Source organism: Streptomyces zhaozhouensis (assembly GCF_900230195.1).
GTDB classification, from domain to species: domain Bacteria; phylum Actinomycetota; class Actinomycetes; order Streptomycetales; family Streptomycetaceae; genus Streptomyces; species Streptomyces zhaozhouensis.
In genome coordinates, this window is record NZ_OCNE01000005.1 from 1 (window position 1) to 57,350 (window position 57,350).

Annotated in this window: 45 protein-coding genes and 2 pseudogenes (1 of these 47 running past the window's edge); 20 read left to right on the plus strand and 27 right to left on the minus strand. The window is 74.7% G+C overall.

Annotated elements, in window-relative coordinates; translation table 11 throughout:
* On the minus strand, positions 1-7,118 hold a 7,118-nt coding region (locus CRP51_RS09780), incomplete at its 3' end, for a type I polyketide synthase (RefSeq protein ID WP_141514573.1).
* A gap of 269 nt (positions 7,119-7,387) precedes the next feature.
* On the opposite strand from CRP51_RS09780, the gene CRP51_RS09785 reads away from it, so the two are divergent.
* The 3 genes from CRP51_RS09785 to CRP51_RS09795 all read left to right on the plus strand — a co-directional run bounded on the left by CRP51_RS09785 (position 7,388) and on the right by CRP51_RS09795 (position 9,706).
* Positions 7,388-7,744, plus strand: coding sequence for a YybH family protein (locus tag CRP51_RS09785; RefSeq protein ID WP_245880483.1), 357 nt, complete (start codon positions 7,388-7,390; stop codon positions 7,742-7,744).
* 86 nt (positions 7,745-7,830) lie between these two features.
* Positions 7,831-8,256 carry a YybH family protein gene (locus CRP51_RS09790; RefSeq protein WP_097230680.1) on the plus strand — a complete coding sequence of 142 codons (426 nt, stop codon included), beginning with the start codon at positions 7,831-7,833 and terminating at the stop codon, positions 8,254-8,256.
* Positions 8,257-8,530: 274 nt separating this feature from the next.
* A complete protein-coding gene (locus CRP51_RS09795) occupies positions 8,531-9,706 on the plus strand; it encodes an acyl-CoA dehydrogenase family protein (RefSeq protein ID WP_097230681.1) in 1,176 nt (391 codons plus the stop codon).
* Positions 9,707-9,833: 127 nt separating this feature from the next.
* Here CRP51_RS09795 and CRP51_RS09800 read toward each other — a convergent pair whose 3' ends face one another.
* Together CRP51_RS09800 and CRP51_RS09805 are read right to left on the minus strand one after the other, a co-directional pair.
* Positions 9,834-10,730 carry an NAD(P)-dependent oxidoreductase gene (locus CRP51_RS09800; RefSeq protein WP_097230682.1) on the minus strand — a complete coding sequence of 299 codons (897 nt, stop codon included), beginning with the start codon at positions 10,728-10,730 and terminating at the stop codon, positions 9,834-9,836.
* 122 nt (positions 10,731-10,852) lie between these two features.
* Positions 10,853-11,416, minus strand: a complete 564-nt coding sequence (locus tag CRP51_RS09805; RefSeq protein WP_097230683.1) for a flavin reductase family protein — start codon at positions 11,414-11,416, stop codon at positions 10,853-10,855.
* A gap of 195 nt (positions 11,417-11,611) precedes the next feature.
* Between CRP51_RS09805 and CRP51_RS09810 the strand changes: the two genes are divergently transcribed.
* Both CRP51_RS09810 and CRP51_RS09815 read left to right on the plus strand, forming a co-directional pair.
* The gene (locus tag CRP51_RS09810; RefSeq protein ID WP_097230684.1) at positions 11,612-13,222 is read left to right on the plus strand and encodes an aspartate aminotransferase family protein; all 1,611 of its coding nucleotides are present in this window, start codon (positions 11,612-11,614) and stop codon (positions 13,220-13,222) included.
* Positions 13,223-13,360: 138 nt separating this feature from the next.
* On the plus strand, positions 13,361-14,725 hold the full coding sequence (locus CRP51_RS09815) for an AfsR/SARP family transcriptional regulator (RefSeq protein WP_097230685.1): 1,365 nt from the start codon (positions 13,361-13,363) through the stop codon (positions 14,723-14,725).
* A gap of 182 nt (positions 14,726-14,907) precedes the next feature.
* Here the strand turns inward: CRP51_RS09815 and CRP51_RS09820 are convergent, their stop codons facing one another.
* Entirely contained in the window at positions 14,908-17,037 is a 2,130-nt protein-coding gene (locus CRP51_RS09820) for an ATP-binding protein (RefSeq protein WP_170970504.1), read from the minus strand.
* A gap of 524 nt (positions 17,038-17,561) precedes the next feature.
* On the opposite strand from CRP51_RS09820, the gene CRP51_RS09825 reads away from it, so the two are divergent.
* The gene (locus CRP51_RS09825; RefSeq protein ID WP_097230687.1) at positions 17,562-17,753 is read left to right on the plus strand and encodes a hypothetical protein; all 192 of its coding nucleotides are present in this window, start codon (positions 17,562-17,564) and stop codon (positions 17,751-17,753) included.
* Between the two features lie 131 nt (positions 17,754-17,884).
* Here the strand turns inward: CRP51_RS09825 and CRP51_RS09830 are convergent, their stop codons facing one another.
* The 5 genes from CRP51_RS09830 to CRP51_RS09850 form a co-directional block, all read right to left on the minus strand.
* On the minus strand, positions 17,885-18,079 hold the full coding sequence (locus CRP51_RS09830) for a ferredoxin (protein ID WP_097230688.1): 195 nt from the start codon (positions 18,077-18,079) through the stop codon (positions 17,885-17,887).
* A gap of 86 nt (positions 18,080-18,165) precedes the next feature.
* The gene (locus CRP51_RS09835) at positions 18,166-19,404 is read right to left on the minus strand and encodes a cytochrome P450 (RefSeq protein ID WP_097230689.1); all 1,239 of its coding nucleotides are present in this window, start codon (positions 19,402-19,404) and stop codon (positions 18,166-18,168) included.
* Between the two features lie 62 nt (positions 19,405-19,466).
* A complete protein-coding gene (locus CRP51_RS09840) occupies positions 19,467-20,633 on the minus strand; it encodes an NAD(P)/FAD-dependent oxidoreductase (protein WP_097230690.1) in 1,167 nt (388 codons plus the stop codon).
* On the minus strand, positions 20,630-21,328 hold the full coding sequence (locus CRP51_RS09845) for a TetR/AcrR family transcriptional regulator (RefSeq protein ID WP_097230691.1): 699 nt from the start codon (positions 21,326-21,328) through the stop codon (positions 20,630-20,632). Before CRP51_RS09845 ends, CRP51_RS09840 begins: the two co-directional genes overlap by 4 nt.
* 210 nt (positions 21,329-21,538) lie before the next feature.
* Positions 21,539-21,889 (minus strand): VOC family protein, encoded by a 351-nt coding sequence (locus CRP51_RS09850; protein ID WP_097230692.1) that lies wholly within the window; start codon positions 21,887-21,889, stop codon positions 21,539-21,541.
* A 268-nt stretch (positions 21,890-22,157) separates the two neighbouring features.
* On the opposite strand from CRP51_RS09850, the pseudogene CRP51_RS09855 reads away from it, so the two are divergent.
* Positions 22,158-22,343, plus strand: a pseudogene (locus CRP51_RS09855) (SulP family inorganic anion transporter); the annotation flags it as partial.
* A gap of 68 nt (positions 22,344-22,411) precedes the next feature.
* On the opposite strand, the gene CRP51_RS09860 reads toward CRP51_RS09855, so the two are convergent.
* Entirely contained in the window at positions 22,412-23,263 is an 852-nt protein-coding gene (locus CRP51_RS09860; protein WP_097230693.1) for a hypothetical protein, read from the minus strand.
* Positions 23,260-24,555 (minus strand): VWA domain-containing protein, encoded by a 1,296-nt coding sequence (locus tag CRP51_RS09865; RefSeq protein ID WP_097230694.1) that lies wholly within the window; start codon positions 24,553-24,555, stop codon positions 23,260-23,262. The genes CRP51_RS09860 and CRP51_RS09865 overlap by 4 nt, the downstream gene beginning before the upstream one ends.
* A gap of 291 nt (positions 24,556-24,846) precedes the next feature.
* On the opposite strand from CRP51_RS09865, the gene CRP51_RS09870 reads away from it, so the two are divergent.
* Positions 24,847-26,445 (plus strand): RICIN domain-containing protein, encoded by a 1,599-nt coding sequence (locus CRP51_RS09870; protein ID WP_097230695.1) that lies wholly within the window; start codon positions 24,847-24,849, stop codon positions 26,443-26,445.
* Between the two features lie 89 nt (positions 26,446-26,534).
* The gene (locus tag CRP51_RS09875; RefSeq protein ID WP_097230696.1) at positions 26,535-27,560 is read left to right on the plus strand and encodes a hypothetical protein; all 1,026 of its coding nucleotides are present in this window, start codon (positions 26,535-26,537) and stop codon (positions 27,558-27,560) included.
* A 50-nt stretch (positions 27,561-27,610) separates the two neighbouring features.
* Here CRP51_RS09875 and CRP51_RS09880 read toward each other — a convergent pair whose 3' ends face one another.
* On the minus strand, positions 27,611-28,606 hold the full coding sequence (locus CRP51_RS09880) for an aldo/keto reductase (RefSeq protein WP_097230697.1): 996 nt from the start codon (positions 28,604-28,606) through the stop codon (positions 27,611-27,613).
* 147 nt (positions 28,607-28,753) lie between these two features.
* Between CRP51_RS09880 and CRP51_RS09885 the strand changes: the two genes are divergently transcribed.
* Positions 28,754-29,608, plus strand: a complete 855-nt coding sequence (locus CRP51_RS09885; protein WP_097230698.1) for a helix-turn-helix domain-containing protein — start codon at positions 28,754-28,756, stop codon at positions 29,606-29,608.
* 18 nt (positions 29,609-29,626) lie between these two features.
* Here CRP51_RS09885 and CRP51_RS09890 read toward each other — a convergent pair whose 3' ends face one another.
* The 6 genes from CRP51_RS09890 to CRP51_RS09915 form a co-directional block, all read right to left on the minus strand.
* Positions 29,627-31,117 carry a sensor histidine kinase gene (locus CRP51_RS09890; protein ID WP_097230699.1) on the minus strand — a complete coding sequence of 497 codons (1,491 nt, stop codon included), beginning with the start codon at positions 31,115-31,117 and terminating at the stop codon, positions 29,627-29,629.
* Positions 31,114-31,803, minus strand: coding sequence for a response regulator (locus tag CRP51_RS09895; protein ID WP_097230700.1), 690 nt, complete (start codon positions 31,801-31,803; stop codon positions 31,114-31,116). Before CRP51_RS09895 ends, CRP51_RS09890 begins: the two co-directional genes overlap by 4 nt.
* Positions 31,804-31,862: 59 nt before the next feature.
* Positions 31,863-32,429, minus strand: coding sequence for a hypothetical protein (locus tag CRP51_RS09900; protein ID WP_097230701.1), 567 nt, complete (start codon positions 32,427-32,429; stop codon positions 31,863-31,865).
* 57 nt (positions 32,430-32,486) lie between these two features.
* A complete protein-coding gene (locus tag CRP51_RS09905) occupies positions 32,487-33,761 on the minus strand; it encodes an acyltransferase family protein (protein WP_097230702.1) in 1,275 nt (424 codons plus the stop codon).
* 94 nt (positions 33,762-33,855) lie between these two features.
* Positions 33,856-34,686: an SGNH/GDSL hydrolase family protein gene (locus CRP51_RS09910; RefSeq protein WP_097230703.1), complete on the minus strand. Its 831-nt coding sequence runs from the start codon at positions 34,684-34,686 to the stop codon at positions 33,856-33,858.
* Positions 34,687-34,828: 142 nt separating this feature from the next.
* The gene (locus CRP51_RS09915) at positions 34,829-36,007 is read right to left on the minus strand and encodes a Cmx/CmrA family chloramphenicol efflux MFS transporter (protein ID WP_097230704.1); all 1,179 of its coding nucleotides are present in this window, start codon (positions 36,005-36,007) and stop codon (positions 34,829-34,831) included.
* Positions 36,008-36,221: 214 nt separating this feature from the next.
* On the opposite strand from CRP51_RS09915, the gene CRP51_RS09920 reads away from it, so the two are divergent.
* On the plus strand, positions 36,222-36,821 hold the full coding sequence (locus CRP51_RS09920) for a TetR/AcrR family transcriptional regulator (RefSeq protein ID WP_245880484.1): 600 nt from the start codon (positions 36,222-36,224) through the stop codon (positions 36,819-36,821).
* 20 nt (positions 36,822-36,841) lie between these two features.
* Here CRP51_RS09920 and CRP51_RS09925 read toward each other — a convergent pair whose 3' ends face one another.
* Positions 36,842-37,876, minus strand: a complete 1,035-nt coding sequence (locus CRP51_RS09925; RefSeq protein ID WP_097230706.1) for an SMP-30/gluconolactonase/LRE family protein — start codon at positions 37,874-37,876, stop codon at positions 36,842-36,844.
* Between the two features lie 200 nt (positions 37,877-38,076).
* Between CRP51_RS09925 and CRP51_RS09930 the strand changes: the two genes are divergently transcribed.
* The gene (locus CRP51_RS09930) at positions 38,077-39,885 is read left to right on the plus strand and encodes a flavin-containing monooxygenase (protein WP_097230707.1); all 1,809 of its coding nucleotides are present in this window, start codon (positions 38,077-38,079) and stop codon (positions 39,883-39,885) included.
* Positions 39,886-39,960: 75 nt separating this feature from the next.
* Here CRP51_RS09930 and aztD read toward each other — a convergent pair whose 3' ends face one another.
* The 4 genes from aztD to aztB form a co-directional block, all read right to left on the minus strand.
* Positions 39,961-41,172 (minus strand): zinc metallochaperone AztD, encoded by a 1,212-nt coding sequence (gene aztD, locus CRP51_RS09935; protein WP_097230708.1) that lies wholly within the window; start codon positions 41,170-41,172, stop codon positions 39,961-39,963.
* A 74-nt stretch (positions 41,173-41,246) separates the two neighbouring features.
* The gene (gene aztC / locus CRP51_RS09940) at positions 41,247-42,170 is read right to left on the minus strand and encodes a zinc ABC transporter substrate-binding protein AztC (protein ID WP_097230709.1); all 924 of its coding nucleotides are present in this window, start codon (positions 42,168-42,170) and stop codon (positions 41,247-41,249) included.
* The gene (locus CRP51_RS09945) at positions 42,167-43,399 is read right to left on the minus strand and encodes a WD40 repeat domain-containing protein (protein ID WP_097230710.1); all 1,233 of its coding nucleotides are present in this window, start codon (positions 43,397-43,399) and stop codon (positions 42,167-42,169) included. Before CRP51_RS09945 ends, aztC begins: the two co-directional genes overlap by 4 nt.
* Positions 43,396-44,280, minus strand: a complete 885-nt coding sequence (gene aztB, locus CRP51_RS09950; RefSeq protein WP_097230711.1) for a zinc ABC transporter permease AztB — start codon at positions 44,278-44,280, stop codon at positions 43,396-43,398. The genes CRP51_RS09945 and aztB overlap by 4 nt, the downstream gene beginning before the upstream one ends.
* Before the next feature lie 50 nt (positions 44,281-44,330).
* On the opposite strand from aztB, the gene aztA reads away from it, so the two are divergent.
* The 5 genes and pseudogenes from aztA to CRP51_RS09975 all read left to right on the plus strand — a co-directional run bounded on the left by aztA (position 44,331) and on the right by CRP51_RS09975 (position 50,497).
* Positions 44,331-45,080 (plus strand): zinc ABC transporter ATP-binding protein AztA, encoded by a 750-nt coding sequence (gene aztA / locus CRP51_RS09955; protein WP_097230712.1) that lies wholly within the window; start codon positions 44,331-44,333, stop codon positions 45,078-45,080.
* A 255-nt stretch (positions 45,081-45,335) separates the two neighbouring features.
* Complete coding sequence (locus CRP51_RS09960) at positions 45,336-47,606, plus strand: catalase (RefSeq protein ID WP_097230713.1); 2,271 nt, start codon at positions 45,336-45,338, stop codon at positions 47,604-47,606.
* A 329-nt stretch (positions 47,607-47,935) separates the two neighbouring features.
* Positions 47,936-48,285, plus strand: a pseudogene (locus tag CRP51_RS09965) (helix-turn-helix domain-containing protein); the annotation flags it as partial.
* Between the two features lie 188 nt (positions 48,286-48,473).
* Positions 48,474-49,082, plus strand: coding sequence for a hypothetical protein (locus CRP51_RS09970; RefSeq protein ID WP_141514574.1), 609 nt, complete (start codon positions 48,474-48,476; stop codon positions 49,080-49,082).
* Positions 49,079-50,497, plus strand: a complete 1,419-nt coding sequence (locus tag CRP51_RS09975; protein WP_097230715.1) for a hypothetical protein — start codon at positions 49,079-49,081, stop codon at positions 50,495-50,497. The genes CRP51_RS09970 and CRP51_RS09975 overlap by 4 nt, the downstream gene beginning before the upstream one ends.
* Before the next feature lie 79 nt (positions 50,498-50,576).
* Here CRP51_RS09975 and CRP51_RS09980 read toward each other — a convergent pair whose 3' ends face one another.
* Positions 50,577-51,242: a class I SAM-dependent methyltransferase gene (locus CRP51_RS09980; protein WP_097230716.1), complete on the minus strand. Its 666-nt coding sequence runs from the start codon at positions 51,240-51,242 to the stop codon at positions 50,577-50,579.
* 50 nt (positions 51,243-51,292) lie between these two features.
* On the minus strand, positions 51,293-52,021 hold the full coding sequence (locus CRP51_RS09985; protein ID WP_097230894.1) for an MBL fold metallo-hydrolase: 729 nt from the start codon (positions 52,019-52,021) through the stop codon (positions 51,293-51,295).
* Positions 52,022-52,215: 194 nt separating this feature from the next.
* Between CRP51_RS09985 and CRP51_RS09990 the strand changes: the two genes are divergently transcribed.
* Complete coding sequence (locus CRP51_RS09990) at positions 52,216-52,986, plus strand: phosphotransferase (protein ID WP_097230717.1); 771 nt, start codon at positions 52,216-52,218, stop codon at positions 52,984-52,986.
* Between the two features lie 148 nt (positions 52,987-53,134).
* On the opposite strand, the gene CRP51_RS09995 is transcribed toward CRP51_RS09990, so the two are convergent.
* On the minus strand, positions 53,135-53,590 hold the full coding sequence (locus tag CRP51_RS09995; RefSeq protein WP_097230718.1) for a tellurite resistance TerB family protein: 456 nt from the start codon (positions 53,588-53,590) through the stop codon (positions 53,135-53,137).
* 140 nt (positions 53,591-53,730) lie between these two features.
* Positions 53,731-54,831, minus strand: a complete 1,101-nt coding sequence (locus CRP51_RS10000) for a sporulation protein (protein WP_097230719.1) — start codon at positions 54,829-54,831, stop codon at positions 53,731-53,733.
* 428 nt (positions 54,832-55,259) lie between these two features.
* On the opposite strand from CRP51_RS10000, the gene CRP51_RS10005 reads away from it, so the two are divergent.
* Positions 55,260-56,606, plus strand: coding sequence for an MFS transporter (locus tag CRP51_RS10005; protein ID WP_097230720.1), 1,347 nt, complete (start codon positions 55,260-55,262; stop codon positions 56,604-56,606).
* Positions 56,606-57,350, plus strand: partial view of a type I polyketide synthase gene (locus CRP51_RS10010; protein ID WP_097230721.1) — the beginning only. The gene runs 2,600 nt beyond the window's last position; only the first 745 of its 3,345 coding nucleotides appear in the window; the start codon lies at positions 56,606-56,608; its stop codon lies off the right edge, out of view. The genes CRP51_RS10005 and CRP51_RS10010 overlap by 1 nt, the downstream gene beginning before the upstream one ends.

Sequence of the window (57,350 nt, forward strand, 5' to 3'; positions counted from 1 at the left end):
TCCACAACCGGCTCGACAGACGCCGCAGTGACGAGACGCGGAACGAGAAGCACACCGCCCCGAAGCGCGAGCTGCGGCTCACCCACGGCCACCGCGGCGGTGAGGTGCCGGTCGCCGGCGGCGAGTTCGGTGTCGGTGTCGAGCAGCACGACGCGGTCCGGGTGCTCGGTCCCCGCCGAGCGCGCCAGGCCCCAGACGGGGGCCGCCGCCAGGTCCGTGACGTCCTCGTCCGGGGCGGCGGCGACCGCGCCCCCGGTGACGACCAGCAGCTTCGCGCCGTCCAGACGCGGTTCGGCGAGGAAGCGCCGGAGCAGCGCGAGGAAGGCGGCGGTCGTCCGGTGCGCGGCGGCGGGCGGCGCGTCCGGCGCGTCGGCCGGGCCGGTCAGCGACGCGACGCGCACCACCAGGACGTCGGCATCCGGCAGTTCGGCAGGCGACTCGGGCCAGCCGACCTCGGCGAGGCGGGGCTCGCTTCCCCCGGGGGCCGGGGACTCGACCGGCGTCCACGCGAGGTCGTAGAGCCCCTCGGGCCGGCGGGCGGTGGCGGCGGCGAGCCGTTCGGGAACGATGGACCGCAGCGTGAGCCCGTCCAGGGAGAGCACGGGCTGGCCTGCCGGGTCGACGGCGGCCAGCGCGTAGCTGTCGGGACCGGTCGGGGTGACGCGGACGCGCAGCGCCGTGGCGCCGGTGGCGCGCAGCGTCACGCCGGCCCAGGCGAACGGCAGCCGGATGCCGTCGGCCTCCGCTTCGGCGGCGGCGTGCAGCACCAGCGGGTGCAGCAGCGCGTCGAAGAGCGCGGGGTGCAGCCCGAACCGCTCGGCCTCGGCGTGCTGCCGCTCCGGCAGCGCCACTTCGGCCCACAGCTCGTCGCCCGTCCGCCACAGCGCGGTCAGCCCCTGGAACGCCGGGCCGTAGCCGTAGCCCAGTTCGGCGAGCCGGTCGTAGGCGTCGTCGACGGGCTCCGGCTCCGCGCCGGCCGGCGGCCACTGCGCGGGGGCGGCGGGCGCCTGGCCGGTGGCGGCGCCGCCGAGCACGCCGGAGGCGTGGCGGGTCCACGGCTCCGGCTCCTCGGCGCCGGTGTCGGGCCTGGCGTGGACGGCGAAGCCGCGTCCGCCGGCCGGCTCGGGGGCGCCGACGGACACCTGGACGCGCACGGCGCCGCGTTCCGGCAGCACCAGCGGTGCCTCCAGCGTGAGTTCCTCGATCCGCTCGGTGCCGATGTGGTGGCCGGCGGCGAGGGCGAGTTCGAGGAAGGCGGTGGCCGGCACGAGGACGGTGCCGCCGACGGCGTGGTCGGCGAGCCAGGGGTGGGTGTCGAAGGACAGCCGTCCGGTCAGCAGCAGGTCGTCCCGGTCGGCCACGTCCAGCGTGGTGCCCAGCAGCGGGTGGTCCGCCGGGTCGAGGCCGAGTCCGCGGGCGTCGGAGCGGCCGGCCGGCGCCAGCCAGTAGGGCGCGCGCTGGAAGGCGTAGGTCGGCAGGTCGACGCGGCGCCCGCCCGGGTGGAGCGTGGCGCCGTCCAGCGGGGCGCCGTTCGCCCAGGCGAGGGTGAGCCCGGCGAGCAGCGTCTCCGGCTCGGGGCGCCCGGCGCGCAGCAGCGGCACGGCGGCCACGGCGTCGCCGAGCGCCGAGCCGGCGAGCGGGGTGAGCACGGCGTCGGGCCCGGTCTCCACAAGGACGGTGGCGCCCTGGCGGGAGAGTTCGCGGACCGCGTCGAGGAACCTGACGGGGCGGCGGATCTGCTCCGCCCAGTAGCCGGGGTCGGTCAGTTCCCCGGGGGTGGCGAGCGCGCCGGTGACGGTCGAGACGAGCGGGACGCGCGGGGCCCGCGGGGCGAGTCCCTCGACGACCTCGCGGAACTCGTCGAGCACGTCGTCCATGTGCGGCGAGTGGAACGCGTGGCTGACGCGCAGCCGACGGGTCTTCCGCCCCCGGGCGCGCCAGCGCCCGGCGAGCGCGTCGACCGCGTCCGCGTCGCCCGAGACGACGACGGCGGCGGGGCCGTTGACGGCTGCCAGCGCGAGACGGTCGCCGAACTCCGCGAGATCCGCGTCGAGTTCGGACTCCTCGGCCTCGACGGCGGCCATCGCGCCGCCCTCCCGGGCGGACTGCATCAGCCGGCCGCGCGCGGTGACCAGGCGGGCGGCGTCGGCCAGGTCGAACACGTCGGCGGCGTGGGCGGCGGCGACCTCGCCGATCGAGTGCCCGGCGAGCAGGTCGGGGGCCATGCCGTGGTGCTCGGCGAGACGGAAGAGCGCGGTCTCGACGGCGAAGAGCGCGGGCTGGGTGTAGGCGGTCCGGTCCAGCAGCGCCGCCTCGGCGGTGCCCTCCTCGGCGAACATCACCTCGCGCAGCGACGTGTCCAGGTGCGGGTCGAACGCGGCGCACACCTCGTCGAGGGCGGCGGCGAACACCGGGGACGCGGCGTACAGTTCGCGTCCCATCCCGGCGCGCTGGGCGCCCTGCCCGGTGAAGAGGAAGGTGGTGCGGCCGGCCCCGGCCGCGCCGGCGGAGCGGACGGCGGGCGAGGGCGCGCCGGTGGCGAGCGCGTCGAGCGCGGCGCGCAGTTCCTCGGGGGTGGCGCCGGTGAGGACGGCGCGCTCGGGCAGCGCGGTCCTGGTGGCGGCCAGCGACCAGCCGACGTCGGCGGGCCGCGTCCCGGGGTGCGCGGCCAGATGGGCGCGCAGCCGTTCCGCCTGGGCGGCCAGCGCCTCGGCGCTGTGCGCGCTGAGCAGCCAGGGGCCGAGGGTCTCGGGGGCGGTCTCGGGCTCCGGCGTCGCGGGCTCCGTCTCCCGGGGCGCCTCGATGACGACGTGGGCGTTGGTGCCGCTGATGCCGAACGAGGAGATCCCGGCCCGGCGCGGCCGGTCGGCGACGGCCGGCCACTCCCGCTCCTCCGTCAGCAACTCGACCGCGCCGCCTGACCAGTCCACCATCGGCGAGGGCTCGTCCACATGCAGGGTGCGCGGCAGCACGCCGTGACGCATCGCCTGCACCATCTTGATGACCCCGCCGACACCGGCGGCCGCCTGGGCGTGCCCGATGTTCGACTTCAACGACCCCAGATACAGCGGGACCTCGTCACGCTCCCGGCCGTAGGTGGCCAGCAGCGCCCCCGCCTCGATCGGATCACCCAGCCGGGTGCCCGTCCCATGCGCCTCCACCACGTCCACCTCGGCCGGACGCAACCCCGCGTCCGCCAACGCCGCCCGAATGACCCGCTCCTGGGACGGACCGTTCGGCGCCGTCAACCCGTTGCTGGCACCGTCCTGGTTCACCGCCGAACCCCGCACCACCGCCAGCACCCGGTGCCCGTTGCGCCGCGCGTCCGAAAGCCGCTCGACGACCAGCAGCCCGACCCCCTCCGACCAGGAGGTGCCGTCGGCCGCCGCCGCGAACGACTTGACCCGCCCGTCGGGCGCGAGCCCGCGCTGGCGGGAGAACTCGACGAACATCCCGGGCGAGGACATCACGGTCGCGCCGCCGGCGAGGGCGAGCGTCGTCTCGCCGGAGCGCAGCGAGCGGATGGCCAGGTGGAGGGCGACCAGCGAGGAGGAGCAGGCGGTGTCGACGGTCACGGCCGGGCCTGTCAGGCCCAGTTGGTAGGCGATGCGGCCGGAGAGCACGCTCGGCGTGGTGCCGGTGAGGACATGGCCCTCGACGGCCTCGGCGGCCTCGTGCATCCGGGGCCCGTACTCCAGGGCGGTGGCCCCGACGAAGACCCCGGTGCGGGTGCCCCGGAGCGCGGAGGTGTCCAGCCCGGCGCGTTCCACGGCCTCCCAGGCGGTCTCCAGCAGCAGCCGCTGCTGTGGGTCCATGGCCAGCGCCTCGCGGGGCGAGATGCCGAAGAACTCGTTGTCGAACAGGGCGGCGTCGTCGAGGAACCCGCCCCAGCGGCCCCCGCCCTCGCCGTCCGGCGGCGCGGGGTCCCAGCCCCGGTCGTCGGGGAGGCCGGCGATGACGTCGCCGCCCTCGGCGACGATCCGCCACAGCTCCTCGGGCGAGGAGACCCCGCCCGGGTAGCGGCAGGCCATGCCGACGATCGCGATCGGCTCGTCCGGGGCGGTGGCGGGCGTCTCCTCCGTCTCGTCCCGGCCGGCGCCGGCCAGCATCGTGTCCAGGCGGGCGATCAGGGCGGCGGGCGTGGGGTGGTCGAAGAGCAGCCCGCCGGGCAGGCGCAGGCCGGTGGCGGCGGCGAGCGAGTCGCGCAGCTCGACGGACATCAGCGAGTCGAGGCCGAGCTCCTTGAACGTGGCGTGCGTCTCGACCCGGCGGCCCTCGGGGTAGGCGAGGACGGCGGCGACCCGCTCCAGCACCACGGCCGTGGCGTCGGCGCCGACCATGCGCCGCCTGGGGGGCCGCGCGTCCCGGCCGGGGGCGGCGGGGCCGGCCCCGGTCAGGCTGGCGGCCCGCGCGGTGCCGTCGATCCAGTAGCGGTCCCGCTGGAACGCGTAGGTGGGCAGCGGCACGCGCGGGGCGGCGCCGGCGCCGGCGCCCGCGGCGTGCACGGCGGCCCAGTCCAGGCGGGTGCCCCGGACGAAGGCGGCGGCGAGGGCGGCGAGCAGGCGTTCCCGTTCTGGCTTGCCGGCGCGCAGCACGCCGAACGCCTTCACGGCGTCGGGGTCGCGCACCGAGTTGTTGGCCATGGTGGCGCAGACGGTGTCCGGGCCCAGTTCCACCATGGTGGTGGCGCCCTGGGCCTCCAGCGTGCGGACGGTCTCCAGGAAGCGGACGGGGCGCCGCACCTCCTCGACCCAGTAGTCGGGGTCGGTCCACTGGCCGGGGACGACGGGTTCGCCGGTGACGGTGGAGACGGCGGCGATCCTCGGCTCGTGGTACTCCAACTCGTGGGCGACCCGGCCGAACTCCTCCAGCATGGGGACGATCAACGGCGAGTGGGAGGCCATCGGGATGGGCAGCCGGCGCACCCGGCGGCCCCGGGCCGCGACCTGCCCGGCGACGGCGGTGACCCGTGCGTCGGCGCCGGAGAGCACCAGCGCGAGGGGGCCGTTGATGGCGGCGACGGCGGCCTCGTCCTCGTGGCCCTCCAGCAGCGGCAGCACCTCCTCCTCGCTGGCCTCGACGGCGACCATGACGCCGCCGGGCGGCAGCTCCCGCATCAGCCTGCCGCGGGCGGCGACCAGCTTGGCGGCGTCCGGCAGCGACAGCACGCCGGCGACGTGCGCGGCGGAGATCTCGCCGATCGAGTGGCCGGCGACCAGGTCGGCCGTCACGCCCCAGGAGGCGACCAGCCGGTAGAGCGCGACCTCGACGGCGAAGAGCGCGGGCTGGGCGTACGCGGTGTTGTCGATGCCGTCGCCGGTGGCGACGACCTCGGCCAGCGGGCGCTCCAGCAGCGGGGTGAAGGCGTCGCAGATCTCGTGGTAGGCGGCGGCGAACTCGGGGAACGCCGCGCTGAGTTCGCTCCCCATGCCGGCGCGCTGGGAGCCCTGGCCGGAGAAGAGCCAGGCGGTGCGCCCCGGCCTGGCCTCGCCGGTGACGACGGTGCCGGCGAAGCCGCCGTCGGCCAGCGCGCCGAGCCCGTCGAGCATTCCGCGCCGGTCCTCGCCGAGGACGACGGCGCGGTGTTCGAAGACGGTGCGGGTGGCGGCCAGCGCGCGGCCGACGGCGGCGGGGTGCGGGGCGCCCCCGCCGGCGCTCTCGCCGTCGAGGGCGTCGCGCAGCCGCTCCGCCTGGGCGTACAGGGCCTCCTCGCCGCGCCCGGAGACCACCCAGGGCAGCAGGGGCGCGGCGTCGTCGCAGGGCGCGGGGGCCTCGGCGGCGCGGGGCGCGTCGGGGCTCTCCGCGAGCACGACATGGGCGTTGGTGCCGCCCATGCCGAACGAGGAGACGCCCGCCACCAGGGGCCGCTCGGGCGCGGGCCACTCGGAGTGGGTGTCCTGGACGGCCAGGCCCCACTCGGCCAGCGGGATGTCGGGGTGGGGCGTCTCGAAGTTGAGGCTCGCCGGCAGGGCGCGGTGGCGCAGCGCCAGCACGGTCTTGACCAGCCCGGTGATGCCGGCGGCACCCTCCAGGTGGCCGATGTTGGTCTTCACAGAGCCGACCCGCAGCGGCTGGCCGTCGGCGCGGGAGGCACCGAGGGCCGCGCCGAGCGCGGCGGCCTCGATCGGGTCGCCGACGGGCGTGCCGGTGCCGTGCAGTTCGACGTACTGGACCAGCGCCGGATCGACGCCCGCCCGCTCGTACGCCGCGCGCAGCACCCGCTCCTGGGCGTCGCGGCCGGGAACGGTCAGGCCCGGGGTCGCCCCGTCGTTGTTGACCGCGCTGCCCCGGATGACGGCCAGCACCGTGTCGCCGTCGGCACGGGCCCGGCTGAGCGGCTTGAGCACGACGGCGGCGCCGCCCTCGCCCCGGACGAAGCCGTTGGCGCGGGCGTCGAAGGTGTAGGTGGTGCCGTCGGGCGACAGCCCGCCGAACCGCTCCTCGGTGACGGCGCCCTCGGCGAGGATGTTCAGGTTGACGCCGGCGACGAGGGCCGACTCCGCCTCCCCCGAGCGCAGCGACTCGCAGGCCAGGTGGACGGCGACCAGCGAGGACGACTGGGCGGAGTCCACGGTGAGGCTGGGGCCGTGCAGCCCGAGGTGGTAGGAGACGCGGTTCGCGATGACGCCCCGGTTGACGCCGGCCATGCTGTGCTGGGTGATGGCGCTGGCGCCGTGTTGGTAGAGCAGGGCGGCGTAGTCCTCACGGAGGGTGCCCACGAAGACGGCGGTGCGGCTGCCGCGCAGCGCGGCGGGCACGATGCCCGCGTCTTCCAGCGCCTCCCAGGCGAGTTCGAGGACGAGCCGCTGCTGCGGGTCCATGGTGACGGCCTCGCGGGGCGCGACGCCGAAGAAGCCGGCGTCGAAGGTGTCCACCGAGTCGAGAAAGCCGCCGCGCCGCATTCCCGGCGGCGTGCCCTCCGGCTCGGGCTCACCGGTCGCGGAACGCCAACGGCCCTCCGGCACGGGGGTGATGGCGTCGGCACCGCTGCTCAGCAGGTTCCAGAACGCCTCGGGCCCGTCGGCTCCCGGCAGGCGGCAGGCCAGTCCGACGACCGCGATCTCCTCGTCCTCGCCGCCGTGCCGTGCGGTGGTTGCCGACTCGTGCTGATTCGTCATCTCGCTCGACTGCCTTTCCGGCCGAATTGCCAGGACCTCTGAGCAACCGCTGAGCAGCGGACGCAACTCGCGGGCCGATCGTAGGCAGGGCGTTCTCTCCGTTTCGTCAACGGCCGACCTCGAACGAATAATTGCTTTTGTGGAGGCCGGAGGATTACCGGGCGATGAGTGTGCGGCAGAGCGGCCCCGACTAGCTTCCGTAGCGGAAACCCGAACGCCGACTACCGAGAAGGCAGGTCGACTCCGCCATGTCCGATCACGTGGAAACCATGAAGAAGCACCTCGCGCAGTATGCCGACGCGTTCAACTCGGGCGACTTCGAGACCATGGACGCCTTCTACACGGAGGAGGCCGTGGCCGTCTGGGAGCCGGGCAAGCCCCTCACCGGCCAGGCGCGGCGGGACTTCCAGCGGGAGTACCTCCTCCGCAAGCCGCGGATGACGGCGACGCTGCGGGAGAGCTTCGTCACCGACGACACCGCGCTGCTGATCGTCGACTGGGTCATCGAGATCCCCACCGACGGCGCGCCCGAGCGGGAGCAGGGCGTGGGCGTGGACGTGCTGCGCCTGGGCGACGACGGCGTCTGGCGCTACGCGGTCGACGAACCCTTCGGCCAGGAGTCCTGAGCCCTCGGCGAGACCTCGGTCAGCACGGCGTCGCACCGCACAGACCCAGTCCACAGTCACCCGCGCAGAGAGGCGGACCCGCTCCGATGATCTACAACCTCGAAACCGACTTCGACCGTTCGAAGCCGGACCTCACCGACGACCAGTACATCCAGAACGAGATCTTCATGCAGGCGTTCAACTCCGGTGAGGGCGCGCTGTTCGACAGCCTCTACCGCGAGGACTCGATCTCGAACTTCTCCGGCAAGCAGCTGACCGGGGAGGCCAGGCTGGCGTTCTTCAAGGAGTATCTCGCCACCAAGCCGGTGAGCCTGGCGACGCTGACCAAGTGGTACGTCGCCGGCGACGTGGCCCTGATCAAGGTCGAGTACATCATCGACAACCAGGGCCCGGACGGCCGCTCCCGGGTGGAGGGCTACTGCACGGACGTGCTGCGGCGCGGCGAGGACGGCCGCTGGCTGATGGCCATCGACCGCCCGGTGGCCACCACCGGCCGGCCGCCGTCGCAGTAACGGGCCGCCTCCGTCGGGCGGCCCCCGGCGCCCTCCTGGGTTCTCCCCCCAGGGGGGCGTTCGCGCTGCCCGCCCCGCCACGGCGGTGCCAAGGCCGCCGCTCACCGGCCGCCCACCGCCCGGTCATCGCGCGCCGGCGGGCACCCGTCGAACCGCCCCGCGACCGGGGCCGGAGCCGATTACCGGGACAAGACCGCGAGTTTCCCGGGCGAAGAATCGCCCCGCATAGCGTGACGGCACATCGCAGGTCCCGTATGACGAGGGGAAGCCCCACATGGCCACCGAAGCAGAACTCGCCTCCGTTCTCGACGGAGTGCGCGCCGCAGTGCCGGCACTGCGCCGGAACGGGCAGGAGAGCGAGCGGCAGCGCTGGATCGTCGAGGAGAACCTCCAACTCCTGGAGAAGGCCGGCACCTTCCGCGCCGCCGTCCCCGAGAGGTTCGGCGGTCTCGACCTGGACGTGGCGGGGCAGTCGCGGCTGATCTCCGAGATCGCGCGCGGCTGTCCCTCCACGGGCTGGCTCACCATGGTGTGGCTGACCAGCACGTGGTGCGTCAGCCTCTACCCGGACCGGGCGCAGGAGGAGGTCTTCGCCGGCGGCGACACCCGGGTGTCGATCGTCTTCGCCCCGACCGGGACGCTGACCCCGGAAGAGGGCGGCTACCGGCTCAGCGGGACCTGGCGCTACAACTCCGGTGTGGGGGGCGCCGACTGGGACCTGCTGGCCGCGATGGTGGAGACGCCCGACGGCTCGCACCAGGAGCTGGTCGCGCTGGTGCCGACCGGGGAACTCGCCATGGAGGACGACTGGCACGTCTCCTCAGGCGCCGCCACCGGCAGCCGCACGGTGAGCGCGGACGGCCTGTTCGTCCCCGCGTACCGCACGGTGTCGCTGGAGGAGGCGATGGTCGCCGCCACCGGTGACCGCGCCAACACCGGGGCGACCGGCCGCAACTACGGTCTGCTGGGCTACATCCTCTCCGGGGTGGCGGCGACGCTGATCGGCATCGCGCAGGGCTCCTACGAGCTGTTCCTGGAGCGGCTCCCGGGGCGCGGCATCACCTACACCGACTGGACCGACCAGCGCCAGCACCCGGTCACCCAGCAGCGGTTGGCCGTCGCCGCCAACAAGATCGAGGCGGCCCGCGCGCTCTCGGACCGCTGGCACGAGGTGCTCCAGCGCGCCGCCGACGCGGGCGGGCAGCCGACCGACGCGGAGAAGGCCGTGATCCGCGGGCAGACGGCCTACGCCGGGCAGCTGTCCAAGGAGGTCGTGGAGCTGCTGTACGCGGAGAGCGGCGGTTCCGTGATCCGCACCGACGTGGACCTCCAGCGCTTCCACCGGGACATCCAGGGTTTCTCCCTGCACGCCCTGGTGCAGCTCGGCGCCAACCTGGAGGTGCAGGGCCGGGTCCTGCTGGGGCTCGACCCCGGCACGTACTTCCTGTGACCGGCCGGGGGCGCCGCACGGAACCCGGACCCTCGCCGGCCGTTCCGCGTGGCGCCCCCGCGCCGAAGGGCCGGGGCCCGGGACGCGTCGGACGCGTCCCGGGCCCCGGCCCTCTCCGTGCGGCCGACTACGCGCGGCGGTCGGCGCCCCGGAACAGCTCGAACATGCTGGCGAAGCTGTGCGCGCCGTGGCCTCCCGCGACGGTACGGCCCATCAACGCGTGCAGGAAGCGCGGCAGTTCGGCGTTGACCCCCTGCGACTCGCTCTCGTGCAGCACGTGCCCGATCGCGCCGAGGTTCACCTCCATCGTCGCGTCGTTGGCCGGGTAGGCGCGGTCACCCGCGTCGATCTGGCCGGCGTAGTCGGTGGCGAAGAGCTTGACGGTGTCGACCCACGCGGTCGCCCACGGCAGGAACTCCGACGCCTTGACGCCGGCGGTGTCCAGCAGCGCCGCGCCCTGGACGAAGCTGCTGAGCAGCCCGTACATCACGCCCAGCAGCGCCACGTCGTAGAGCGCGGCCAGCCCGTGGTCGGCGCCCAGGTAGGTGGTGCCGCCGCCCAGCACGGCGAGCGCGTCGGCGTGGCGCCGGTAGACGTCCTCCGGCCCGGCGTGGAAGAACACCGCCTGGGGACCGCCGACGCCGGCGGGGACCGCCATGATCGCGCCGTCGAGATAGTCGAAGCCGTGCTTCTCGGCCCAGGCGGCGTTGGCCCTGGCCTGGTCCGACGAGCCGGACGACAGGTTGACCACCACCCGCCCCCTGAGCTGGTCGGCGACCGGGTCGAGAACGGCGTGCAGCACGTCGTTGTCCGTCACGCAGACGACGACCAGCTCGGCGGCGGCGACCGCCTCGGCCGGGCCGGGCGCGACGACCGCGCCCCGGGCGACGAGGTCGTCCGCCTTGCCGGCCGTACGGTTCCACACCGTCGTCGGGTGGCCCGCTTCGAGGAACGTGGCGGCCAGCGCCCTGCCCATCAGTCCCAGACCGATGGCCGTCACCGGTGAACGGTCCTTGTCCGCCATGAGTTACTCCGTTTCCCAGGGGGGTGAACACTGCCGGGTCAGCAAAGCAAGGGCGGAGAACCGGACGGTCACCGCCCGGTCACCGCCCGTCCGGCGGGCGGCGCCGCCCCGGACGCCGCCCGTCACCGACCCGGTCGGTCGGGCGCGGACCCCGGGGTGGCGAAGCGGCCGTCGACGAACAGCAGGCCCTCGCCCCCGGTGAACCGGCCGGCGCCCAGCACGGTGCCGACGAAGATCGTGTGGTCGCCGAAGGCGTGCGCGGCGCTCAGCTCGCACTCCAGCCAGGCCAGCGAGCCGCCCAGCAGCGGCGCGCCCGTCGCGGCGCCCGGCTCCCAGGGCACGCCGTCGAACTGGGCGGCGCCCAGGGTCCGCTTCTTGTCGGCGAAGTGCCGGGCCAACTGCTCCTGCTCGGCACCGAGGATGTTCACGGCGAAGCGTCCGGCCGAGGTCAGCGCCCCGTGCATCACGGCGCCGTGCCCGACGCCGCACAGCACAGACGGCGGGTCGAGGGAGACGGAGCTGAACGCGTTGGCCGTCATGGCGTGCGGGTTCTCCCCGCCGACGGTGATGACCGTGACCCCGGTGGCGAAGCGCGCCAGCACGGCGCGGAGCACCGAGGGGGTCAGCTCGTCGTGGGCGGGCGGGCAGGCGGAAGCGGCGTCGAGGTCAGCGGGCGCGGAATTCATTCCGTATTCTCCGATCCTTTTCGCGGGGCAGCTCAGGCCCTGCCACTGGCGAAACGAGGGCCCGCGCCCGCCAACGTACCGACGGGCGGACGGCGTTCACTCATTTCCCGGTAATCGCCCGGTCCCCCGGGGAGGCGGGCGGGGAAAAGATTCCGCGATGACCGGCCGCTGACCCGGATGACTCAATCTGATGCCATGGAAACGACGAACTCAGAAACCGGCGCACCGGAACTGGCCGAACCCCATCTGCGGCAGTTGCTGGGCGCCGCCGGCCTGGCCGTCGAGTATGTGCGGGCCGAGGGCAACACCCTCTATCTGCGCGGCGAGGAAGGCGAGGAGATTCCGGTCACGGATTTCGCCGGCGGCTACGGCTCCGTGCTGCTCGGCCACTCCCACCCCGACATCGTCCGGTGCGCCAGGGAACTGCTGGACGCGGGCACGCCCGTGCACGCCCAGTTCTCCCGGCACCCCTACGCCAACCGGCTGGCCGCCGAGCTGAACCGGATCGTGCACCGGGAGCTGGGCACCGAGGAGCCGTACTTCGCGATCTTCGCCAACACCGGCGCGGAGGCCGTCGAGGCCGCCGTCAAGCACGCCGAGATGGACCGGGTGATGCGACTGGCCGACCTCAGGGGGGAGTTGGCGAAGGCCGCCGCGTCGGCGCGGGCCGCCGTGGACGCGGGCACCGCCACCGTCCCCGAGCGGCTCCGCGCGCGGTTCGGGATCGTGGGTGCCATGGACGACGCCACCGCGCTCCGCGAACTGGTCGCGCACGTCACGCCGTTGAACGAGGCGAGGCTGGACCGGCGCCCGCTCTTCCTGGCGCTGGAGGGCGGTTTCCACGGAAAGCTGGGGCTGAGCGTGCAGCTCACCCACAACGAGAGCTACCGCGCGCCGTTCCGGGGCCTGGCGGCGCAGGCCAGGTTCGTGCCCCGGGAGAACCCGGAGGCGCTGAGGGAGATCCACGAGCGGGAGCGCGGCGCGGTCTTCGCGTTGACCGTCTCGGGCGGCCGGGTGGACGTCGTGGAACGGGAGTTCCCGGTGTTCTGCGCGTTCCTGGTGGAGCCGGTCCAGGGCGAGGGCGGCATCCATGTACTGAGCGGGGAGTTCGCCGGGGAGATCCAGCGCTTCTGCGCGGAGATCGACTGCCCGGTCGTCGTCGACGAGATCCAGAGCGGCATGGGGCGCACGGGCACGCTGCTGGCCTCCTCCCCGCTGGGGCTGCGCGGCGACTACTACGTGCTGGCCAAGACGCTCGGCGGCGGCATCGCCAAGACGTCGGCGATGCTGGTCCGACAGGCCAGGTACCGGCCGGAGTTCGAGATCGTGCACAGCTCGACGTTCGCCAAGGACAGCTTCTCCTGCACGGTCGCGCTGAAGGTGCTCGAACTGCTGGAGGCGGACGACGGCGCCGTCTACCGCGCGGCGCGGGAGCGCGGCGCGGCGCTGCGGGCCGTGCTGGACGGGGTGGCCGCCGACTTCCCCGAGCAGGTGCGGGAGGTGCGCGGCGCGGGGCTGATGCAGGGCCTGGAGTTCCACGACCAGTCGGCGGCGGCCTCCGACTCGGTGCGGGAGCTGGCCGCCACGGGGCTGTTCGGCTACTTCCTCGCCGGGCATCTGCTGCGGGAGCACCGGGTGCGCACGTTCCCGACCGCGAGCGCCCTCAACACGCTGCGCTTCGAGCCGTCGGTGCGGCTGTCGGACGTCGAACTGGACCGGCTGGACGTCGGGTTGCGGGACGTCTGCCGGGTGCTGGCCGCCGGCGACGGCGCGCGCCTGCTGGGCCGGGCGGCCGTCGCCGGCTGACGCACGGCGCCGGGACGGCGGGCCGGCGTGACGGCGGGCCGGTGTGAAGACGTGACGGCGTGAAGACGGTCGGCGTGGAGACGCTCGGCGTGGAGACGCTCGGCGTGGAGACGCTCGGCGTGGAGACGGGAGAAGAGCATGGAGTTCCGACTGCTGGGACCGATCGAGGTGAACGGAGCGTCCGGCCCGGTGCCGTTGGGCGGCACCCGGCAACGTGCGGCGTTGGCATACCTGCTCCTCCACGCCGGCCAGGTCGTCTCGACCCGACGGCTGCTGTCCGCCGTCTGGGCCACCGACCGTCCGCCGGACACGGCGCGGAAGATCCTCCAGAACACCATCTGGCGGCTGCGCCGCGCGCTGGCCGCCCCGGGCGAGGAGCAGCCCCCGGAGCTGCTGACCCGGGCGCCTGGCTATGTGGTGCGGGTGGCACCGGAACAGATCGACCTGGTGCGTTTCGAACGGCTCGCGGCACGGGGCAGGTCGGCGCTGCTCGCGGGCGACACCGGGCGGGCCAGGTGTGCCCTGCGTGAGGCACTGGCGCTGTGGCGCGGCCCGGCCCTCGCCGACCTCGTGGAGGAGGGCACGGACTGGCCGGAGCTGGCGGCGTTGGAGCAGAGGCGCCTGGACGCCATGGAGGACCGCTTCGAGGTGGAGCTGCGCAGCGGCCAACCCCGTTCCGTGCTGCGGGAGATGGAGGGCTACACCCGGGCCGAGCCGCTGCGGGAGCGGGCGGCCGGCCAGCTGATGCTGGCCCTGTACCGCTGCGGCCGGCGGGCGGACGCCCTCGACGTCTACACCCGCACCCGCTCGGCCCTGTCGGAGGGGCTGGGCCTGGAGCCGGGACACGAGCTGCGCCGGCTGCAACGGGACATCCTCGCGCAGGACGCCTCGCTGGACGCTCCGGCGGCGGCCCCGGTGCCACCGGCGGCGGTGGCTGAGATCCTGCCGGTGGCTGAGGTCGTGCCGGCCGCCCCGGCCGACGGCCACGCCGACGCCTTCGGCGGGCGTGGAGATGGGGACGGGGACGGGAATCGGTACGGGGAGGGGGACGGGCAACGGGGCGGGGAGCGGAGGAGCAGCGTGCTGCTGGTGCGGTTCACGCTCGGGCGGGGGACGGACCCGCTGCCGACGCGCGAGGTGGACCAGGCGCTGGACGCGGCGTGCGAGCTGGCGCGCGAGGAGATCGTGCGCGCCGGGGGGACCGCGGCGACGGCGATCGGTTCCGAGGTGCTGGGCTTCTTCCAGGACGCCCCCGGTAGAAGCGACTGCGCGGAGCGCGCCGACGCCTCGGCGCGCGCGATCCGCGACCGGCTCCGGGACGGCCCCGCCGGCCTCGCGGTGCGGGCGGCGGTGGCGACCGGCGCCGCGTTCGTGCGCCGCTGGCCGCCGACGGCGGCCGGGGGCCGCGCGCCGTGGATCGGCGGCGACCTGGTCGACCGCGCCGAGGCGCTGCTGGCCGACAGCGGGCCGCGCGACAACCCACCGGACCACGAAGCTCCGTAGTCGGCCAACCCCGCCACTCATGCACCGCGCAGTTCCCCGCGCCCCCGACGGGGCCACCGAACCACCCCAGGGTGCACGCACACCCAAGCCGCCCAACGACAGCGCAGGGGCGCGGGAAAGCGCGCGAGCGACCGGACACGAGTGGCAGACGACAACCCACCCGAGCCGCGACCCGCCGAGGATCACCCGTCGTGGCAGACCGCGCCCCGCCGGTCCCGCGCGCGGCGCACCAACGGCGTGGCCGGGGTGTCCAGCCGCCGGGTCCGCACGACCTCGGGGCCGCTGTCGACGCCGGGCAGCCGTTCCAGCGTGAGGGTCCCGCTGTGCCGCAGTCCGCTGCCCCAGAACGGCCGGCGCCGCAGCAGTTCCGCCGGCCGCGCGCCGACCACCAGGAACAGCGGGACGTCCCGGGAGACGGAGGCGAGGCGTTCGACCAGGTTCAGCACGGAGTCGTCCGCGACATGGGCGTCGTCCAGGCTCAGCACCAGCGGCCGTTCCCTGGCGAGCAGCACCAGCAGGTCGCACCAGGCGTCCAGCGCGTCCGCCTCCGCGTCCGGGCACTCCCGTTCGCGCAGCATCCGCCACAGCAGCCGCTCCGCCGTCTCGCCCCGGCCGGCGACGCGTCGTACCAGCTCGGTCAGGGCGCTGTCGGCGAGTCCCGAGTCGCCGAGGCCGCAGCAGGCGCGCACCACGTCGGGGACCGACCAGCGGGCGCTGCCGCCGGCGCGGACCCGGACGAGGCGGACCACGTCGTCCTGGACGCCGTCGAGGAAGTCGGCGAGCAGCTGGGTCTTGCCCGCGCCCCGTTCGCCGAGGACCGTCACCAGGTGCGGGGCGTCGTGGTGGCGGGCGCGGGTCAACAGGCTGCGGAGGATGCCCAGTTCGGCCTCGTAGCCGCGGGCCGGGTCCGGCAGCCCGGGAACGGCCGCCGGCGGGGTGGCGCGGGGTTCGGCGACGGCCCGCACGTGCGGGCGGTCCGTGGGGCGTTGCGGCACCAGCCCGGCGGTGCGTTCGACCGCCTCGCCGCTGAGGTGGATCTCGCCGGTCGGCACGCCGGCGAGCAGCAGCCGCGCCTGGTCGACGAGCCGGCCGACCACCAGCACGGGCGCCGCCGGGTCGTGCGGGTCGCGGCGCACCAGGGCCTCGCCGGCGGACACCACCGCGCGCCAGGACGACCCGGGCGAGCCGAGCCGGCCGCGCAGTGCCAGGGCGGCCCGCACCGCGTCGGCGGAGGCGCCCTCGGCGTCCGGCCGCAGCCCGAAGACGGCGACCGAGACCCGGCCGAGCGCCCCGGCGACCACGCCGCCGAACTCCTCGGCGTACTCGGCGACCGTCGTCGCGGCACGGTAGAGGGTGCGGGAGGAACGGGGGTCGTCGCCGGCGTCCTCGGCCACGTCCGCGCTGACCAGCAGCACGGCGACGGACCTGCGTTCGGTGCCGGGCGAGTGGCGCGGCACCCGCTCGGCGCCCGGCGGCGGCGCCTGGGCGGGCACCGAGGGCGCCTCCCGGGGGGCGGCGGGAGCGTCCCGAACCGGCGTCGGTTCCGGTTCGAAGGGCGGCGGGGCGGTGCGGGCCGGGGGGCGGAGCGAGGGGTCGTGGGTGAGGATGTTCTGCTGGAGCGCCTGGAGTTCGCGGGAGGGTTCGAGCCCGTGCTCCTCGACCAGCGCCCGGCGCACCCGGCTGAAGACGTCCAGCGCCTGCGCCTGCCGGCCGCAGCGGTACAGCGCCAGCATCAGCTGGCCGCAAAGCCGTTCGCGCAGCGGCTCCTCCTCGGCGAGCGCCACCAGTTCACCGAGGACCGCGTGGTCGTGGCCGCTGCGCAGCTCGGCCTCGAAGCGGTCCTCCATCACGTCCAGGCGCAGCCGGCTCAGCGCGGTCAGCTCGGGCCAGTCGGTACCGGCCTCCACGAGGTCGGCCAGCGCGGGGCCGTGCCACTCCGCGAGCCCGGCGCCCAGCAGCCGCGCGGCCTCCTCGGGCCGCCCGGAGGCGAGGGCCGCCCTGCCCTCGGAGACCCGGCGGTTGAACCGGTGCAGGTCGACCTGGTCGGCGGGGACGCGCAGCACGTAGCCGGGCGCCTTGGTGACGAGTGCGGGACCGGTTCCCCCGTGCTCGGCCGTCTCCTCGGTGAAGAGGGCGCGCAGCCCCCACACCGCGTTCTGCACGATCTTGCGGGCCGTCGTCGGCCGGTTCTCCTCGGGCCACAGCGCGCTCAGCAGTTCGCTGGTCGCCACCACTCTGTTGGCCCGCAGCAGCAGCAGTCCGAGGACCGCCCGCTGCTTGTGTCCTCCCAGTGTCAGCTTGCGTTCCCCCACGGACGCTTCCAACGGTCCAAGTACCCGGAATTCCACTGCCTCTTCCCGTCTGTCAGTTCGAGCGGTCGGCGATGGCGTTTCGTGCGTGCGTCGCCCCTGCGCGGTCGGGCGGAGGCGGATGGCGCCTCCGGTGGATGCGGACCGCGGACGCGGGGCGGAAGGCGGTCTTCGGCGGCGGACGGCTGTGGCGTTCGTCGGGATCTCCGGGGCGTCGGCGTCGTCGTGGCCCCGCGGGGACCGTCGGCGGGCGGGGGGCCGCCCCGCGCACCGGCGACACACCGCCGACCACGTTTCCTGACGTCAGGATGGGCCACCGCGATCTACGCCCGATCGACGCTCGGTGTACGGCCGAACACCGGGGCGCGGGCCCGCCGTTCGGGGGCGTCGCGACCTGTACGGGGCCGCACGTCCCCGGCGCGTCCGGCGGTCGGCCCCGGGGGGCGAGGAAGCATAGATTCCGCATAGATCGTCTGCTGACACGATCTTGGCGATCGAGACAGCACGCAGCGACGAGGAGAGGCACCATGCACGCCACCCGAGCCCACCGACGCGGACGTCGTCACCCGGCCGCGCCCGGCGGGCTGCCATGCGCGGCGGCCGCGCTGGTTCTGACCGCCGTGATCTGCGGCGCCGCCCTGCTCCCCCACGGGACGGGCGCCGCACACACGGCGTTGAGCGCCGTGTCGACCGGCAAGGACTGGAACAACACCGGCTGACCGACTCCGGCCCCTTCGGGGGAGCCCGCGCCCTGCGGGCTCCCCCGAAGGGGCCGGTTGTGCGGGCGGGAGGCGGGTCCGGTTCTCCCCGGGCCCGCCTCCGTCGTGCCGTCACCTTCGAGGCGGCCGGCTCACTCCTCGACGTGGATGGCCAGCACCGGGCAGACGGCGGAGGCGTGCCGCACGTCGTCGGCGTCCCCCTCGGCCGGTTCCACGGCGAGCAGGACGGCGACGCCGTCCTCGTCCCGCTGGTCGAAGACCTCGGGGGCGGCCATCACACACTGGCCGGAGGCCACGCACTTGTCCTGGTCGAGGGAAACCCTCATGAACTCTCCTCACATGTGCCGGGCGCGCCCCGCGGGCGGCCGGGGTGGTCGCGGCGGGGAGCCGGGGCCCCGCCGGGGTCGGACGGCTACCAGCTGACGGGGAGTTCGTAGACCCCGTAGACCGACCCGTCGTGCTTGAACGGGAGCTCCTCCAGCTCGGCGGCCAGCCGGAGGGTGGGGACGCGCCGGTACAGCGTCCCGTAGACGATCCGCAGCTCCAGCCGCGCCAGCGGCTGGCCGAGGCACTGGTGCGCCCCGTAGCCGAACGCCACGTGGTGGCGGGCGTCGCGGCGGATGTCCAGGGTGTCGGGGTCCCCGGGGAACGCCGAGGGGTCGCGGTTGCCGATGTCGTTGGCGAGGATCACGCCCTCCCCCGCCCTGAGGGTCTCGCCCGCGATCTCGATGTCCTCCAGCACGGCCCGCCGCCGCCCGCTGTGCGTGATGTGCAGATAGCGCAGCAGCTCCTCGACCGCGCCGGAGACCAGCTTCTCGTCGTCCGTGTCGCGCAGCGCGGCCAGTTGCTCCGGGTGACGCAGAAGCGCCAGGGTGCCCAGCGCGATCATGTTGGCGGTGGTCTCGTGGCCGGCGATCAGCAGCAGCACGCCCATCTGGGCGGCCTCGCGGCGGGTCAGCTCGCCGCCGCCCACCCGTTCCGCGAGCCCGGAGAGCAGGTCGTCCTGGGGCGCGCGGAGCTTCTCGCCGAGCAGGCCGTCCAGATAGTCGGTCAGCCGGCCGAGCGCGGCGGACCGTTGCTCCTGTGTCACCTCCCGGTTGATGATCGTCTTGCTGTTCTCCTGGAAGAAGGCGTGGTCGGCGTAGGGCACGCCGAGGAGTTCGCAGATCACCATCGACGGCACGGGCAGGGCGAACGCCTCGACGAGGTCGACCGGCCTGGGGCCGGCGAGCATGGCGTCGATGAGTTCGTCGACGATCCGCTGGATCCGCGGGGCCATCGCGTTGACCCGCTTGACGGCGAACGGGGCGGTGACCATGCGGCGGAGGCGGGCGTGCTCCGGGTCGTCCATCAGGATGAAGCCGATGCTGTTGCCCCGCGGCGGCACCGGGGCCCCGCTCGGGTATCCGGGACGCGTGATGTCGGCGCTGAGCCGCGCGTCGGCCATCAGGGCGCGCTGTTCGGCGTAGCGGGTCACCAGCCAGGGTGTGCTGCCGTCCCAGAGCCGGACGCGGGTGAGGGCGCCCTCCCGCTGCCGTTCGCGCAGGGGCGGCGGCGGGTCGAACGGGCAGCCGCTCGCCCGGGGCATGGGGAACTCGGGCGGTTCCTCGGAGAGCGCCGTCGGGGGGATGTTTCCGGCATGTGCGGTCATGACGTCCCTTCGTCGGGTGGGGAGGGAGGTACGCGGAAGCCGGGTGGTCGTGTGCCGGGGGCTCAGGCCCGCCGGCCGATGTCGCGTCTGCGGCGACGCGCCTGCTTGGGCATGTTCCAGCCCAGGACCCCGGTGACGACGCCCTCGCGCCGGTAGACGGCGACGAAGCGGCCGGCGGCGACGTCGCCCTCCGGGAAGGTGACCTCCGCGTCGGCGGAGGGCAGGCCGTGGACCTGCACCCGGGCGTCGAACTGGTCGGTCCAGAAGTAGGGCACGGGGGTGTAGGGCCGCTCGTCCCCCAGCAGCGCGCCGGCGACGGCGAGCGCCTGCTCGGCGGCGTTGGCGCGGTTCTCCAGCCGGACCAGGGCGTCCAGCGCCCGGTGGTGGAAGCGGGCCACGTCGCCGGCGGCGTAGACCCCCTCGGCCGCGCGGCAGTGGGCGTCACAGACCAGCCCGCCCTCGACGCGCAGGCCGCTGCCGTCGAGCCAGGCGGTGTTCGGCTCGGCGCCCACGGCGACGACCACGACGTCCGCGGGCAGCGTCTCGCCGGTGGCGAGCCGCACCCCGCTGACCCGCCCGCCGGCGGCGGCCAGCCCCGCCACCTCGGCGCCCGGCCGCGGCCGCACGCCGTTCGCGCGGTGCGACGCCATCAGCCGGGCGGCGACCTCGGGGCCGAACCGGTCGGTCATCGGGGCCGGTTGGGGCCCCACCAGCGTCACGTCCAGGCCGCGGCCGCGCGCGGTCGCGGCCACCTCGGCACCCAGCACGCCGTCGCCGACCACGACCAGCCGCGCCGCCGTCCGCAGCGCCGCGCGCAGGGCCAGCGCGTCGTCCACGGTCCGCAGGGTGTGCACGCCGGCGATCCCGCGCTGCCCCGGCAGCTCGCGGGCGCGCAGCCCGGTCGCGACGACGATCCGCTCCGCCCGCAGGGCGCGCGCCGCGGCGGTGTGCACGGTGCGGCTCCCGACGTCCAGCGCGACCGCCGCCTCGCCGAGCAGCAGAGTGACGTCCCCCTCCGTCAGGGCCGAAGGCCCGGGTAACCGGATGCGCGCGGCGTCCCACTCGCCGGCCAGCACCTGTTTGGACAACGGCGGCCGGTCGTACGGCGGATGGGGTTCGGCGCCGAGCACGGTCAGGGCGCCCCGGTAGCCGCGCCGGCGCAACGCCTCGGCGGTCGCCAGGCCGGCGGCGGAGGCGCCGACGACGAGGACGCTCGCGGGGGCGCTCAAGCGAGGCACCCGGAGGGCGCCCGGCCGGCCGGGCCCGTGTCCGCGCCGGGGTCGGTCACGGGGGCGAGCCAGAGTCCGACGAGCGCGTCGACGAGCGCGGTGGTGTGCGCGTGCCAGTCGACGCCGTCGGCGGCGGTCCCGTGCGTCGCGAGGATCCGCTCGCGCTCGGCGAGCGAGTGGGTCAGCAGCACCCGCGCCATCTCGCCGCGCAGCAGGTGGACCCGGGGCGGGAGCGAGGGCAGGCAGCGGTTGAGGCCGTCGAGTGCGCGCAGCAGCGAGGGCCGGCCGAACGCCTCGTCGAGCACGGTCTCGCGCAGCGCGGGGTCGGTCATCGTCTGGACGGCGAACCGCGCGTACCAGGTGGTCCCGCCGAGGGTGGCCAGATACTCGGTGCCGGGCCGCACCAGGCACAGGCACCAGTCCCGCACGTCCGTCGAGTCGCCGATCTCGGCGAGCATCCGGGTGCGGGCGGTGTCGATGCGGTCGGCGTGCCGGCGCACTATCGCCCGCACCAGGCCGTCCTTGCCGCCGAAGTGGTAGCCGACGGCGGTGTTGTTGCCCTGCCCCGCCGCCTCGCTGATCTGCCGGCTGGAGACCGCGACCACGCCCCGCTCGGCGAACAGCCGCTCGGCGGCGACCAGTATCGCCCGCCGCGTCTCGCTCGCCCGGTCGCCGCGCGCGCTCCCGTCGGCCATGGGCAGGCCACCGCCCTCTCCGTCTCGACTGCCTCGTCGTCCCGGTCCGCCTTCCAGTGAAGGCGCGCGCCAACGGGTAAGTCAAGCGCCTGACTTAAAACCGACGGGCACCCTTGCGCGGCCCTCGCGGACGCGCGGGAACCGCGAGGGCCGGCGGACCGGGCGTCGGCACCACCGCCGCGCCCGTCGGGCACCGGGGCGGGAGCGACCTCAGCGGTGGCCGAGCACGTTGACCACCCGGCCGTTCGGGTCGCGGACGAAGAACCGCCGCACGCCCCACTCCTCGTCCCGCAGCGGGTGGACGATCTCCGCTCCGCGGTCCCGCATGAGCGCGTAGGCGGCGTCCACGTCGTCCACCTCGACGCTCATGTCGGGGACGACCGGCGCGGTCTGGTCCTCGGTCATGAAGCTGACCTGCGCACCGGGGTCGGACGGGGAGGCGAGGGTCATGATCCAGCCGTGGTTCATGACCTCCCGGAAACCCAGCAGGCCGTAGAACTCCCGGTTCTCCGACGCGTCCTGGGACGAGCTGACGTTGGGCACGACTCGGCGGACTCTCACTGGTGACTCCCCACGGTGCGGACGGAATCTCGGCGCACCCCAGCCCTACCACGCCGCGCCCGCGCCGCGAGGGCAGGGGTGGACGCTACCGCGCCTGCTCGGCCGCGGCCCGTTCGTGGGTGCGCACCCGTTCCAGCAGTGCCTCGCGCTCGGCCTCCCCGGACGCGTCGCCGCCGAGGGCGTCGAGGCGGTCGGTGGCGGCCAGCAGGTCGCGCGTCTGCTCCAGGGGGGGGAACCCAGCGGCTTCACACGGCGGATGGCCATCAGCCGGGACCCCGACCTGGTGGTCGTCGACCTGTCCGCCGCCCATGTCTGGGACGCCTCCGTGGCGGCCCTCGACGCCGTCGAGACCAGGTACGCGCGGCGCGGCAAGACCGTCGAGATCGTCGGCCTGAACGAGTCCAGCGCCCCTCTCCACGACCGGCTCAGCGGCGAACTCGCCGGCGGCCACTGAGCGTCGACGCCACGCGCGTGGGGCACCCGGCCGGCGGCCGGGTGCCCCACGCTTACGGCTCGGACGTCTCAGGCCCCGCGTCCCGGGCGGGTCAGGCGGTAGCCGCCGAGCGCCGCCAGCGCGCCGAGCAGCCCGCCGCCGGCGGTCCACAGCCAACGATCGTTCCACCAACCGCCGTTCCAGCCGTCCTCCGGCTCGGGCACGGCGGCCAGATAGACGCCGTCGTCCCGGCCGCCGTCCCGCTCTTCCTCGCGGACGATGTCGGCCGCCTCGGCGCTCACCGTCCCGGCGGCGCCCACCGGGAGCAGCGGACCGGCCAGGTCGCCGCCGACCGCGACGGAGCCGCCCGCGTCCTCGGCGGTCACCTCGACCGAGACGGACACCGGCAGGCCCAGGTCGCGCTCCGGCAGCTCCGCGACCGAGAGCCGCAGGTAGTACGCGCCGGGCAACGGCGTGTCCGACCAGGGGTCGGCCCACGAGCGGACCGCGCGCGGGGCGCACTCCAGGGTGAGTGCGGCGTCCGCCTCCTGGGCGGTGGCGCTCTGCCGGCCCGAGGCGCACGACTGGTGGCGCCGCAGCCCGTCGTAGACGTCGAGCCGCCAGGTGACCGGGCCGGTGCGGGTGTCGGCCTCGGGCAACGTCACCTCCGCCTCGGCGCTCACCCGCTGCCCGGCGCCGGCCGGGAAGACCCAGTACAGGTAGTCGCCGGTCGACGCGGAGGCCGTCGCCCGCCGCCCCTGGTCGATCACCGTGGCCGTGCGGAACGCGGTGCCGGCCTCGGTGGCCTCCGTCTCCCCCGAGTCGTCGGCCCGCGCCGTGCCCGCGCCGCTCAGCGCGACCGCGGCCGTCAGCAGCGTCACCGCGAGCCAGCGGCCCGCGCGGCCCGCGCGGGTGGTGATCCCGTCTGCGTCGTACCTCATGCCGTTCCCCTCAACGCCGTGACCACGCGCTTGAGCACGCCGCCCAGAAGACCCGCCACCAGGCCGACACCGGCCAGGAAGAGCACCGGCGCCCACCCCCTGGCCAGGCCGAACGCCGCCGCGTCGGGCGACTCGTCGGCCGCCGAGACCACGTCCACGGCCAGCTCGACCGGCAGGCCCGGTGTGCGCACCACGGAGTCGGGCGCGGAGAACGAGTGGCTGAGCACCAGGCAGACCGTGCGCCGGTCCTCGCCCGCGTCCCCCGAGTCCCCGGAGTCGTCCGCGTCGTCGTCGGGCTCCTCGACCGGCCAACGGAGCCCGGTGGAGAGCACGTCGGTGCGTCCGGTGCCGGCGCCCGTCCCGCGCGTCAGCTCGCGTCCGTCCTCGTCGAGGGCGCGCAGCAGCACGCCGTAGTCCCGGTTGACCTGCCGGTCGGCCGTCACGCTGGCCGCCACCCGCAGCTCCTGCCCCGCCTGCACGGGCACCCGGTAGGCACGGTGTTCGCCGAACTCCTCGCGGTCCTCGTAGACGCCGACGCCGAGCCAGGGCGCGTCCCGGCACTCCTCGGCGCCGTCGACGGCCGTGGGGTTCTCCACCGGCAGATCCGCGCGCCGCACCAACTGTTCGACCTTCTCGGCGAGTTGGTCGGCGTCCTGCACCGCGGTGTAGGTGCCGCCGGTGGCCTCGGCGATGCAGCTGAGCTGCTCGCGCACCGCGTCGTCCCGCGTCAGCCCGAGGGTGTCCACCACCAGGTCGGTACCGCTGGCGGCGAGTTCGTGCGCCACCAGGCAGGGGTCGGGCTCCCCGCAGGAGTCCTCGCCGTCGGTGATCAGCACCACCCGGCGGCTGCCCGGACCGTCGCCCAGGTCCTCGTTGGCGCCGCGCAGCGCGTAGCCGATCGGGGTCCATCCGGTGGGGCGCAGCGTGGCGACCGCCGTCTTGGCCTCGGTGCGGTCGATCGACTCCACCGGGTAGAGCTGCTCGCTGTCCCGGCAGCCGACCTCCAGGTCCTCGCCCGGGTAGGTCGCGCCCAGCGTGCGGATGCCGAGGTGGGTCTCCTCGGGTACGGCGTCGATCACCTCGTTGAACGCGCGCTGCGCCGCGGCTATGCGGGACTCACCGCCGCCCATGTCGCGCTCGTTCATCGAACCGCTCACGTCCAGCACCAGGTTCACCCGGGGCGGCTCGGGCTCCCCGCGCGACTCGGCCACGGCGTGCGGCGCGAGGCCGCCCGCGACGAGCGCGACGAGCAGCCCGCCCAGGGCTCTCGTCAACCATCTTCTCAAGATCATCCGCCGATGCTATTGATCGGGGCGCCCGTTGACGAACTGACCGTCAACTCAGCCTCAGGTGCGGCGGGTTGCCGCCGCGATCCGACGGGCGGCGGGGCGCCGCCGCGCGCATTGTCCTGACCGTGCCCCACTGCTACGTTGCCCCTGCGTGGGAGCGCTCCCCCGGGGCCGTGTGCCGGCCGTGGACCGTGGGACGGCCCCTGTTCCCCCTCGCTTCGCCTGTTCCTCCCCGTTTCCCCGTTCGGCGCGGGGGCGCTCCGCGCTCATTCCTCCCATGACGAAGGAGCCGTCATGCACCTCCGAAGACCGCACGGCCTGCGGGGCCTCGGCGCCGCCGCACTGGTCGTGGTGTTGGCCGCGCTCTCCCTGGTCGCCCTGCCGGCGTCCAGCGCCAGGGCCGCCTCGATCGACACCAACGCCTGGTACGTCCTGGTCAACCGGCACAGCGGCAAGGCACTGGACGTCTACGACCTGGCGACCGAGGACGGGGCGCCGCTCGTCCAGTGGTCCCGCAACGACGGGGCCTGGCAGCAGTGGCAGTTCGTCGACTCCGGGGACGGCAGCTACCGGCTGCGCTCCCGGCACAGCGGCAAGGTGGTCGAGATCGCCGGCGCGTCCACCGCCGACGGCGCCGACGTGCGGCAGTGGTCCGACGACAACGGCGCCCACCAGCGCTTCTCCGTGGCCGACTCCGGCGACGGCTATGTGCGGCTGCTCAACCGCAACAGCGGCAAGGCGCTTGAGGTCTGGGAGTGGTCGGCCGCCGACGGCGGGCGGCTCTCGCAGTACTCCGACCTCGGCGGCGCCAACCAGCAGTGGTCGCTGGTGCCGGTGGCCGCGAGCTGCGGCGCCGGGACCTACCACGCGGAGGTCACGCGGAGCGGCGACACCTGGACCGCCCGCCGGGGCGGCGGCACCGTCTACACCGGCGACAGTATGCGGGACGCCGCCCAGGCGGCGGTCGACGCGCTCACACCGAACCGTTCCACGAGGGAACGCGTGGTGGTGCGCGGCTCCGGGACGTTCCAGGCCAACACCCGTGTCTCGCTGCCCAGTCACACCGCGATCGACGTGTGCGGCACCATCGACGTCACGGGCGCCACCGCGACCGACCACGCGCCGATCTACTCCCGGGGCACCACCGACATCGAGGTCGGCCACCTCACCCTCACCGGCGCCCCGCTCTACGGGATCTTCCTGCGCGACGCGAGCGACGTGGTCCTCGGCGAGATCGACATGCGGCTGACCGGCGGCCTCGGCGTGCGCGTCGACAACCACGGGAACCGCGCCGAGCGTGCGACCAACGTGCGCGTCAACAGCCTGTACGTCTCCGGGGCGGGCAGCCACGCGCTGGAGACCTACGGGGTCGACGGGCTGAGCGTCGGCACGGTCACCGCGCGGGACGTCGGGGAGTCAGGCGTGCTGCTCAACGACACGATCAACGCCTCGGTCAGCCGCGTGGACGCCGAGAACGCGGGCGGCGGCACCGGCTACGCCGCGTTCCGGATGGCCAACCGCAACGGCCGGATCGCCGACGGCTACCCCACCAACGTCCGCGTCGGCGAGGTGATCGCGCGCGGTGGCGGGCGCGGCGTCTTCTGCGTCTCGGAGAGCGGCGGCGCCGTCATCGACCGGATCACGCTGACCCACACCGGCAACAACGCGATCCTGATCGAGAACTGCTACAACGTCGACATCGCCGCCCAGGGCGGCACGGTCACCGGCGGCGGCGAGGTCCGTCTCGCGGCCCGCTCGGAGTTCCCCAACAACCGCGACATCACCCTGCGGAACCTCACGCTCAACGACACGGCGCTGCGCGAGAGTCCGTGCGGGCAGAACATCAGCTACCAGAACCTGACCCTCAACAACAGCAGCCGCGACACCTGCTGAGACGGCCCCGCGCGGCGCCGGGCCACCGCCCGCCCCGGCGCCGCGCGGTCCGGCCCCCGTTGTCAGTGGGGGCTGAGAGCATCCTCGGCATGAGACTCGTGCGCACCACCCCGCCGCGACCGGTCGATGTCGCGGCGCTCTTTCCCCCGCTGGCTCCGCTGGCCCGCGAGGCGACCCGGCTGCATCCGCGCCCCGGGTCCCCCTCGGCGCGCGACAGCTCGGTCGGCGGGCCGCTGCTGTGGCCGGCCGACGAGCCGTGGCCGCACTGCGCCACACCGCATCCGGACGCGAACGAGGTGCTGCGGCAGGTGCGACAGGAGCGGCGCGCCCGGAGGGACGGCGCCGCGGGCGGGGTGGTGTGGGAGCCGGAGGCGGCCCCCGCGGAGGACGACGAGGACATCGAGTGGCCAGAAGGACCGGTCCCCCTGCTGCCCGTGGCGCAGTTGTTCCTGCGGGACGTGCCCTTCCCGCGCCCGCACGGGCGGGCCGACGCCGATCTGCTCCAGGTGCTGTGGTGCCCCTTCGAACACCCGGAGACGTACCTGCCCGGGACCGCGCTGTTCTGGCGGTCGTCGGCCGACATCACCGACGTCCTGGTCGCACCGCCGGAGCCGACCCGGGTGGAGTTCGACTTCCTCGTGCCGGAGCCGTGCGTGCTGGCGCCGGAGCGGGTGGTCGAGTACCCCGGCCCCATGGAGTTGGACCGGGAGCTTCGGGAACGGCTCGCCGACCCGGACGCGTGGCGGGCGGCCGGCGCCGGGGTGGACGGCGCCCCCGCGTCCCATCCGGAGTCGTTCTACCACCGTCAGCTGTCCGTCGCCCCCGGCTGGAAGGTCGGCGGCTGGCCCTCGTGGGGGTACACCGATCCGGTCCCCCGGCTCTGCCCCGCCTGCGGTGCGGGCATGGACCCGCTGCTGACCATCGCCACGTTCGAGTGGGACGGCGACCAGCACGGCTGGGTCCCGTACGAGGACCAGGCCACCGCTTCCGACGCTCGGGGCGCGCGCGTGGATCCCCGGCGGCCGACGGCGGTCCAGATAGGCAGCGGCCACCGGCAGCAGCTCTACGTCTGTCCGGTCGCGCCGGAGCACCCGCACGTCGAGCTGATGCAGTAGCCGACCGAACGGCCGCCGTCCGCGCGCGGTGCCCCGGGGGTGCCGCGGCGTCAGTTGCCGACGCCGAGCCCCGCCATGAAGGCGGACGGGTAGCGGTCGCCCCGGGCCGTGCCGCGTGGGACGGCCTGTTCGATGGCCGCGAGGTCGTCGGGGGTCAGGGTCAGCTCGGCGGCCGGGAGGGCCTCGGTGAGCCGCTCGCGGCTGCGGGCGCCGACCAGGGGCACGATGTCCTCGCCCCGGGAGGCGACCCAGGCGATGGCGAGTTGGGCGACGGTGCAGCCCTTCGCGGTGGCGACGGCGCGCAACGCCTCGACGAGGGCGAGGTTGTGCTCCACGTTGCCCTCGGCGAACCGGGGCACGTGCGCGCGGGCGTCGCCGGGGCCCGCGCTGTGGCCGGCGGACCAGTGGCCGGAGATCAGCCCCCGGCCGAGCACGCCGTAGGCGGTCATGCCGATGCCCAACTCCCGGAGCGTCGGCAGCACTTCCGGCTCGACCGCGCGGGAGAGCAGCGAGTACTCGATCTGGAGGTCGACGACCGGGTGCACGGCGTGGGCGCGGCGGACGGTGGCCGCGTCGACCTCGGAGAGCCCGAGGTGGCGGACGTGGCCGGCGTCGATCAGTTCCTTGACGGCGCCGACGGTCTCCTCGAAGGGCACGTTCGGGTCGGCCCTGGCGGGCCGGTAGATGTCGACGTGGTCGGTGCCCAGCCGGGTCAGGGTGTGGGCGAGGAAGTTGCGCACCGCCTCCGGGCGGCCGTCCTGGCCGGCGAACCGCCCGTCGGGCGCCATCAGCACCCCGAACTTGACGCTCAGCGTGTACTCCTCGCGCCTCCGGCCGCGCAGTGCCTCGGCCAGCAGCAGCTCGTTGTGTCCGGTGCCGTAGAAGTCGCCGGTGTCGATGAGGGTGACGCCGGCGTCCAGCGCGGCGTGGACGGTGGCGACGCTCTCGGCGCGGTCGCTCGGCCCGTAGGCGCCGGACATGGCCATGGCGCCGAGGCCGAGCGTCGCGACGTTCGGGCCGCCGTTGCCCAGGGTTCGGGTCCGCATGAGGTGCTCCTTCTCGGTGGTGGCGCGGTCTCGCCGCGTGTTCCGGTCGTCACCCTGCCGGAGGCGGCGGGCGGGCGGGAGCGGAGCGTCGATCGTGGGAGCGGCGCTCCCTGGCTGGGGGCGCGCCGGGCGCGGGAGGATGGCCGCATGGAACGTGAGCAGTTGGCCGACTTCCTGCGCCGGCGTCGGGAGGCGATCCGTCCGGCGGAGGTCGGGGTGGCCGAGGGGCCCAGGCGGCGGACCCGTGGCCTGCGGCGGGAGGAGGTCGCGATGCTGGCGGGGATGTCGGTGGACTACGTGGTGCGCCTGGAGCAGGGCCGCAGCAGTCAGCCGTCGACGCAGTTGCTGGGCGCGTTGGCCAGGGCGCTGCGGCTGTCGGACGACGAGCGGACGCACCTCTTCCATCTGGCCGGGCACCGTCCGCCGCCGGCCGAGGGGGTGGCGCGGCTGGCGCGGGCGGGGCTGGTGCGGATGCTGGACCTGCTGGACACCCCGGCGATGATCCTCTCCGACCTGGGCGAGGTGCTGGCGCAGAACCGGATGTCGGTGCTGTTGACGGGTGGGCTGACGGGTTTCGAGGGCGAGCGGCGGTATCTGGCGTACCGGTGGTTCACGGAGGGGGCGGGCGACGGTCTTCCGCCGGAGGAGCGGGAGCGGCACACCAGGGAGCTGGTGGCGGACCTGCGGGCGGCGGCGGGGCGGCGGGCGGGTGATCCGGAGGTGGAGCGGCTGGTGGCGCGGCTGCGCGAGGCGAGCGGCGAGTTCCGGCTGCGGTGGGCCGAGCACGAGGTCGCGGTGCGACGGGCGGACCGCAAGACGGTGACGCACCCGGAGGTGGGACGGGTGGTGATGGACTGCGAGACGCTGGTCACGCCGGACCAGCGGCAGTTGCTGCTGGTGCTGACGCCCGCGGACGACGAGGCGCGGGAGCGTCTTGAGCTGCTGCGGGTGGTGGGCGTGGAGGAGTTCCCCGCCGGCCCCGCGGGCGCGGCCGGGCGGTGAGGGGCAGGCCGGGCGGGGTCAGCGCTCGGGCCGTCGCCGCGGGGCGTCCCCGGCGGGTGCGCGGGGCAGGGTGAGGGTGAACGCGGCCCCGCCGTCCGGGCGGTTGGCGGCGTTGAGGGTGCCGCCGTGCAGGCGGGCGTTCTCGGCGGCGATGGAGAGGCCGAGGCCGCTGCCCTCGCTGCGGGTCCTGGCGGCGTCGCCCTTGGCGAAGCGGTCGAAGACGTGCGGCAGGGTCTCGGGCGCGACGCCGGGTCCCTCGTCGGTGACGGTGACGGTCAGCCGCTCGGCGTCGGCGCGGGCCCGCACCTCGACGGCGGGGCGGGGTCCGCCGTGGCGCAGGGCGTTGCCGACGAGGTTGGCGAGGACGACGTCGAAGCGTCGGGCGTCCAGCCGGGCCGTGGTGGCGTCGGGCACGTCGACGCGGACGAGGTGGTGCCAGTGGCGGGCGGCGAGGGTTCTGGCGACGAGTTCGCCGACGTCGCACGCGTCGGCGTCCAGCCGGGCGGCGCCGGCGTCGAAGCGGGAGATCTCCATCAGGTCCTCGACCATCCGGGCCAGTTTGCGGGTCTCGTCGGCGACGAGGGAGAGGGCCTCGGCGGTCTCGGGGCTGAGCTCGTCGGACGCGGCGTCCTCGTCGAGGACCTCGGTGACGGCGGTCATGGCGGCCAGCGGGGTGCGCAGCTCGTGGGAGACGTCGGCGGCGAACCGGCTGGCCCTGGCCTCCATGGCCCGCAGGGTCTCGGCGTCGGACTGGAGGGCGCCGGCCATGGTGTTGAACGTGCGGCCGAGGTCGGCGAGTTCGTCCTCGCCGGTCACCTCGATCCGGGTGTCCAGCTCGCCGTCGGCCATGCGTTCGGCGGCGGCGCGCAGCCGGCGGACCGGCCGCAGCACCCGGCGGGCGGCGAACAGCGCGGCGACGGCGGCGAGCAGCACGGCGGGCACGGCCCCGGCGCGGGCGGCGGGGACCAGGGTGGCGATGTCGGCCTCCTGCTCGGCCAGGGAGAACGAGGCGTGGACGACCACGCCCGTGGTCCGGTCGCCGTCGGCGGCGGAGCCGACGGGCAGCGCGACGGCGAGCCACATCTCCCCGTCGTGCCGGAAGCGCTGGGTCAGCGCGGTGGTGGCGGCGGGTGCCCGTTCGCGGAGCGCCTCGGGGAGGACGGGCGGGGTGCCGTCGCCGGTGACGGGGGCACCGTCCTCGTGGGTGACGGCGGTGCGCCACTGCCGGGCGCCGGCGCCCTGGTCGAGTTGGAGGGCCAGGGCCCGCAGGTCGGTCTCGGCCGGCGCGGCGGGCAGGTCGGGCGCGAGGGCCTCGACGCGGGCGCGCAGGTCGGTCACCGCGCTGTCCTGGGCGCGCTCCAGGATGGCGGCGCGTGCCTGCCGGAAGGTGACGGCGGCGGTGGTCAGCGCGCTGAGGACGGCGACCAGCAGAAAGGCCGCGACGATCCGCGCGCCGAGGCCGCGCGGCGGCAGGCGGCGGAGCGCGCCGCCGGGGGCCGCGCGGCTCACAGCGGGCCGAACCGGTAGCCGAAGCCGCGCACGGTCTGCACGTAGCGCGGGGCGCGCGGGTCGTCCTCGGTCCTGGCGCGCAGCCGCATCACGCAGGCGTCGACGAGACGGACGTCGCCGTAGTAGCTGTGTTCCCAGACCTCTTCCAGGAGCTGCCGCCGGCTGAAGGTGGTGTCGGGTGAGGCGGAGAGGAAGAGCAGCAGCTTGAGTTCCGAGGGCGCGAGCGGGAGGGGGCGGCCGTTCTTGGTGACGCGCAGCGCGGCGCGGTCGATCTCCAGGTCGCCGTGGACGGTGCGGGCCGGCCCCTCGGGCGTGGGCTGGGCGGGGGCGACGCGGCGCAGCACGGCGCGCATCCGGGCCTCGATGACGGCGACGGCGGCGGGCTTGACGACGTAGTCGTCGGCGCCGGCCTCCAGGCCGACGACCACGTCGATGTCGTCGCCGCGCGCGGAGAGGATCACGATCGGCACCTGGCTGGTCTCGCGCACCCGGCGGCAGACCTCCAGGCCGCTGATGCCGGGGAGCATCAGGTCCAGCAGCACCAGTTCCGGCGGCGCGGCGTGCAGGGCCTCGACGCCGTCCTCCCCGGTGGCGACGGCCTCGACGAGGTGGCCGCGGCGCCGCAGGCCCAGCGACACACCGCGCCGCACGGCCGGGTCGTCCTCGATCAGCAGGACGCGGGTCATGGCGAACGCCTTCCTTTCGGCGGGTGTCGTGGTCTCGCCCGTTTCCGGTGGGCGGGTGTTCAGGGGAGCGCGCCGTCGGCGGCGCGCGGGGTGACGGTGCCGTCCTCGGCGCAGACGACCTCCCAGGGGGTGGGGCCGCCGTGCTCGTGGACGCGGACGACCACGCCCTGGGCGCGGCCCCCGGGGGCGGCGGCCGCGGTGCAGACCAGTTGGCTGACGGCGACGCTGTCCAGCTCGGCGATCGCCCAGGGCAGGCGGAGCTCGACGGCCCCGTCGCCCCGCTCGGCGACGGCCCGTTGGCCGTCGGCCGGCACCCGGGTGGTGAGGCCCCTGGCGCGCTCGGCGGCGTTGGGGCCGGCGAGCAGCGCGTCCAGCGCCGACTGCGGGTCGCTCTCGCCCCCGTGCGGGCGGGTGGCGGGCCAGACGCCCTGCCGGTGGGCGAAGTAGAGGCGGGTCACCTCGGAGCTCTCGGCCCCCGGGCCGACGGAGGCGGGCGGCCCCGCCTCCGTCGGCCCCGTCTCGGAGACCCCGCAGCCGGCGAGCGCGGCGGCGGCCAGGGCGCCGGCGGCGCACCGGGCGCGCCACGGCCGGCGCGGCCCCCGGCCGGGGGCGGTGTCAACGGCCACGCGTCGCCTCCTCGTCGCTCCGCCGGGCGCGGGGTGCCGGCGGCGCGGGGTCGTGGTTCACAGGGTGGTCAACCGTTCCACGTCGACCGTTCCGGCGCCGGCGTCGGGGCGGGGTACGGCCAGCCACAGGGCGGTGGCGGCCAGCGCGGCGAGGCCGAGCGCCAGCCAGCCGCGCCGCCCCCTGGCCCAGCCGGCGCGGAACCGGACGGGGTCCTCCACCCAGCGTCTGGACAGTATCGCGGCGGTCAGCGACAGTCCGAGCGCCAGGGTGGTGCGCCCCCACCCGCCGGGCCCTTCGAGCGTCGTGGGCAGCAGCGCGTAGACGGGCCAGTGCCACAGGTAGAGGCCGTAGGACACCTCCCCCAGCCGTCGGGGGGCGCGGGCGCCGAGGAGCCGGCCGGCGCCGTGGTCGGGGGCGGCGGCGAGGAGCGCGATCAGCAGCGCGGCGGCGAGGGAGTGCAGGAACATGCCGCCCCGGTAGAGGCCGGGGGCGTCGTGGCCGTCGAGCAGCAGCCAGCTCAGGAGCAGCCCGCCGGCCAGCGCGGCGCCGAGCGCCCGTGCCGCCGGGCGCGGCACGCGGCCGAGGGCGGCGCGCGCGGGCGCGGTGGCGGCGGCGGAGCCGAGCAGCAGCGCGAACGCCCTGGTGTCGGTGCCCTCGTAGGCGCGGGTGGTGTCGACAGCGTGCGCGAGGTGTGCCATCAGCGCCACCGAGAGCAGGGCGCCGGTCACGGCGAGGGCGGCGACGGCGCGTGGCCCGAGGCGGCGCGCGAGGAGGGCGACGAGCAGCGGCCACAGCAGGTAGAACTGCCACTCGACGGCGATGCTCCACAGCGGGGCGAAGAGCCGGGTCTCCGAGGAGCCCCAGTAGTCGAGCCGCTGGCCGATGTAGTGCCAGTTGACGCCCTGTCCGGCGACCCAGGGGGCGTCCGTGAGCGCGAACCGCAGTTGCGCGGGGGAGCCGAACGCCCAGGCCAGCAGCGGGGTCGCGACGAGCACGACGGCCAGTGCCGGCAGCAGGCGCCGGGCGCGGCGGCCCCAGAAGGCGGGCAGGTCGATCCGGCCGTGGCGCGCCGCCTCCTCCAGGAGGAGGCCGGTGATCAGGAAGCCGGAGAGCGCGAAGAAGAGGTCGACGCCGAGGAAGCCGCCCCCGAGGTGCCCCGCGTGGAAGAGCACGACCGCGACGACGGCGACTCCGCGCAGTCCGTCGAGCGGGGCGATGTGCGGGCGGGCGCGGTGCGGGGGGTGCGCGGGCGGGCCCTCGCGCGCGTGCGTGTTCCTCGGCTCTGCGGGCTCCTCGGGGCCGGGCGGTGCGGTGGGGGACGACGCGGTCATGGGTGCTGTCCTCGGGTGGGTGGGCGGCGGGCCCCCGCGCGCCGTCGGGGGACGTGCGGCGGGGGCCGGCGCGGGCCGGGGTGGTGAACGGGGGTCACTCGCAGCCGAGTTGGGAGAAGCGTTCGTCGGCGGTCCAGGAGCCGGTCGCCCACTCCTCCGGGGCGGCGGGGGTCGTGTCGTGGAGCGCGCCGAGGCGTTCGCCGAACCAGGTGGCGAAGGCCGCCGCCCCCTGCTGGCAGGAGTGGATGCCGTCGGCGGACCGCATCGCCGCCCCGGCCTCGGGGTCCGTGCCCCAGAGGTCCGCGGCGTCCAGGAAGTGCACGCCGCTCTCGGCGGCGGCGGCCACCGCCTCGGCGGACTCCGGCGCGGTGGCCATCTCCTCGGCGTGCGGCGCGAGGAACTCGTCGACGGTCACGGGCGGGGCCGTGACGAGCAGCAGTGCGGCGCCGGCGTCGCGCGCGGTGGTGGCCAGCCGGGTGTAGGCGTCGCGCTGCTGCTCCGGCGTGCCCCAGTCGTAGGTGGTCAGTTGGTAGGCGATGACGTCGGGTGCGAAGGAGTCGACGCGGGAGCGCAGCGACTCCCAGGTGGCGTCGGCGAGTTCGGCGACCTCATCGGAGGCGACGACGGTGCCGCCGCCCGTCGAGGAGAGGTCCTCGAAGGTGACGCCCGAGGCGTCCATCGCGGCTTCGAGGGCGGGCGCCTGGACGCCGGCGACCGAGTCGCCCAGCCACAGCAGCCGGAGGTCGGCGCCCTCCTTCCCCGGGGCGCTGGAGGCGCGCTCCCGCTCGTCGTCGCCCTCTCCGGAGCCGCAGGCGGCGAGCAGCACTCCGGCGAGGGCGGTGGTCAGGGCGACGCCGACGCGCGTGCGGCGGCGCGAACGGGGCGGGCGGCGGGTGTCGGCGCGGTGCGCGGGTTCGAGGTGCATGGCCCTCACGGAACCAGCGCCGGAAGCCGGGGAGCGCCGCCGTCACGGTCTCGTCATGGAACGCGGGAACGCCCGTCACGCGGCCGCGCGTGCGGGACGCCGGCGCCCGCCCGGGGGACGACGGCGCCCGCACGCCACGGGGTCAGTCGTCGCCGGCGGGCCCGGAACGGCCGAGCACCCCGCGCGGCGCCAGCGCCAGCAGCAGAGCCAGCGCGAGCGCCACCAGCGCCCCGCCGGCCCACAGCGGCCCGACGTCGCCCAGCGCGGTGCCCAGCGTGGGCGCCGCCAGCGGCGGACCGAGGGCCGCCCCGACGTTGAGCGAGGCCGTGGCGTAGGCGCCGGCCATGGTGGGGGCGGCCGCCGCCGCGTAGAGCACCCGCGTGATCAACGTCGTGCCCACCGCGAACGACAACGCGCCCTGGACCAGCACCAGGACGCACAGCGCCCACGGCCGGTCGGCCAGCAGCGCCGTCGCCGGCCAGCCGAGCAGCAGCGGCGGGCCGGCGCACGCCAGCACCGCGCCCGGCCTCCGGTCGGCGAACCGGCCGGCGACGGTGACCCCGGCGAACGCGCCGGCGCCGAAGAGCACCAGCACGGCCGAGACCCACAGCGCGCCGAGGCCCGCGGTCTCGGTCACCACGGGCGCGAGAAAGGTGAGCGCGCCGAACGTGGCGGCGTTGACCAACGCGCCCAGCGTCATCACCGCGACCAGGGCGGGCCGCGCCAGTTGCGCCAACTCGCGCCGCAGCGCGGGGCGTTCGCCCGTTCCCCGGCCGTCGTCCGCGGGCAGCCCCCGCCGGATCCCGAGGGCTGCCGGCAGGCAGCAGAGCGCGACGGCGAGGAACGTCGCCCGCCAGCCGAGCAGCGCGCCCAGCGCCGCGCCGCCGGGGACGCCCGCGACGGTGGCGACCGTGGTGCCGGAGAGCAGCACCGCCAGCGCGCGCCCCTTGCGCTCCGGCGGGACCAGCGAGGCGGCCACCGTCAACGCGACGGCGAGGAACCCGGCGTTGGCGAGCGCGGCCAGGAACCGGGAGGCAAGCAGCAGCGGAAAGCTGGTGGTGACCGCGCCCACCAGGTGGGCGGCGGCGAAGGCGAGCACGAACGACAGCAGGCTCGCGCGCCGGGGCCAGCGCCGGGCCGACGCGGCGACCAGGGGGGCGCCGATCACCATGCCGACCGCGAAACCGGAGGTGAGCAGCCCGGCGCGGCCGACGGTGACGTCCAGGTCGGAGGCGATGTCCGGCAGCAGGCCGGCGAGCATGAACTCCGAGGTGCCCATGGCGAAGACGGCCAGGGCGAGCAGATAGAGGGGAAGAGGCATCGGGTGGGCTCCGGGGTGAGGAGAGAAACGGGAGACGTCTTCTCGTCACCGCGGCCAGCCCCCTGGGCAGATGCGGTGGTTCAGCGGGACAGGGGGCCGACGGCGTGACCGAGAGCCCCCGACCTGTCCGACTCGGGACTCGACATGCCCGCACGCTACCCCACCTTCGCGCACGCCGGGGGGCGGGCCGCCCTCCGGGGAGTACCCTGCCGGGGTGAGCAGGGACCCTTCCGAAGGCGAGCGGCGCCCCCAGAACCAGGGCCCGAAGGCCGCGCCCCGCAACCGCGCCGCGCTGATCGCCGCCGCCCGCCACGTCTACGCCGAGCAGGGGCTGGGCGCCCCGCTCTCCGCCGTCGCACGCCGCGCGGGCGTCGGCCAGGGCGTGATGTACCGACACTTCCCCGACCGGGACGCGGTGGCGGCGGCCGTCCTGGAGGAGAACGTGCGGCAGGTCGAGGGGGCCGCCGCCGCGCCCGGCGCCGATCTCGCCGGGGCGCTCGGGGTGGTGACCTGGCATCTCACGGAGTCGGCCGCGTTCATCAACCTGCTGCACCTGGACGTCGCGGGCGGCGGGGAGCCCGTCCACGGCTACGCCCACGACCTGTCGGCGCGCGTCGAGGTCGCCCTGCGCCGGCTGCTGCCGCCCGGTCACCGACTCGCCCCGGACGGCGCCCTGATGCTCGCCGTCAGCATGGTCTCGGGCGCCGTCGTCGGCGCCGCCAGACAGGACCGCGAGCGACGCGCGCTCGCGGCCTGGCGGCTGCTCGCCGTCGAGGTCGGCCCGGTGCGGCCGTTCCCCGCCTCCGCGGGGTGAGCCGGTGAACGGGCCCCGGGTCAGCCGCCGTTGGACTGGCGGGTGCCCTCGGCCAGCGCCTCGAAGGTGTAGAGATAGCCGCCGGCGGGCCCGCTGACGGTCAGGTAGGCGGTGGTGCCGCCGGGGGTGATGGCGAGGTTGGTCGCCGAGGTCAGCCCCTCGTCGCCGGCCGGGATCTCGATCGTCGCCAGGTGCCGACCGTACCTGTCGTACACGAGCACGGCGGGGCGGCCGTGCAGCCCCTGGTAGAGGTTGCCGTCGGCGTCGACGGCGATCGAGTCGGTCTGCGCGAGGCCGCCGTCGACGCGGAGCGCGGTGTGGGAGGCGGCGACGCCGCCCTCCGCTTCCCACTGGAGGTAGGAGACGCGGTTCTCGGTGAGCTCGCTGACCCACAGCCCCCGGAAGTCCGCGTCGAAGGAGATCCCGTTCGGCGCCGCGAGCCCGTCGGCCAGCACGGTCGCCTCCCGGCCCTCCCGGTCGACACGGACGACCCGGCCGACCGACTCGCCCTCGGCCAGTCCGCGCGAGTCGCTGAGGTAGAGGTGGCCGTCGGGGTCGAACGCGATGTCGTCGGGGTGCATCGGCGCCCCGTCGACCTCGCCGGCGAAGAAGACGCGGGGGTCGCTCCCGTCGGGCTCGGCGCTGACGATCTCGCCGTGGGCGAAGTCGCTGAGGTAGAGCCGCCCGTCGTGCGGGCTGAACTGCGCCGAGGTGTAGGCGCCCCGGTCGTCGGTCAGCAACCGCTCCGAGGTGCGCGCCTGGAGGTCGACGCGCAGCACCTTGGGCGCGCCGGCCGGCGCGGTGACGTCCACGACCAGCAGCCTGCCCTCGGCGTCGAACGTCGGGCCCTCCAGCAGCGTCATCCCGGTCTCCGGGTGCGTCTCGGTCAGCCGCAGAAACCGTTCGGCCTCCACGGTGGCGGCGCCCGTCCCCCCGTGGTGCGCACGGCCGTCGGCGGGTGCGGGGCCGTCGGCCGGCTCGGTGCCGCATCCGGTCAGCGCCAGCGTGGCGACGGCCGTGAGCGCGGCGAGGCGGGGCAGCGGGAAGCGTGGCATGGGGGGTCCTTCCGTCGGCTTCGCGTCGCGCGGGACCGCCGTCCGCGACGGCCGCCCCACTACCGGACAGCGTTGTCCGGTTACTGCTACGGTAAACGTCGGCCGGCCACCTCAGCGCGCCGCCCCCTCCCTCCCCCGGGGACGGGGCGGCGCGGCAACACTCCCCCAGAGATGGGGCGTTCAAAGATGAGGCGTTCAGATTGACGACGCGTCAGGCACCGTCGCCCGAGGAACTGGCCGCGCTGAGAGAGCGTTACCGAAGCGAACGGGAGCGCCGCGTGCGCCCCGACGGTGCCGCCCAGTACCGCGCGGCCGAGGCGGAGTTCGGGTACTTCGCGGCCGACCCGTACGCGGGCGAGGCGGTCGAACGGCCGCCGCTGCGGGACGAGGTGGACGTCGCGGTGGTCGGCGGCGGCTTCGGCGGGCTGCTCGCCGGGGCGCGGCTGCGGCAGCGCGGCGTGCGGCGGGTGAGGCTCGTGGAGCGCGGCGGGGACTTCGGCGGCACCTGGTACTGGAACCGCTACCCGGGCGTCCACTGCGACGTCGAGTCCCATGTCTATCTGCCGCTGCTCGACGAGACCGGCCACGTCCCGGAGTGGAAGTACGCGCCAGGCGAGGAGATCCGGCGCCACGCGGTGCGCGTCGCGGAGCGGTACGAGCTCTACGCCGACGCGCTGTTCTCCACCTCCGTCACCTCGCTGACCTGGGACGAGAACGCGGACCGCTGGCTGGTGGCCACCGATCGGGGCGACGCGTTCCTGGCCACCTACGTGATCACCGCGACGGGCACCCTGACCGAGCCGAAGCTGCCGGGCATCCCCGGCGTCGAGGAGTTCGCGGGCCACACCTTCCACACCTCGCGCTGGGACTACGGCTACACCGGCGGCTCCCCGGAGGGCGGCATGACCGGCCTCGCCGACAAGCGGGTGGGCATCGTCGGCACCGGCGCCACGGGGGTGCAGGTCATCCCGAAGGTCGCCGAGGACGCCGCGCACCTGTACGTCTTCCAGCGCACGCCCTCCAGCGTGGACGTGCGCGCCAACCGCCGCACCCCCCCGGCCGAGGTCGGCGCGGACCGGCCGGGCTGGGCCCGCGCGCGCCGGGAGAACTTCCTGCGGCTGGTCTCGGGCGAGCCCGAGGAGAACGACCTGGTCGACGACCGCTGGACCGCCTCGGCCGCGCTGCTGGAGAAGCTGCTTCCCAGCTTCCGGCGCCCGCGGGAGCGCCGGGAGTACGAGGCCGCCTACGAGCGCGCCGACGCCGCCAAGATGAACGAGCTGCGCGCCCGGGTCACCGCGTCGGTCGAGGACCGGGAGCTGGCCGAGGCGCTCAAGCCCTGGTACCGCTACGCCTGCAAACGCCCCACCTTCTCCGACACCTACTACGCCGCGTTCAACCGGCCCCACGTCACCCTCGTCGACACCGCCGACACCCACGGCATCGAACGGCTCACGAGGAACGGGGTGGTGGTCGGGGGGACCACCTACCCGGTGGACTGCCTGATCTTCGCCACCGGGTTCTCCGTCGGCGCCTCCGACATCCACACCGGCAGACTCCCGGTGCGCGGCCGGGGCGGCGCCGACCTGCTGGAGGTCTGGCGGGAGCGCGGGCCGCGCACCCTGCACGGCTTCACCGCGCACGGCTTCCCCAACCTGATCCAGCTGGGGTCGCTCCAGAACGCCAGCAGCGTCAACTTCACCCATGTCCTCGACGAGCAGGCCGTCCACGCCGCGGCCCTGGTCGCCGCCGCGGAGGAGGCCGGAGCGCTGATCGAGCCGTCCCGCGCCGCCGAGGACGCCTGGCTGGCGACCCTGGCCAGGGACGCGCCGGACCACGCGTGGTTCCACGCCGAGTGCACCCCCGGCTACTACAACCGCGAGGGCCGGGGCCGCCCCGACGGACCGACCGCCTACCCGCACGGCGCCGTCGCCTTCCACGCGCTGCTCGCCCGCTGGCGCGCCGAGCGGATCGACGAGGTGCTCGTCCCGAGGCGGGCGCGGGAGAGCTGACCGCCGGAGGCCACCACGCGCCGCGCCTCCCCGGGAGTCGACCGGGGAGGCGCGGCGCGTCGGGCGGGGCGGGCGTCAGCCGCCGGCGACACCCGTGATCTCGTTGGGGGCCGCCGAAAGCTCACCCGTGGTGACGATCTCGCCGGACTCGATGTCGACGGCGTGGATCTCGTTGGCCTCCGGGTCGGTCACATAGGCCGTGTGGTCACGGACGAAGAGCGCGGGGCGCGGCTGCTGCCACTCCAGCGGCTCCTGCCACTCCCCCAACACCTCGACCTGGTCGGTGACCTCCCCCGACTCGGGGTCGATCACGTGTATCCGGCCGTCCGTGCCCAGCACCAGCGCCTCGCCGTGCGGGCCGCGCGCCAGCGAGCGGAAGGTGTAGCTGGTGCCGAGGTCGACCAGCTGAAGCTCGCCGGAGGCGGTGTCGATCAGGGAGACCCGCTCGGGCCGCTCCAGCTCGGCGTCGGGGTCCTGCTTGTAGTCGCCGAGGACCACGGCCGACTCCTCGCTGCCGGCGACGTTGCCGATCCTGCCGTACTCGTCCGGGGCGTCGATCTTGGTGAACGCGCCGTCGTGGTAGACCAGGGCACCGTTCTCGCAGCCGACCAGGACGGCCTCGTCCTGGGCGACGGTCTCGCCGTGCACGCCGGGGCAGTTCTCGTCGCGGGCGACCTCCTCGCCGTTCTCGTCGAGGACGGCGGCGCCGCTGCGCTCCTCCTCGGTGCCGAGGGTGACGAGCAGTTCGCCGGACTCCAGCTCGACGGCCACCCCGTGGTGGGCGGCGGCCGAGGTGTAGCTCTCGGTCTCGGGCAGCCCCTCGCCCAGCTGCTCCGGGTCGAAGATGGTGACCTCGCCCGTGCCGTCGGCGAAGAGCACGGTCTTCCCCGCGTGGCGCACCACGTGCCCGGGCTTCTCGCCGGGGAACTCCTCGTCGGTGAGCCGGGCCTCGGCGGCGTTCAGCACGCGGAAGCCGGTGGAGGTCGAGACCAGCACGTGGTCGGCGTCGCCCGCGGGGTTGACCCGGTTGAAGCCCTCCAGCGGGATGTCCTCGACGACCTCCAGCGTCTGCCCGTCGAGGACCTGGAGCCCTCCGTCGTAGGTGAGGACGAGGGGGTCGGTGACGGAGTGCTCGGGCGCCGCGTCCTCGGACGGCGCCGGGCTGTCGGAGCTCTCCGCGTCGTCGTCGGAGGAACCGCAGGCGGTGAGGGTGAGCGCGAGCGCGGTCAGCGGGGCGACCGCGAGCGCGCCTCGGCGGAGTCGGCGGGGACGGGGACGGTGGGACATGGTGTTCTTCCTTGTCTGACGGACGGGCGGCCCGGCGGCCGGGCCACCGGTGCGTTCCGGGGGTCTGTCCTTGGCTAGAGGTCGGCGCCGAGCGCGTCGACGATCGCCTCGGTGTTGGCGCGCGTCATCTCCAGATAGGTGGCCGCGCCCTCTCCCTCGGCGGTGAGGGATTCGGAGTACAGGGGGACGACCTCGACGTCGAGCCCCGCCTCCTCGGCGAGCACCTGGGCGAGCCGGTCGGGCTGCGAGGAGTCGGCGAAGATCGCCGGCACCCCGTTCTCCCGCACGGCGCCGGCCAGGGACTCCAGGTCGGAGGCGCTGGGTGAGGCCAGGGTGGTGCCGCTGGGTATCACGGCCCCGACCACGCGGAAGTCGTGGCGGTCGGCGAGATAGCCGAAGACGTGGTGGTTGGTCACCAGGGCGCGGCGTTCGGCGGGCAGGGTGGCGAACCGCTCGGTCATCCACGCGTCCAGCTCCTCCAGTTCGCCGACGTACTCCTCGGCGTTGGCCCGCACCCGGTCGGCGTCCACCCCGTCGACGTGCGCGATCACGCTCTCGGAGATCAGCTCGACGGCGGTGCGCATCCGCACCGGGTCGGTCCAGAAGTGCGGGTCGAACTCGCCCTCGGAGGCGTCGGAGGCGTAGGGCAGCGGGTCGGTGCCCTCGGCGACGGCGAGGGTGGCCACGCCCGCCTCCTCGGCGGCGGCCACGTTGCGGGCGACCCCCTCCTCCAGGCCGAGCCCGTTGTGCACGACCAGGCCGGCGCGTTCCAACTCGGCGGCCTGGCGCGCCGAGACGCCGAACGAGTGCGGGTCCGCGTCGGGCTTCATCAGCACCGTGACCTCCGCCTCGTCGCCGACGATCTCGCGGGTGACGTCGCCGAGGATGTTGGTGGTGACCACCACCCCCTCGCCGTCCCCGCCGGAGGCGGAGCAGGCCGGCAGTACGGCGAGCGCCAGCAGTGCGGCGGCGGCCGTCGCGACCGCGCGGCGCCTCATCGGCCCGTCTCCACCATGACGTCGGGCGCGAAGTCGAGGGCGAGGGTCCTGGCCAGGCGGAGGTCGTCCTGGTGGTCGATCTCGTGCACGACGCCGGCCGACGGGTCGTTGACATAGGCCCGCGCGGTGTCGACCTCGATGACGGGGGCGGGTTCCCCCTCGCCCGGCGGCCGCTCCAGCAGGGGGGTGCTCGCGGTGACCCGGCCGTCGGCGAGGTCGTGGGCGCGCAGTTCGCCGTCCTCGGTGAGGGCCAGCAGCGTCGCGCCGTCGCCGACCGCGTTCACCGCGAGCAGCGGGCCGGTCTCGACGCGGGTCCAGGAGCGCGCCGCGAGGTCGAGCGCCCAGGCGCCGTCCTCCCCCGCCGTGGCGGCGAGGGTGTCGCTGCCGGGGCGGTGGGTGAACGAGGTGGCGCGCGCGGCCGGTTCCGTGCCCTCCGGGTAGCCGATCTTCTCGCCGGTGAACGTGTCGTCCTCGGCGGAGACCAGCAGCGCGCCGTCGGCGCAGGCGAAGGCCACACCGCGCCGGGTGGCGGCGGCGCCGCCGGCCTCGGGGCAGCTCTCGTCGAGGGTGGCGACGGTCGCGCCGTCGGCGTCCCTGACCTCGATCCGCTCGGGGGCCTCGCCGCCGGGCGCGGCGACGGGGACGAGCAGATGGCCCTCGTGGGGGACGGCCACGCCGGCCGCACCCTCTGTCTCCAGTGCGGTCGGCTCGCCCACGGCGCCCTCGTCCTCCAGCGGCGCGCGGTCCAGCAGCCGCACGGTGCCGTCGTCCAGGCTCAGCACGGTGCGCGCGGTGTCGGCGTGCACGGCCGCGAGCCCCGGGGCCTCGACCGTCCCGACGGCGCGGGGCGCGGTCCTGTAGTGGTGGACGTGGTCCCCGTGGTCGACGGTCCAGCCGCCGCTGTCCACGACACCGACCTGTCCCTCCGGGCCGGCGAGGTAGGCGAACCGGCCGTCGCCCAGGGCGCGTTCGACGCCGGGCGGCGCTTGCAGCGCGGTGGTCTCCTCGGTGGCGAGGTCGAGGACCGCGCCCTCGCCGGTCTCCGCGTCGGCCAGGACGAGGCGGGTCTGGGTCTCGGCCGTCTCCTCGGCGCCCTCGACATAGCCGTGCGGGGTCTCCTCGGCCGCGGGCTCGGGTTCGTTGTCCGTCTCGCCGTTCCCGCAGGCGGCGGTGAGAAGGAGGAGCGCGCCGACGGTGGCGGCCGCTCGCGTGCGGTGGTGTGCCTTCACTGCTCGTTCCTTGTTCGCGTGGGCAGGTCCTTGGGGGCGGCCGCCGGCCCGGCGGCGGGGGCGCGCGGCCGGTTGACGACGGCCGAGCAGACGGCGGAGACGAGGAACGCGGCGACCGCGACGGCCGCGATCGTCGCGCCGGCGGCCGTGCCGGCGTGCCAGGAGATCAACAGCCCCAGCACCGTCGAGCCGGCCCCGACGAGCGCCGCGCCCACCATGACCAGCGGAATCCTGGCGGCCCACAGCGAGGCGGCGGCCGGCGGCGCGATCAGCAGGCCGAAGACCAGGAGCGTTCCGACCACGTGGAAGGACGAGACGACCGCCAGGGTCATCAGCCCCAGGAGCACGGCGTGCGCCAACCCGGGCCGCAGGCCGAGGGTGTGGGCCTTGCGCGGGTCGAAGGCCAGCGCGACGAAGGAGCGGTGCCCGACGGCGGCGACCACGGCGGTGATCCCGCACGCGGCCCCCAGCAGCCACAGGTCACCGGTGCGCACGGCCAGCACGTCGCCGAAGAGGAAGCCGGTGAGGTCGACCGCGAAGGACTCCGAGTGCGACACGATGATCACGCCGGACGCCAGCATCCCGGCGAAGAGCAGCCCGATCCCGGTGTCCCCGGAAAGCCTCGGCAGCCGCCGCAGCGAGGTGACGCCGAGCGCCATCGTCCCCGCGCTCGCCGCGGCGCCGAGCAGCGGGCTCACCCCGGCCATCGACGCCAACGCCACCCCCGGCAGCATCCCGTGCGCCATGGCGTCGCCGAGGAAGGCCAGCCCGCGCAGCACGACCCAGGTGCCGACCACGGCACAGATCGCGGACACGAGAAGCCCACCCCACAGGGCCCGTTGCACGAAGGACACCGTGAAGGGGTCGAAGAACCACTCCATGCCGAGCACCCTACAATGAAAACGATTATCAGACGCAAGGAGTCCCCAACGTGACCTGCACCTCTTCGACCGACCGCCCCGACGACCTCGCCGTCCACCGGATATCCGCCGGCTACGGCGACCGCCTGGCGCTCACGGAGGTCAGCGCCCGGCTGCCGGGCGGCCGGATCACCTCCCTCGTGGGCGCCAACGGGGCCGGCAAGTCCTCGCTGCTGGCCGTCCTCGCCGGGGTGCTGCGCCCGACCGCGGGCGAGGTCACGGGGCTCGGCCCTCGCCGCCCGGCGCTGGTCGCCCAACGCAGCGCCGTCTCCGACGCGTTGCCCCTCACCGTGCGCGAGACGGTCGCGATGGGCCGCTGGGCCGACCTCGGGCCGTGGCGCCGGGCCCGCCGCGCGGACCGGGAGCTCGTCGAGGAGTGCATGGAGCGGCTGGGCGTCGCGCCTCTGGCCGGGCGGCAGCTGGGCTCCCTCTCGGGCGGCCAGCGGCAGCGCGCGCTGGTGGCGCAGGGGCTCGCCCAGCGCCCCGAGGTGCTGCTCCTCGACGAGCCGACGGCGGGCCTGGACGCCGAGGCGCGCGAACGGATCGCCGCCGCCCTCGCCGAGGCCGGCGCGGCGGGGACGACCGTCGTGCACGCCACCCACGACCTGCACCTGGCGCTCGACGCCGACCACTGCCTGCTGCTGGCCGACGGCCGTCCGCTCGCCGAGGGCCGCCCGGCCGAGGTGCTGACGCCCGAGGCCCTGCGCCGCGCGTGGGGAACGCCGGAACTCCCCGCCGCCCGCGCCGCCGAACGGGCCTGACCGGCCCCGGCACCCGATCGGCCGGGCGACTCACGCGCCCGATGAACGAACCTTCGCGCCATGTCGGACCTAGGCTGACAAAGAGTCAGCAAACGTACCTCCGCCGGCTTTCCACGCCTTCCGCCCGCTCCGGCGGCTTCGTTGCCCGCCTCCCTCCCGGGGTACCCGGCGGCGGACGGGGCGCTCCGGCCACCGGCCGGTGCCGTCCGACCCCCTGCGCCGGCCACGGCCGGCCGACGCGAAGGAACCACGACGATGGACGACAGCAATCCGCTCAAGCGGGCCGCCGACAAGATCAGCGAGGCCCTGCGGCCGGCCGCGGGCCCTGAGGACGGCGTTCCCGGCAAGCCGGGCCCGGAGTCCCCGCAGGTCGACGAGCCGACCTCGCCGCGCGGCCCGCTGCCCCCCAAGCCCGACCAGACCGGCCCCGAGCCCGTCTCCCCCACCGGCCAGGCCACCCGGCTCGACCAGGCCCGGGTCGCCCAGGGCGGAGACCGGCTCACCAACGCCCAGGGCACCCGGCTGCCCGATTCCGACCACTCGCTGAAGGCGGGCGCCAGGGGGCCCGTCCTGTTGCAGGACCACCATCTGCGCGAGAAGGTCATGCACTTCGACCACGAGCGCATCCCCGAGCGCGTGGTGCACGCCAGGGGCGCGGCGGCGCACGGCGTCTTCCGGGGCTACGGGACGGCCAGCGGCATCAGCCGCGCCGCGTTCCTCGGCAAGGACGTGGAGACGCCGGTGTTCGTGCGCTTCTCCACGGTGCTGGGCTCGCGCGGCTCCGCCGACACGGTGCGCGACACCCGGGGCTTCGCCACCAAGTTCTACACCTCGGAGGGCGTCTTCGACCTGGTGGGCAACAACATGCCCGTCTTCTTCATCCAGGACGCCATCAAGTTCCCCGACGTGATCCACGCCGGCAAGCCGCACCCCGACCGCGAGATCCCGCAGGCCCAGAGCGCCCACGACACGTTCTGGGACTTCGTCACCCTGCACACCGAGGCCACCCACCACACGCTGTGGAACATGTCCGACCGGGGCATCCCGCGCTCCTACCGGATGATGGAGGGCTTCGGCGTCCACACCTTCCGGCTGGTCGACGCGGAGGGCGGCACCACGCTGGTGAAGTTCCACTGGAAGCCGAGGCTCGGGGTGCACTCGCTGGTCTGGGAGGAGGCCCAGCTCCTGGGCGGCGTCGACCCCGACTTCCACCGCCGCGACCTCGCCGACGCGATCGAGGCCGGCGCGTACCCGCAGTGGGAGCTCGGCATCCAGACGTTCCCCGACACCCCGGAGCAGACCTTCGAGGGCATCGACCTGCTCGACGCCACCAACCTGGTCCCCGAGGAGCTGGCGCCGGTCCAGCCCGTCGGCCTGCTGACGCTCAACGCCAACCCCTCCAACTACTTCGCCGAGACCGAGCAGGTGGCCTTCCACGTCGGGCACCTGGTGCCCGGCATCGACCTGACCGACGACCCGCTGCTGGCGGGCCGGCTCTTCTCCTATCTGGACACCCAGATCAGCAGGCTGGGCGGCCCCAACTTCCCGCAGCTGCCGATCAACCGGCCGCACGCGCAGGTCAACGACATGCTCCGCGACGGGATGCACCAGACGGCGGTGCACCGGGGCGTCGCCCCCTACCGGCCCAACTCGCTCGACGGCGGCTGCCCCTTCCTCTCCGGCGCGGACGAGGGCGGCTACGTGGAGACGCCGGTGCGGGTCGAGGCGGCGCGCAAGGTCCGCGAGGCGCCCGAGTCGTTCGCCGACCACTTCAGCCAGCCGCGCCGCTTCTGGCTCAGCATGTCCCCGGTGGAACGCGAACACATCATCGGCGCCTACACCTTCGAACTCGGCAAGTGCTACGAGCAGGCCGTCCGGGAGCGCGCGCTGCGGGTGCTGGTCACCGTCGACGCCGAGTTGGGCGCCCAGGTCGCCGCGGGCCTCGGACTGCCGGTCCCCGACCCGATCGGCGACGTGCCCCGGGTGTCCCCCAGCCCGGCCCTCTCCCAGGTGGGCGGCGACTGGCCGGTGGACGGCCGGGTCGTCGGCGTCGTCACCGACGGCACGACCGGGGTCGACGACGTGCGCGCGGTGCGACAGGCCGTGCTGGAGGCGGGCATGGTCCCGCTGGTGATCGCGCCGACCGGCGGGCGGATCGGCTCGGGAGAGAACGCGCTCACCGTGCAGCGCACCTATGTGACGGCGCGCTCCGTCGAGTTCGACGCCGTCCTCGTCGCGGGGACGCCCGGCACCGGCGACGACGCCGGCGGCGCCAGGGACGCCAAGGCGGCGGCCGGCCGGGGCGGCACCACCGACCCGCGGGTCGGACTGCTGCTCGCCGAGACCTACCGCCACGGCAAGGCCCTCGGCGGCTGGGCGGGCGCCGACGCGGCGCTCACCGCCGCCGGCGTCCCGACCGACGCCCCCGGCGTGGTCCTCGGCCCCGACGGGCCCACCACTCTCCGCGACGTGATCACCCTCCTCGGCACCCACCGGGTCTGGTCCCGCTTCGAGGCGACGGCCTGACACCCCCTCCGGGGCGGGCCCGGGGCGGGCGCCGGGCCCGCCCCGGGCTCACCGCGAGCGGGGACCTACCCGCCCCGGAGCCACACCCAGCGCTGTTCCCAACGTCTGTAGGGACACGGTCGCTTCTGTGCGCAGCCTGCCGAAGCGCCCCGTCGCGCCTAGGAACCTTGGGTGCGAGCCCTCAGAGCTGTCCCGTACTGCCGCGAGGCCAAGGCTCCTGCCGGGGCGGCGCCGACGCTGCCGGCAGAGCGCAGCAAACGTCCGGGGCCTCCGGTGAGGATGCGGCGTGTCGCCGCCACCGCCACAGGACGTCGGCGGCCCCCGGAACGGCGGGCGCGGGCCGCAAGGGCCGGCTGTGGAACCTTCCGCTGGAGGACCGGGCACTGCTGGCCGCGACTCGTTGGCGCACGCACGTGACCACACGGCAGCTCGCTCCGCCGTTCGGGGTGTCGAAGTCGGCGACGGGCCGCGTCCTCGACCACCTCGGAGCGATGCTCGCCCTCCAGCCTCGCAAGCGGTTCGCCGAGGACACCGTGTTCCTTGTGGACGGCACGTCGGTCTCGTCGTCCCCTCACCGCCGCGAACGCGGCCAGACCGAACTGTTGGACAGGAAAGAGGAGCACGACAGGACCAGAAGCAGGTCCGCGTCCGCGTTGAGCACGTCTTCGCCCGGATGCGCGATCTCGCCCTCGCCGGATAGCCGAGCGGCCCGCACGGTGGCCCCCACGCCCGAGGCGACTGGAAGATCATCTACGGAGCAGCTCTCAGACGAAATCCCGAGCACCGTCGCGGGAGTTACCCCCCAGCTCGGAAATAAACCCACCATTCGAGCCCAGCGTCACCGTCCGGCCGCACTATGCTACGGCCGTGGTGGTTGGAGAAGACGCTCAGCTGAAGGGCTTCTCGGGGGCCCGGCGCGCAAAACAGTGGCTTGAGGGCACCATGAGGATCAGCGGTGCCTACGCCAACACGGACTCACCCGCGTGCGGGCGACGGTTGACCCTGTCGTGGCCGCACGGCGGACAGACTTTCTCTTTTGACCTGGGCGGCACCATGCGTGGCGCGCCCTACCAGCACGACATGTTCTGTGCGGAGGTCAAGAACTACACGCAACCCGGCGACCAGGGGACCCACTTCGACGAGTTCCTCGCCAAGTGCTACGTCGCTGCGCAGACGAACCATCTGCTCAGTGATCACTTCATGTGGATCACATGGTCGCCCTTCCGAGTGAGTTCGTGGTCAACCCTCAACTCACCGGAGCAGGTGGAGAGCGCGGTTCTTCAGAATCGCGTCCGTGTCCTGGGCACCACAGGTGAGGAAGAAGCCAGAGACCTGCTCGACAACGACCTCGCCAAGTCCGTCGCCGACCGGCTCTGGTTGATCGTGCTCTCGGCGAAGCAGGAGACCCTCGTGCCGCTCAGAGACTGGGTTTCCATCGTCGCCGCCGAACTCACCCGCAAAGGAGAACCGTGGTGAGCCAAGTCGAGAGGTCCATCGCAGCGGCCATGGACGAACCGGATGACAGAAGGATGTTCGCGCGGGTCAAGAGCATCGTCGCCCACCACCTGCGTGGCATGGACCCCAGCGTGAACGTCACCACAACGGAGTTCTTCAACCACACGCATGTGCCGGACATGGTGCTGAGGTGGCCCGACCGTCCACAGGCGGCGCACCGCTTCGTCTACCTGCGGACCACCTCCAACCAGGAGGAACTCGAGGACGACTCGCGAAAGCTACCGCACGACAAACGACCGGTCCTCCTGGCTCTCCAACAGTTCTCCCCCACACAGCACGGGGAGAGAACGGCAACAGCGAGGGACGCCACCACACTTCTGCTGGACGCCCCGGCCTTGCAGAGTCTCCAACCGCCGCGTGAACCTCCCGGGATCCCCCACCTGGTGTCTCGGTCCGTCCTGGAAGGGGGGCGAGGGGCACTCAACCGTTCCTCGACCGAGAGGTTCCTCCAGACGATGACTCGTGGAGCGAACGGCGCCCGGGAGGGACAGGACGAACCCACTCGTGCAGCGGTGGAGGCAGTCTCGGAGCAGATGACGGGCGAAGTGGCCGACCGGATGTCTTCATTCCTCGCTGCTCTCTGGCAGGGCGGCGGCGCCACCCTCGCTACGTTCCCCGTGGCCCAGCGTGTCGTCGGCCAACTCGACGAAACCGCCCTCATGTACCTGCTCCAGTCCGAGACCATCCGCGATACCGCGTTCTGGAACCGCGTGGTGCGGCTCATCAGCCTCCCCGTGCTGTTGCGGACGTCCGTGGACGCTCCGGAGAACCTCCAGCAACTGATGCGAGAGGCAGTCCGCCAGTGGCCGAGCCGCACCTGCATGGTGACCACCCGGGCCACGGACCGCGGATCCAATGCCTGGCGGTGGCGGCTGGAGTCCGGACAACTGATCCTGGAGACGCCCAGATTTCATCTTCGTACCGCGCAGACGCGCAAGTCTCTTCCCCGGCAGGAAGGGCAGAGCCTCCCGCGACTCTCCGAGGTCCAGGCGCGGGCCGACCGCTTCGGGCTTCCGCTGACCTCGCTGGGCATGGTCGTGACGGACCGCCGCATCGGATACGCCGGCCCCGGTGACGACATCTCACGTGACAGCCAGCTCATGAACATCGGCCACGCTCTCGAAGGGTCTGAGAGCGTGCTGGAGGCCGTGACGCGGGTACCGGCCGGCGCCCTGCTCGAATGCTCCTTCCGAGAGGGGGTGGCCAGTGCCCGAGGAGCGCGCACGCAAGTGCAGCTCGACGCGCTCCTCCGCACCACGGCCCGCCTGCTGACGGAACTCACCGAGGAGGAGTCGGAAATGCTGGACGAACTCCTCGGCCCCGAAGAAGCCCCGTCCCAACAGTTTTGGAGCCAGACCAGCTTCGACGACCTGTGACGAAACAGTCGTGATCGACCTCTCGCATAGGGAAGTGCGGCACCCGCCCTTTCCCCCGTCGCCCGATGCGACGGCCGCCTCACCGCGCGGTGGCGACGAGGGCGTAGCGCTCGTCGGTGACCGGTCCGCCCCACAGCGCCTCCTCACCCGTGAGGTCGTCCACCCGGCACGCGCGCACCAACGGGCGGACCGCCGCCGCGAGCGCGGCGGCGGAGACGCCGTGGGGCCAGGGCAGCCCCTCGGCGCCCGCCACATACGGGGTGCCGGGCCGGCCGGACTCGCGCCATCGGCCCTCGACCAGCACCAGCGTGCCGCCGGGGCGCAGCCGCGCGACCCACGCGGCGAGGGCCGCCTCGGGGTCGGGGAGCGTCCACACCAGATGCCGGGCGAGCAGCGCGTCGAACCGTCCCTCCCGCACGGGCGGCCGGGCCGCGTCCCCGACCAGGAAGTCGGCCCGGTGACCGGCGGCGGCGCACTTGGCGCGCGCCGCCGCCACCATGCGCGGCGCGAGGTCGATCCCGACGACGCGGTGGCCGGCCCCGGCCAGCAGCAGGCTGAGCGAGCCCGTCCCGCAGCCGACGTCCGCCACCGCGGCCGGAGCGGCCCGCTCCGGTATCCAGCCGGCGAGCCGACTGGCCCAGGCGTCGCGGGTGCGCGGCGCGCGCAGCCCGTGGTCCGGCTCGTCGTCGAATCCGGCGGCGGCGCCGTCCCAGTACGCGGCGACGGCGGGGCCCAGTGCGTCCATGCCGGCGATCCTGCCAGCCCCCACTGACAGCGCCCCGGCCTCGCGGGCGTTCAGAGGGAGAGGACCATCCCCTCGCGCGCGGCCAGGACCTCCCCGCCGTACGCGGCGGCCGCCTCCGCGACGGAGCGGCCGCGCTCGGCGCCGGGCCAGAAGTGGGTCAGGAGCAGGCGTCCGACCCCGGAGTCGGCCGCCCAGCGGCCGGCCTCGGCCGCGCTGAGCAGGTGCGGGTCGGTGCGCCCGCCCTGGAGGGTCGCCCCCGCCACCAACAGGTCAGCCCCGGAGGCGAGTTCGCCGAGTGCCGGCGCGGGGCCCGCGTCGCCGGTGTAGGCCAGCGTCAGCCCGGGGGCCGTCAGCCGCACGCCGGCGTGCGGCACGTGGTGCGGGAGCGGCCGCCCCTCCAGCCGGAACGGCCCGACCTCGTGACGGCCCGGGAGCGGGTGCGGGGCGAGGACGTCGTCGAGCGGCTCGGTCGGCTCCAGGGCACCCACCCGCGTGAGCACGCCGGGCGGGCAGTACAGCGGGGTCCGTCCGGCGCGCCGCCCACCGAAGTGCAGCGCTCGGCACAGCGCGCTCAGGTCCGCGCAGTGGTCGGGGTGTTCGTGGGTGATGACCACCGCGTCCAGGGCGTCGGCCGGACACCGCGCCAGCAACCGGGGCAGCGTCGCGTAGCCGAGATCCAGGGCCAGCCGGAAGCCGTCGACCTCCAGCAGGAACCCGCTCGCCGCCCGCCCGGCCTCCGGCCAGGCGCCGCAGCTTCCCAGCACCGTCAGCGCGCGCACCGGCACATGCTCGCACGCTGGCGGACCGCGCGCCCCGGCGGGCGGCCCGCGCGGGGGGCGCGCGGAGTCCGCACGGAGTCCGCACGGAACGGACCGCCGTCAAACCGGGTGCGTGCGCCGTGGCGGGCGGCGAGCATGAGAGGGCGGGCCCAAAGCGCGTCCCGCGGCGAACGGAACGGGAAGGGCGCCCTCTCATGGGAGACGACCAGGTGTTGCAGGACGATCCCCACCGCGAAGTGGTGCGCGTCGGCGACACCGTCCGCCGTCCCACGTACCCGTGGACGCCCGCGGTCCACGCGCTCCTCGGACACCTGGAGGCCGTCGGCTTCCCGTACTCGCCCAGGGTGAGGGGGATCGACGCGCGGGGGCGGGAGGTGCTCACCTATCTGGAGGGCGAGTCCGGCCCTCAGGGCTGGGCCGGGGTGGTCGACGAGACGGGCCTGGTCGCCCTCGCCCGCCTGCTGCGCCGCTACCATGAGGCCGTCGCGGACTTCCGGCTGCCCGAGGGGCTGAGCTGGTGCACCGGGGAGGACGGGCCGCACGCGGGTGAGGTCGTCTGCCACGGCGACTTCGGCCCCTGGAACATCGTCTGGCACGGCGCGCGGCCCGTCGGCGTGCTCGACTGGGACCACGCCCGGCCGGCCCCCGCACTGCACGACGTCGCCTACGCGTTGGAGTATGTCGCGCCCTTTCGGGACGACGCGGAGTGCACACGCTGGCTGCGCCACCCGGAGCCGCCGGACCGGCGCCGCCGGCTGGAGATGTTCGCCACCGCCTACGGGCTGACGTCCGCCGACGGGCTGGTCGACGCGGTCATCGAGGTGCAGCGGGAGACGAGGGCGCGGGTCCTTCGGCTCGCCGAGCGGGGCGACCAGCCGCAGGCCCGCTGGGTCGCGGAGGGCCATCTGGCCGCCCTCGACGAGCGGATCGCGTGGAGCCGCGCCCACCGCGACCTCTTCGCATGACCCCCTGCGGGCTCCGGCCCGCGCACCGCGCTGACCGGCCCGCGCACCGCGCTGACCGGCGCGCGCGGCGGCGCCCCGAGGCGCTCGGCCACGGCGGGCCCCCTCCTGCCGCGCCGACGGCCCCGCCGCACGCGCGCCGCCGGGCGGGTCAGAGGTCGAACTCCGCGGGCGGGAGGTCCAGCGTGTAGCACGCCTCCCGCACCAGGGCCTTCTCCGTGTCGTCGAAGTCGCCGTCGGCGCCGCCGATGACGATGCCGATCTGGACCACGGCGCGCGCCTCGGCCGGCTTCTTCTTCGCCTTGGCGACCTCCTGGAGCAGGCCGACGCGGCCGAACTCGAAGTCCGCCTCCAGCTTGTCGACATACTCCTCGAAGCGCCGGCGCAGATCGTCGGCCGGGAAGTTGCGCAGCACCTCGTTCGTGGTGATCAGCTGGGCGACGCGCTGACGCTCGGCGGGCTCCACGGAGCCGTCGGCGGCGGCGACGAGGGCGCACATCGCCATGCTGGCGTCCCGGAACGCCCCGCTCTTGAGGTCGTTCTTCTTCGCGTTGAGCTGCTCCTGCATCGTGGCGGCCGACTCTTTGACGCGGTCCCACAGGGCCATAGGAAACTCCGGTGTCCTCGGATACGGATCGACGGCGGTGGCGGGACGGGACCCGCCACCGCACATGTTCTACAGCAATGTAGAACTTCCTGTCTCAGCAGGGTCGTTGATCCGCGCGCCGGGGACCGGCCGGCGGGAGGTCACTCCTCCTCGCCGCCCTCCTCCTCGGCGGCCTCGGCCTCGCCGCCGTCACCGCCGTCGTCGTCGAGCATCTCCGAGACCGCGTAGCCGGCCACCGCGCCCACCGCCAGACCGGCCGCGCCCGCGGCGACGGCCGTGCCGATGCCGGGCCCGGAGGAGTGGCCGTGGTGCTCGCCGTAGCTGTCGTCCTTGTAGGCGTGGCCGCCGCCGTAGGGCGCGCCGGGGCCCGGCTGCCCGTAACCGGGGTGGCCGAAGCCCGGCTGCCCGTATCCGGGCTGCGCGAAGCCGGGGTGCCCGCCCTGGTGGGGCAGCTGGGCCATGCGGCCGGCGTGGTGGTCGAGCAACTGCCGCACCCAGGCGTCGACCTGAGCGTTCCAGTCGGTCTGGCCCACGCTGTCGTGGCCGACGGCGTGGCGGTTGACCGTGTCGTATCCCTCGGTGAAGAAGCCGCCGCGCCGGTCGGCCTCCCAGATGACCTCGACGCCGGCGGGCGAGGCCAGGAAGGTCAGCTCGATCTCGTTGGCGGCCCCGGCGTAGGCCGGCGCCGGGGACATCTCGATCTCCTGGTAGAACGGGAGCTGTTGGCCGCTGCCGTGGATGTGGCCGAGCTCCAGGTCGGCGGTGGTGAAGCCGAAGCCCAGCTGCCCCAGCGCCTCAAGCACCGCCTCCTGCACCGGCAGCGGGCGGACGGCCAGCGCGTCGAGGTCGCCCTTGTCCTTGGCCCCGGCGACGCCCAGCTCGGTGCGGACGCCGAGGACGATCCCCAGCGGCTGCCCGTACAGCTCGGTGACGGGGGTCTCCCACGGCAGCTGCACGGCGAACGGCACGCTCCGCCGCTCCTCCTGCCCCAGCCGGAACCCGCCACCGACGGTGAAGCGCTCGAAGACCACGAACCCCTCGGCCTCGCCGTCCTCGTACTCGGCCTCGACCCTGGCCACCAGCTCCAGGGTGATGTGGTCGATCTCCACATCGGACTGGCCGCCCTCCAGGTGCACCTGGCCCCGCAGCGGGCCGCCGGGGAGTGCCGCACCGTCCTCCAGAACGGTGTCGACCGAGGGGCCTCCCACGCCCAGGGCTCCCAGCAGACGTTTGAACACCATCGCGGTGCTCACTTCCTCTCGTGACGATGATCTGATGACCCGCCGTACCGCACACGGTCACTCACGGGTCGTCACCGCAACTCGTCACCGGACCGAAGAGTTCCGCGCCCCGCCGCCACCCGCGTGAATCCAGCCGTTCTCAGCCAACGGCCACCGCCTTCGCCGACGGCCGTCCTCCGCGCGCGCCCCCCTCGTGACGGCTCGTCACCGTCGTGTCACGCGAGGCGCGGAAAGGGTGAGCGGCCCGCGCTTCGCCGGTGTGAAGGCCCGCACGCGCGGGCAAGGCTTGACCGAGTCGGCAGGTACTCATGTGATCCGATGAACGCACCGGTACGGAGGGGGCGTCGGGCGAAGGGTCCGGCGTGGGAGCGGGGAGAGCTCGGCGGTGGTGCACGCACGCTTCCCTCGTGGTCAGGGAAGGGGTGTGCGTGAAGCACTTCCGGCTGCTCGTACTGGGTAACGGCATATCCGCGTACGGCAGTTACCTCAACATGGTGGCGCTGAACGTCTTCGTCTACGACGTCACCGACAGCGCGTTGGCCGCCGGGCTCTTCATGGCCGTGCGACTGGTCGTCAGCGTGGCGGCGGGCTTCGTAGCCGGACGGCTCGTCAGCAGGTACGACCGTAAACGGCTCATCATCCTCGCCGACCTCTGCCAGGCCGCGACGCTGCTGGCGCTGCTGCTCACGCCCGAGGCAGGCCGGATCACGCTGCTCTACGGGCTGGCCGTGGTGACCGGCAGTTGCGCGACGCTCTCCCAGGTGGCGCTGCGCAGCAGCGTCCCGGAGATCGTGGGCGCCGAGCACCGCACCCGCGCCAACAGCTGGCTGGTGACCGGCCGTTCGTTCGCGATGATCGCGGGCTTCTCCTCGGCGGGCGTCGTGGTCGCGCAGCTCGGCTACACGGCCGCCTTCGGTTTCGGCGTGAGCACCTTCCTGATCTCCGCCTCGATCCTCGCGGCGCTGCCGATCCGCACCCGGGCCGCCGACGCGGGCGACGCCGAGGACCCGGACGGCGCGGCGCGCTGGTCGGTGCGGCTGCTGCTGGCCACCGCGCCGGTGCTGATGGCCATGATCGCGTTGCGGGCCGTCGACGGGCTCGGCTCCTCCTCGCACAACGTGGCGCTGCCGGTCTACTCCGACCTGCTGGACCCCGACCATCCCGCGACGTTCATCAGCCAGTTCTGGGCGACCTGGGCGGTCGGCGTGATCGCGGCCCAGCAGGTGCTCACCCGCTACACCGCGCGCGGCCGGCGCACCCTGGGCGAGCGGGCCTTCGCGCTCAGCGCGTGCGTGATGTCGGCCGCGTTCATCGTGGTCTTCAGCGGGCTGCCGACCGTCCCCACGCTCGCCGTGGCGCTGGTGGCGGGCGCGGCGGACGGGGTCTCCGAGGTGGTCTACGTCTCCCGGCTCCAGTCCGTCCCCGACGAACGGCGCGGCCGGCTCTTCGGGCTCTCCGCCTCGGCGGAGAACGCCGGGTTCGGGCTGGGGATGCTGGTCAGCGGCTCGCTGCTGGAGGCGTTCTCGCCGCTGACCGTGGTCGCCTCGCTGCACGGGCTGGCCATCGTGCTGTGCCTGGCGCTGCTGGTGGTGCTGGTGGTGCGCGCGCGCCGGGAACGGCCGCCGGCGGCGGACCCCGGCCCCGCCCCGGGCTCGGAACCGGAACCGGAACCGGAACCGGAGAGAGAACCGGAACCGGGACGGGAGTCGGAACGGCCGGAACAGGAGACCTCGCGGCGGGGCGGCGGCGACGCCGTCCGGGAAGGGCAGGGCTGATGGACGGCGACACGTGGGACCCGCGGATCGCGGTCATCGGGACGGCGTTCCGGCTGCCGGGCGCGGACACCCCCGAGGAGCTGTGGCGGGTGATCCGCAACGGTGAGGACCGGTTCACGCGCTTCACCGACGAGGAGCTGCGCGCGGCGGGCGTGCCGGAGGCGCTGTACGGGCGCGAGGACTTCGTGGGCGCCTCGGCGGTCCTGGAGGACATCGACGGGTTCGACGCGCGTCACTTCGGGATGAGCGCCCGCGAGGCCGCGCTCACCGACCCGCAGCACCGCATGTTCCTGGAGTGCGCCCAGCACGCGCTGGAGAACGCCGGCTATCCGAGGGAACGCGACGGGAACCGCACCGGCGTCTTCGCCTCCACCGGCTTCCACCTCTACCAGTTGCAGACCTACCTCCTCAACAACGTGCTGCCGAACGAGGACATCGCCGACTGGCTCGCCGGGCTCCAGGTGCTGGTGGGGAACGCGACGGACTTCCAGGCCACCCGCGTCGCCCACCGGCTGGACCTCACCGGCCCCGCCGTCAACGTGCAGACGGCCTGCTCCAGTTCGCTGGTCGGGGTGCAGTTGGCCGCCCAGTCGCTGCTGGTCGGCGACTGCGACCTCGCGCTGGCCGGCGCCGTGGCCGTCCATGTCCCGCAGGTGCTCGGCTACCACTACGTCAAGGGCTCGATCCTCTCCCCCACCGGCCGGCTGCGTTCCTTCGACGCGGCCGCCGACGGGACGGTCGGCG

Coding starts and splice junctions, on each gene's coding strand:
- CRP51_RS09785 (WP_245880483.1), top strand. CDS start 7,388: ATGAAGAAGCACCTCGCGCAGTATGCCGACGCGTTCAACTCGGGCGAC.
- CRP51_RS09790 (WP_097230680.1), top strand. CDS start 7,831: ATGATCTACAACCTCGAAACCGACTTCGACCGTTCGAAGCCGGACCTC.
- CRP51_RS09795 (WP_097230681.1), top strand. CDS start 8,531: ATGGCCACCGAAGCAGAACTCGCCTCCGTTCTCGACGGAGTGCGCGCC.
- CRP51_RS09800 (WP_097230682.1), bottom strand. CDS start 10,730: ATGGCGGACAAGGACCGTTCACCGGTGACGGCCATCGGTCTGGGACTG.
- CRP51_RS09805 (WP_097230683.1), bottom strand. CDS start 11,416: ATGAATTCCGCGCCCGCTGACCTCGACGCCGCTTCCGCCTGCCCGCCC.
- CRP51_RS09810 (WP_097230684.1), top strand. CDS start 11,612: ATGGAAACGACGAACTCAGAAACCGGCGCACCGGAACTGGCCGAACCC.
- CRP51_RS09815 (WP_097230685.1), top strand. CDS start 13,361: ATGGAGTTCCGACTGCTGGGACCGATCGAGGTGAACGGAGCGTCCGGC.
- CRP51_RS09825 (WP_097230687.1), top strand. CDS start 17,562: ATGCACGCCACCCGAGCCCACCGACGCGGACGTCGTCACCCGGCCGCG.
- CRP51_RS09830 (WP_097230688.1), bottom strand. CDS start 18,079: ATGAGGGTTTCCCTCGACCAGGACAAGTGCGTGGCCTCCGGCCAGTGT.
- CRP51_RS09835 (WP_097230689.1), bottom strand. CDS start 19,404: ATGACCGCACATGCCGGAAACATCCCCCCGACGGCGCTCTCCGAGGAA.
- CRP51_RS09845 (WP_097230691.1), bottom strand. CDS start 21,328: ATGGCCGACGGGAGCGCGCGCGGCGACCGGGCGAGCGAGACGCGGCGG.
- CRP51_RS09860 (WP_097230693.1), bottom strand. CDS start 23,263: ATGAGGTACGACGCAGACGGGATCACCACCCGCGCGGGCCGCGCGGGC.
- CRP51_RS09865 (WP_097230694.1), bottom strand. CDS start 24,555: ATGATCTTGAGAAGATGGTTGACGAGAGCCCTGGGCGGGCTGCTCGTC.
- CRP51_RS09870 (WP_097230695.1), top strand. CDS start 24,847: ATGCACCTCCGAAGACCGCACGGCCTGCGGGGCCTCGGCGCCGCCGCA.
- CRP51_RS09875 (WP_097230696.1), top strand. CDS start 26,535: ATGAGACTCGTGCGCACCACCCCGCCGCGACCGGTCGATGTCGCGGCG.
- CRP51_RS09880 (WP_097230697.1), bottom strand. CDS start 28,606: ATGCGGACCCGAACCCTGGGCAACGGCGGCCCGAACGTCGCGACGCTC.
- CRP51_RS09885 (WP_097230698.1), top strand. CDS start 28,754: ATGGAACGTGAGCAGTTGGCCGACTTCCTGCGCCGGCGTCGGGAGGCG.
- CRP51_RS09895 (WP_097230700.1), bottom strand. CDS start 31,803: ATGACCCGCGTCCTGCTGATCGAGGACGACCCGGCCGTGCGGCGCGGT.
- CRP51_RS09905 (WP_097230702.1), bottom strand. CDS start 33,761: ATGACCGCGTCGTCCCCCACCGCACCGCCCGGCCCCGAGGAGCCCGCA.
- CRP51_RS09910 (WP_097230703.1), bottom strand. CDS start 34,686: ATGCACCTCGAACCCGCGCACCGCGCCGACACCCGCCGCCCGCCCCGT.
- CRP51_RS09915 (WP_097230704.1), bottom strand. CDS start 36,007: ATGCCTCTTCCCCTCTATCTGCTCGCCCTGGCCGTCTTCGCCATGGGC.
- CRP51_RS09925 (WP_097230706.1), bottom strand. CDS start 37,876: ATGCCACGCTTCCCGCTGCCCCGCCTCGCCGCGCTCACGGCCGTCGCC.
- aztD (WP_097230708.1), bottom strand. CDS start 41,172: ATGTCCCACCGTCCCCGTCCCCGCCGACTCCGCCGAGGCGCGCTCGCG.
- aztC (WP_097230709.1), bottom strand. CDS start 42,170: ATGAGGCGCCGCGCGGTCGCGACGGCCGCCGCCGCACTGCTGGCGCTC.
- aztB (WP_097230711.1), bottom strand. CDS start 44,280: ATGGAGTGGTTCTTCGACCCCTTCACGGTGTCCTTCGTGCAACGGGCC.
- CRP51_RS09960 (WP_097230713.1), top strand. CDS start 45,336: ATGGACGACAGCAATCCGCTCAAGCGGGCCGCCGACAAGATCAGCGAG.
- CRP51_RS09980 (WP_097230716.1), bottom strand. CDS start 51,242: ATGGACGCACTGGGCCCCGCCGTCGCCGCGTACTGGGACGGCGCCGCC.
- CRP51_RS09990 (WP_097230717.1), top strand. CDS start 52,216: ATGGGAGACGACCAGGTGTTGCAGGACGATCCCCACCGCGAAGTGGTG.
- CRP51_RS09995 (WP_097230718.1), bottom strand. CDS start 53,590: ATGGCCCTGTGGGACCGCGTCAAAGAGTCGGCCGCCACGATGCAGGAG.
- CRP51_RS10000 (WP_097230719.1), bottom strand. CDS start 54,831: ATGGTGTTCAAACGTCTGCTGGGAGCCCTGGGCGTGGGAGGCCCCTCG.